The sequence below is a fragment of the Halomonas sp. SL1 genome (assembly GCF_003030865.2).
GTDB lineage: Bacteria > Pseudomonadota > Gammaproteobacteria > Pseudomonadales > Halomonadaceae > Halomonas > Halomonas halophila.
This window is the reverse complement of record NZ_PYUQ02000030.1, coordinates 1-40,654: the sequence shown is the minus strand read 5'-3', so window position 1 is coordinate 40,654 and position 40,654 is coordinate 1. Positions and strand designations below refer to the sequence as shown.

At 69.4% G+C, this 40,654-nt stretch carries 36 protein-coding genes; 9 read left to right on the top strand and 27 right to left on the bottom strand.

The genetic code is table 11. The annotated features are described in order from the left end of the window. Window positions 1-263 precede the first annotated feature (263 nt). The 22 genes from C9J49_RS16330 to C9J49_RS16225 form a co-directional block, all read right to left on the bottom strand. Window positions 264-1,475 carry a DcaP family trimeric outer membrane transporter gene (locus tag C9J49_RS16330; RefSeq protein WP_107182184.1) on the bottom strand — a complete coding sequence of 404 codons (1,212 nt, stop codon included), beginning with the start codon at window positions 1,473-1,475 and terminating at the stop codon, window positions 264-266. Window positions 1,476-1,618: 143 nt separating this feature from the next. Further along, a complete protein-coding gene (locus C9J49_RS16325; protein WP_375700495.1) occupies window positions 1,619-3,253 on the bottom strand; it encodes a thiamine pyrophosphate-binding protein in 1,635 nt (544 codons plus the stop codon). Window positions 3,254-3,281: 28 nt separating this feature from the next. Continuing rightward, on the bottom strand, window positions 3,282-4,748 hold the full coding sequence (locus C9J49_RS16320) for an aldehyde dehydrogenase (RefSeq protein ID WP_107182185.1): 1,467 nt from the start codon (window positions 4,746-4,748) through the stop codon (window positions 3,282-3,284). 14 nt (window positions 4,749-4,762) lie between these two features. Continuing rightward, a complete protein-coding gene (locus tag C9J49_RS16315) occupies window positions 4,763-5,557 on the bottom strand; it encodes an aspartate dehydrogenase (RefSeq protein WP_111382335.1) in 795 nt (264 codons plus the stop codon). 16 nt (window positions 5,558-5,573) lie between these two features. After that, window positions 5,574-6,368 carry an SDR family oxidoreductase gene (locus tag C9J49_RS16310; protein WP_111382334.1) on the bottom strand — a complete coding sequence of 265 codons (795 nt, stop codon included), beginning with the start codon at window positions 6,366-6,368 and terminating at the stop codon, window positions 5,574-5,576. A gap of 15 nt (window positions 6,369-6,383) precedes the next feature. Then, on the bottom strand, window positions 6,384-7,199 hold the full coding sequence (locus tag C9J49_RS16305) for an alpha/beta fold hydrolase (RefSeq protein ID WP_111382333.1): 816 nt from the start codon (window positions 7,197-7,199) through the stop codon (window positions 6,384-6,386). A gap of 11 nt (window positions 7,200-7,210) precedes the next feature. Next, complete coding sequence (locus tag C9J49_RS16300) at window positions 7,211-7,735, bottom strand: cupin domain-containing protein (RefSeq protein WP_111382332.1); 525 nt, start codon at window positions 7,733-7,735, stop codon at window positions 7,211-7,213. A 175-nt stretch (window positions 7,736-7,910) separates the two neighbouring features. Then, on the bottom strand, window positions 7,911-8,840 hold the full coding sequence (locus tag C9J49_RS16295; RefSeq protein WP_111382331.1) for a VOC family protein: 930 nt from the start codon (window positions 8,838-8,840) through the stop codon (window positions 7,911-7,913). 167 nt (window positions 8,841-9,007) lie between these two features. Beyond that, window positions 9,008-9,820, bottom strand: coding sequence for an IclR family transcriptional regulator (locus C9J49_RS16290; protein WP_111382330.1), 813 nt, complete (start codon window positions 9,818-9,820; stop codon window positions 9,008-9,010). 332 nt (window positions 9,821-10,152) lie between these two features. Beyond that, window positions 10,153-11,730, bottom strand: a complete 1,578-nt coding sequence (locus tag C9J49_RS16285; RefSeq protein ID WP_111382329.1) for a sulfatase — start codon at window positions 11,728-11,730, stop codon at window positions 10,153-10,155. 28 nt (window positions 11,731-11,758) lie between these two features. Then, window positions 11,759-13,075, bottom strand: a complete 1,317-nt coding sequence (locus C9J49_RS16280) for a TRAP transporter large permease (protein WP_111382328.1) — start codon at window positions 13,073-13,075, stop codon at window positions 11,759-11,761. A 43-nt stretch (window positions 13,076-13,118) separates the two neighbouring features. Further along, a complete protein-coding gene (locus C9J49_RS16275; RefSeq protein WP_111382327.1) occupies window positions 13,119-13,631 on the bottom strand; it encodes a TRAP transporter small permease in 513 nt (170 codons plus the stop codon). A gap of 64 nt (window positions 13,632-13,695) precedes the next feature. Beyond that, complete coding sequence (dctP, locus tag C9J49_RS16270; RefSeq protein ID WP_111382326.1) at window positions 13,696-14,673, bottom strand: TRAP transporter substrate-binding protein DctP; 978 nt, start codon at window positions 14,671-14,673, stop codon at window positions 13,696-13,698. 54 nt (window positions 14,674-14,727) lie between these two features. Continuing rightward, entirely contained in the window at window positions 14,728-15,855 is a 1,128-nt protein-coding gene (locus C9J49_RS16265) for an FAD-dependent monooxygenase (RefSeq protein WP_111382325.1), read from the bottom strand. 217 nt (window positions 15,856-16,072) lie between these two features. Then, complete coding sequence (locus C9J49_RS16260; RefSeq protein ID WP_111382324.1) at window positions 16,073-17,347, bottom strand: MFS transporter; 1,275 nt, start codon at window positions 17,345-17,347, stop codon at window positions 16,073-16,075. A 39-nt stretch (window positions 17,348-17,386) separates the two neighbouring features. Continuing rightward, the gene (locus C9J49_RS16255) at window positions 17,387-18,592 is read right to left on the bottom strand and encodes an NAD(P)/FAD-dependent oxidoreductase (RefSeq protein WP_111382323.1); all 1,206 of its coding nucleotides are present in this window, start codon (window positions 18,590-18,592) and stop codon (window positions 17,387-17,389) included. Window positions 18,593-18,602: 10 nt separating this feature from the next. Continuing rightward, window positions 18,603-19,358 (bottom strand): SDR family oxidoreductase, encoded by a 756-nt coding sequence (locus tag C9J49_RS16250; protein ID WP_111382322.1) that lies wholly within the window; start codon window positions 19,356-19,358, stop codon window positions 18,603-18,605. A 1-nt stretch (window position 19,359) separates the two neighbouring features. Continuing rightward, window positions 19,360-20,391, bottom strand: a complete 1,032-nt coding sequence (locus tag C9J49_RS16245) for an aromatic ring-hydroxylating dioxygenase subunit alpha (protein ID WP_111382321.1) — start codon at window positions 20,389-20,391, stop codon at window positions 19,360-19,362. A gap of 51 nt (window positions 20,392-20,442) precedes the next feature. Then, window positions 20,443-20,748 carry a recombinase-like helix-turn-helix domain-containing protein gene (locus tag C9J49_RS16240; protein WP_111382320.1) on the bottom strand — a complete coding sequence of 102 codons (306 nt, stop codon included), beginning with the start codon at window positions 20,746-20,748 and terminating at the stop codon, window positions 20,443-20,445. Between the two features lie 3 nt (window positions 20,749-20,751). Then, on the bottom strand, window positions 20,752-21,069 hold the full coding sequence (nirD, locus tag C9J49_RS16235; RefSeq protein ID WP_111382319.1) for a nitrite reductase small subunit NirD: 318 nt from the start codon (window positions 21,067-21,069) through the stop codon (window positions 20,752-20,754). Between the two features lie 260 nt (window positions 21,070-21,329). Continuing rightward, window positions 21,330-22,037, bottom strand: coding sequence for a GntR family transcriptional regulator (locus C9J49_RS16230; RefSeq protein ID WP_111382318.1), 708 nt, complete (start codon window positions 22,035-22,037; stop codon window positions 21,330-21,332). A 270-nt stretch (window positions 22,038-22,307) separates the two neighbouring features. Further along, entirely contained in the window at window positions 22,308-23,084 is a 777-nt protein-coding gene (locus tag C9J49_RS16225; protein WP_016855905.1) for a ferredoxin--NADP reductase, read from the bottom strand. Between the two features lie 160 nt (window positions 23,085-23,244). On the opposite strand from C9J49_RS16225, the gene C9J49_RS16220 reads away from it, so the two are divergent. Then, entirely contained in the window at window positions 23,245-24,171 is a 927-nt protein-coding gene (locus C9J49_RS16220) for a LysR family transcriptional regulator (protein ID WP_107181772.1), read from the top strand. Between the two features lie 22 nt (window positions 24,172-24,193). Here C9J49_RS16220 and C9J49_RS16215 read toward each other — a convergent pair whose 3' ends face one another. Further along, window positions 24,194-26,047: a methyl-accepting chemotaxis protein gene (locus tag C9J49_RS16215; RefSeq protein WP_107181771.1), complete on the bottom strand. Its 1,854-nt coding sequence runs from the start codon at window positions 26,045-26,047 to the stop codon at window positions 24,194-24,196. 225 nt (window positions 26,048-26,272) lie between these two features. Here C9J49_RS16215 and ftsZ point away from each other — a divergent pair, with 225 nt between their 5' ends. Then, window positions 26,273-27,394: a cell division protein FtsZ gene (gene ftsZ, locus C9J49_RS16210; RefSeq protein WP_046078814.1), complete on the top strand. Its 1,122-nt coding sequence runs from the start codon at window positions 26,273-26,275 to the stop codon at window positions 27,392-27,394. 37 nt (window positions 27,395-27,431) lie between these two features. Here the strand turns inward: ftsZ and C9J49_RS16205 are convergent, their stop codons facing one another. Genes C9J49_RS16205 through C9J49_RS16195 form a run of 3 tightly spaced genes read right to left on the bottom strand, consistent with a single transcriptional unit; the run spans window position 27,432 to window position 33,414 of the window. Next, entirely contained in the window at window positions 27,432-29,954 is a 2,523-nt protein-coding gene (locus tag C9J49_RS16205; RefSeq protein WP_107181770.1) for an EAL domain-containing protein, read from the bottom strand. Window positions 29,955-29,986: 32 nt separating this feature from the next. Further along, entirely contained in the window at window positions 29,987-31,801 is a 1,815-nt protein-coding gene (locus C9J49_RS16200) for a bifunctional diguanylate cyclase/phosphodiesterase (RefSeq protein WP_107181769.1), read from the bottom strand. Between the two features lie 11 nt (window positions 31,802-31,812). Next, window positions 31,813-33,414: a methyl-accepting chemotaxis protein gene (locus C9J49_RS16195; RefSeq protein WP_181454310.1), complete on the bottom strand. Its 1,602-nt coding sequence runs from the start codon at window positions 33,412-33,414 to the stop codon at window positions 31,813-31,815. A 255-nt stretch (window positions 33,415-33,669) separates the two neighbouring features. Between C9J49_RS16195 and C9J49_RS16190 the strand changes: the two genes are divergently transcribed. After that, window positions 33,670-34,023, top strand: a complete 354-nt coding sequence (locus tag C9J49_RS16190; RefSeq protein WP_046078818.1) for a flagellar protein FlaG — start codon at window positions 33,670-33,672, stop codon at window positions 34,021-34,023. Between the two features lie 10 nt (window positions 34,024-34,033). Here C9J49_RS16190 and fliE read toward each other — a convergent pair whose 3' ends face one another. Next, window positions 34,034-34,363, bottom strand: a complete 330-nt coding sequence (fliE, locus tag C9J49_RS16185; protein ID WP_035599638.1) for a flagellar hook-basal body complex protein FliE — start codon at window positions 34,361-34,363, stop codon at window positions 34,034-34,036. 247 nt (window positions 34,364-34,610) lie between these two features. Here fliE and fliF point away from each other — a divergent pair, with 247 nt between their 5' ends. From fliF to C9J49_RS16155, 6 genes are all read left to right on the top strand, one after another. Beyond that, on the top strand, window positions 34,611-36,353 hold the full coding sequence (gene fliF, locus C9J49_RS16180; RefSeq protein ID WP_046078819.1) for a flagellar basal-body MS-ring/collar protein FliF: 1,743 nt from the start codon (window positions 34,611-34,613) through the stop codon (window positions 36,351-36,353). After that, complete coding sequence (gene fliG, locus C9J49_RS16175) at window positions 36,343-37,344, top strand: flagellar motor switch protein FliG (protein ID WP_035599633.1); 1,002 nt, start codon at window positions 36,343-36,345, stop codon at window positions 37,342-37,344. Before fliF ends, fliG begins: the two co-directional genes overlap by 11 nt. Continuing rightward, entirely contained in the window at window positions 37,337-38,074 is a 738-nt protein-coding gene (gene fliH / locus C9J49_RS16170) for a flagellar assembly protein FliH (RefSeq protein ID WP_046078820.1), read from the top strand. The genes fliG and fliH overlap by 8 nt, the downstream gene beginning before the upstream one ends. 10 nt (window positions 38,075-38,084) lie before the next feature. Next, window positions 38,085-39,479 (top strand): flagellar protein export ATPase FliI, encoded by a 1,395-nt coding sequence (gene fliI / locus C9J49_RS16165; RefSeq protein ID WP_046078821.1) that lies wholly within the window; start codon window positions 38,085-38,087, stop codon window positions 39,477-39,479. Then, window positions 39,476-39,931: a flagellar export protein FliJ gene (gene fliJ, locus C9J49_RS16160; protein ID WP_046078822.1), complete on the top strand. Its 456-nt coding sequence runs from the start codon at window positions 39,476-39,478 to the stop codon at window positions 39,929-39,931. Before fliI ends, fliJ begins: the two co-directional genes overlap by 4 nt. A 21-nt stretch (window positions 39,932-39,952) precedes the next feature. Continuing rightward, window positions 39,953-40,654, top strand: a 702-nt coding sequence (locus C9J49_RS16155) for a hypothetical protein (protein ID WP_146613024.1), incomplete at its 3' end; no start/stop codon positions are given.

Below are 40,654 nucleotides of genomic sequence, written 5' to 3'. Positions count from 1 at the left end.
GCGCAAGGCGCAAGGCGCAAGGCGCAAGGCGCAAGGCGCAAGGCAGCATATGCTCGCGCCCTGATACGTCCACACCCCTACAGCTAGGCTGCAGGGGTGTTTTTCTTCCCTCTTCACGCTTCCAGGCGCGCAGCGCCGCTCTCCGAGCTTATGGCGTGCCGCGTCCGACGCGGCCGGGTGGCGGGCACAAAAAAGCCGGCCACGGGGCCGGCAAATCCTTCGCCTTTCAACAGGCAAGGCCAAGTCAAAAAGGGGGCGCGCGATCAGAAGTGGAACTGGGCGCTGGCCTGCAGCCGGCTGGCGTCCACTTCGTCGCCGCTGATCTTCTCCAGGTCGACGTACTGGTATTCCAGACCCACCGTCATCCGCGAGTTGACGTCCCAGATCAGGTTGACGTGGGAGAACTGCACGGTGTCGGTCATGCCCTGGAAGGCCGGGGCATCGTCCGGCAGGTCCTGGCTGACCACCGAGGTGCCGATGGAGCTCATCCAGGCGTCGTTCCATTGGTGGTCCAGGGACACGCCGAAGCTCTGCAGGTCGACGGTCTCGAGGTTGCCGTCGGCGTCCAGGTAGGCGTCCGGGGCCCGGAACTTGGCGCCCGAGGCCGGCACGTAGTCCAGGTAGCCGCCCAGGCCGCTGCCCACCATCATGTTGCCCTTGAGGGTGGTGCTGCCCATCGGCAGCGCCGCCTGGGCGATCACGCCGTAGCCGGTGGCGCTCTCGTCCTGGCCGCTCACCGCCGAGTCGGTGGAGAACTGGCGCACCACCCCGGAGATCCCGAAGTTGCGCTTGTAGCGATAGCGCATGGTCAGGTCCGGCAGCTCGGTATTCTCGTCGGCGGCGCCGCCGGGACCGAGATCGGAGATCGAGGACTCGGGGTTCTCGAGGGCCACCGCGAAGGTGTTGGCGCCCGACTGGTAGGTATAGCGCACCTGCTCGGGGCGCCCGGTGGCGTAGCCGATCGGCCCGCCCAGCTTGAGGATCCGCGGCGTGCCCAGGAAGAACATGGCGTTGGTCCAGGTCTGGCCGGCCAGGAAGCCGTTGTACTCACCGTAGGCGTGGCGCAGGTTGAACTTGTTGTCGGGCGCGAAGTGCCCCTCGACGTAGGTCTTGAGCACCTCGTCGCCGAAGCGGGTCTGGGTGCGGAAGTTCAGCCGCGTCTCCTGGGCAGTGAAGGTGGTCTTGCCGTCGGTGGCGTTGGCTTCGCTTGCGGCGGCCAGCGGATCGGTGATTTCGCCCAGGTCGTAGTCGAAGTCGTAGAGGGCGTCGAACTTGACGTAGCCGCCGAAGGCCACGTCGGTGTTGGTGCCCGGAATGTTGAAAGTGCTGCGGTGGTTCCAGGGCGCGCCCACGCGGCTCGGCTCGCCGGTGACGACGGGCTGACCGGCCTCGACCACGTCGAAGGCCGAGGAACTTTGGGCCGCAAGGAATCCTGCCGGCAGCAGGGCCAGCATCAGGGTCTTCTTGGCTTGCATAGGAGTCTCTCTTGATTCGTTGTTATGAAACGGAAGCTAAAAAATTGTTTTTTTCGTTCATGTTCTCTCGATGTTCCCTCGCCTCTCCTCCATCGCAGTAGTGGTGGTATGAGGCGTCACCGGCTCACCGGTGACGCCATGCATCAGTAGAGGGTCTTCTGGGGCGGGCCGGCGAACTTCAGCTCGCCGACGCTGGCCATGTCCACCTCGACCACCGCCGGGCCGGCACGGCCCACGGCCTCGGCCAGCACGGCCTGGAAGTCGTCGCCGCGGACGACCTTCCAGCGCGGCAGGCCCAGGGCGTCGGCCATGGCCTGGAAGTCCGGGGTGTGCAGGTCGTTGTAGTACTGGCGACCCTCGAAGTACTTGTCCTGGATGCCGCGCATCACGCCGTAGCCGCCGTCGTTCATCACCACCAGGGTCATGTCGAGGCCTTCCTGGGCCAGGGTGGCCAGCTCGCCGACCATCAGCATCAGGCCGCCGTCGCCGACCACGGTGACCACCTTGCGGTCCTCGGCGCCCACGGCGCAGCCGATGCCGGTGGCCAGGCCCTGGCCGATGGCGCCGGCCAGCGAGTGGATGTTGGTGAGCGGACGCTCGCTGGGCAGCAGCCGACTGCCCCAGGTGCTGCCGGAGACGGTGATGTCGCGCACGAAGATGCCGTCCGCCGGCAGCGACTCGCGCACGGCGTCGCAGAGCTTGGCGTACTCGCCGACCTGGTCGCGCAGGGCCTTCTCGGCGGCGGCCACGGCCTTGGCGACCTCGCGGTCGACCTCGGCGTCGGGGGCGCGCTTACCCTCCAGGTGATCGGCCAGGCGCGACAGCACATCGCCGCACTCGCCGCACAGGAAGGCGTCGGCCGGATAGTTGCGATGGGCCGCCGCCGGATCGACGTCGATCTGCACCAGCGGTCGCGGCAGGGCCACCGAGTAGGTGCGGGTCTCGTTGCTGCGCAGCCGCGAGCCGGCCACCAGCATCAGGTCGCTGGCGGCGAACAGCTCTTCCACCGCCGGGGCGCTGTGGAAGGCGCGCAGGCTGCGCGGATGGCTGTCGGGCAGCACGCCGCGGGCGTGCGTGCTGGAGACCACCGGGATGCCGGCGTCGGCCAGGCGACGCACGGCCTCACCGGCCTCCAGGCAGCCGCCGCCGATCCACAGCACCGGCCGCTTGGCGGCCAGCAGCCGCTCGGCCAGGGCGTCGACCTCGGCGTCGGCGACCCGGGCCGGCGCGGCAGGAGACGCCGGCGCGGTCTCGATCCACTCGACCTGGCTGGCCTGGATGTCGATGGGGATCTCCAGGCTCACCGGACCGCGCGGCAGGGTCATCGCCTCCTGGATGGCGCGATGCAGCAGCGGCACCACCTGCTCGGGGGTGCAGGCGCGGTAGGCGCGCTTGGAGCAGGCCGCGAGGAAGCCCATCTGGTCGCGGGTCTCGTGGATGAAGCCGGCGTCGCGATCCAGGTAGGCTTTCTCGACCTGGCCGGTGATGTGCAGCAGCGGGGTGCCGGCGTTGAGCGCCTCGAGCATGGCGCCCACGGCATTGCCGGCACCGGCGCCGGTGCTGGTCAGGGCCACGCCGAGCCCGCCGACGCGGGTGTGGCCGTCGGCCATGGTCACCGCCCCGGCCTCGCCGCGGGAGGGCACGAAGCGCACCCGCTCGCGCTGGCCGATGGCGTCGGCGATCGGCAGGTTGTGAATGGAGATCACGCCGTACACGGCCGAGACCGCGTGGGCTTCCAGGGTGCGGGCGACGGCTTCGCCCACGGTGATGGTCGTCATGATGCTAATCCTCTGTGACCGTGGGCGCTCAGTCGCACCAATTGTTGGGGTTCGCGTCGAGGCCCAGGTACAGGCTCTTCTGCTGCATGTAGGCCTGGATGCCCTGGCGGCCCTTCTCGCGGCCCAGGCCGCTCTCCTTGTAGCCGCCGAAGGGCGTCGAGATGGAGAACTTCTTGTAGGTGTTGATCCACACCGTGCCGGCCTCGAGCCGGTCGGCGAGACGCAGGGCCGCGCGGTAGTCGGCGCTCCAGATGCCGGCCGCCAGGCCATAGACGTTGTCGTTGGCCAGGCCCACCAGTTCGTCCTCGTCGTCATAGGGCAGAGCCACCAGCACCGGGCCGAAGATCTCCTCCTGGCAGACCGCGCTGTCGTGGGGCAGGCCCTCGATCAGGGTCGGCGGATAGAAGCTGCCCGCGGCCAGCTCGCCCTCGCCGGGGATCACGCCGCCGGCGCGAATACGGCCGCCCTCCTCGCGGGCCCGCTCGACGTAGGCCGCCACGCCGTCGCGGTGCGCCTCGCTGATCAGTGGCCCCAGGTGCACGCCCGGGGTCTCGGGGTGACCGACGCGCAGCTCGCGGGCGATGGTCTCGAGACGCGCCATGACCTCGTCGTAGCGGCTGCGGTGGATGAACAGCCGCGAGCCGGCGATGCAGGCCTGGCCGGCGGAGCTGAAGATGCCGTAGGCCACGCCCTTCACCGCCTGCTCCAGGTCGGCGTCCTCGCGGATGATGGTCGGCGACTTGCCGCCCAGCTCCAGGGAGGTGCCGATCAGCTTGTCGGCGGCCACGTGGGCCAGGTGGCGACCGGTGCTGGTGCCGCCGGTGAAGGAGATCTTGCGCACCCTGGGATGGCGGGCGATGGCCTCGCCGATCACCCGGCCGCGGCCCGGCAGCACGCTGAGCAGCCCCTTGGGCAACCCGGCTTCCTCGAACAGCTCGGCGAGCTTGAGCGCCATCAGCGGGGTGGCTTCGGCGGGCTTGAGCACCACGGCGTTGCCGCCGGCCAGCGCCGGGGCGACCTTCTGCATCTCGCTGGCGATAGGCGAGTTCCAGGGCGTGATGGCGGCGATCACCCCGAGCGGCTCGTACTGGCTCAGGGTCAGGAACTCGGCGTTGCGGCGGGTGGGCAGCTCGCCCTCCAGGGTCTCGCAGGCCGCCGCGAAGTAGCGCGCGGTACCGGCGGCGCTGGCCACCAGGCCGCGGGCCTCGGCCAGCGGCTTGCCGTTGTCGCGGGTCTGCAGCGCGGCGAGCTCGTCGAGGCGCTCGCGGATCAGGTCGCTGACGCGATACAGCACCTCGGCCCGCTCATGGGGCAGGCGCTCGCGCCAGGCGGGGGCGCGCCAGGCCGCGTCGGCGGCGGCGATCGCCTCCTCGACGTCGTCGAGGCTCGCGGCGTTGAGCTCGGCGTTGACCGAGCCGTCGGCGGGAAAGCGCGACACCATGGGGTCGCCGCGGCCCTCGCGCCATTCGCCGGCAACGAAAATCTTCAGGGTCATCTCGGACACCTCCCTTAGAACGAGACCGGCTCGAGCGCCTGGCGACAGGCGCGCACCACCGACAGGGCGGCGAGGGTCGAGGTCTTGGGATTGCTTTCCAGGGGGTAGCCGTTGAGCTCGATGGTGAACTCGCCGAAGCGCCCCCTGGCATGAATACGGTGGGTGTTGCGCGTGGTCGCCGGATCGACGGTCAGCTTCACCCGGGTGTCGCGCATGCCCACGCCGGCCAGGGCGATGGTGGCGGCGACGTTGGAGTTGGCCGGGAACAGCCGCGCGGCCTCGCCGGCATCGCCCTCGAAGAACACCGTCTTCTCGGCGACGGCATCGAGGTCGACGAGCTGTTCGGCGTGGCTGCCCTTCCAGCTGCGCGGCGCCTTGCAAGCCTCGTAGGTGACCTCATCCAGGCCGCCCTCGCGGGCCGCCGACAGACCATCCATGCCGGCCACCGCGCCGGACAGCAGCTGCATGCGCCCGCCGCCCTCGCGGGCCGCGGTGGCGAGCCGCTCGTAAAGCGCCTCGTCGGACAGCGCACCGGTGGCCACCACCGCCAGGGTCAGGCCGCGGCGCAGCACCGCCTCGCCGTGTTCGGCGAGGCCCGGCTGGCCGGCGCACTCCACCACCAGGTCGGGGCGCGCAGCGCACTGGTCGATGGCGGTCAGCACCTCGGCCTGGCCGGCCAGGCGGTCGCGCACCCCGGCGGCGAAGGCCTCCGGCACCACCACCCAGGCCAGTTCCAGGCCCTCGGGCAGCAGGCGGTGCACCTCGCTGCCCATGGCGCCGTAGCCGATCATCATCAGTCGTTTGGTCATGGGGTTCTCCATGTCGTCACAGGTGGCGGTTGAAGCCACCGGAGACGTCCAGGGCGGCGCCGGTGGTGAAGGAAGCCATCGGGGAAGCCAGGAAGACCAGCGCGCGGGCCGGCTCCTGCGGGCGGCCCAGGCGACCCATGGGGATGCCACGCTTGGCGGCGATGGCGCCGGTCCATTCCTCCCAGCTCTGGGAGGTGTCGTCGCGCTGCTCGAAGCGGCGGCGCCACTGTCCGGACTCGACCATGCCCAGCAGGATGGAGTTGACCCGGATGCCGTCGCCGATCAGCTCGTGGGACAGCGAGTGGGTCATGTTGAGCAGCGCCGCCCGCGCCGCCGAGGTGGCGATCATGTGCGGTTCGGGCTGCAGGGCCAGCAGCGAGTTGACGCAGGTCAGCGAGCCGATATCGGACGCCGCCAGCTGCTCGCGGAAGGCGCTCAGCGGATTGATAACCCCGAACAGCTTGAGGTTGGCCTCGGACAGCCAGGCCTCTCGCGGGGTGTCGTCGAAATGGGCCACGTAACCCTGGCCGGCGTTGGCGATCAGCATGTCGGCGCCGCCGAATCGACCGCTCACCGCCTCGGCGAAGGCCTGGCAGGAGGCCTCGTCGAGCACGTCACAGGTCTCGGCCAGCAGCTCGGCGGCGGGGAATTCCTCGACCAGGGCAGCGCGGGCCGCCTCGAGCTGTTCGGGGTTGCGGCCGCACAGCGCCACCCGGGCGCCATGAGTCAGCAGCAGGCGTACGGTCTCGAGGCCGATCCCGGAGGATCCGCCGGTGACCACCGCCACCCGGTCTTCGATCATAAAGCTCATGGTGTCGTCCTCGTCTCAGTTCCGGGTGGATGGCGCCAGCAGCGGCCCGGCGAAGGCCGCAACGGCCGCGCCGAAGGCCTCGGGCGCATCGATGTAGCTGGCATGCCCGGCACGCGGCAGGCCGCGATAGGGCAGCCCCAGGCGCTCGGCCAGGGCCCGTGAGGCCGCAGGCGTGGTGATGGCGTCCTCGTCGCCGCACAGCACCGTGGCCGGCACCGGCAGCCCCTCGGACAGGTAGCCCTCCAGGGCATCGTTGGCCAGCATCCAACAGGCCTGGGCGAAGCCCTCGACGTGCAGGCGCTGCATGCCCTCGCGGACCCGGGCGACATCGGCGTCATCGGCGCCATCACGCAGCAGGCGCGGGGCACGGGCAGCGGCATAGGCCTCATGGCCCTGCTCGACCAGCATCGTCCAGCGACTGCGATAGACGCTGTCGCGCTTGGCGTCGTCGGCATCCCGATAGCCAAGGGCCGGATCGGCCAGGATCACCCCGGCCAGCCGCTCGGGCCGCCGAGCGGCGAAGGCACTGGCCATCATCGCCCCCAGCGAGTGGCCGACCAGCACGCAGCGCTCGACGCCCAGGGCGTCGAGCCAGGCCTCGAGGCGCGCGGCGTAGTCGGCCGCCGTGGGCTCGTCCGCGGCCAGCGGCTGGCTGTTGCCGTAGCCCGGGGCGTCCCAGGCCAGCAGCCGATAGCCAGCCAGGTGCGCGGCCAGCGGCGCCCAGGAGGCCGCCCCGGAGCTGATGCCGTGGAGCAGCACGATGGCGGGGCCCTCGCCGGTCTCGCGGTAGGCCTGGCGGCCGGCGTCGAGCGTCAGGGTCTGGGGTGTCATGGCCGGCCGACTCATCCGTTGCGCTTGACCTTGGACAGCGGATGATCGTCCGGATAGGTCGGGATCTGCGGCTTGGGCGTACCCAGCATCACGCACATCAGCGCCTCTTCCTCGCTCTCGTTGAGCAGGCCGCGGTAGATGCCCGGCGGCACGGAGACCACGTCACGCTCCCCGAGCACGGTCTCGGTGTAGTGGTCGCCATCCTTGAGGAACAGGCGAATGGAGCCCTTGAGGACGAAGAAGACTTCTTCGACGTCGTCATGCACGTGCAGCGGCCCCTCGCACTTGGACGGCAGCACCATGGTCGAGAAGGTGAAGTGCTCGGCCGGGATGGTGTTGGTGTCGTTGGCCACGCCGGTGGCGCCGGTGCCGATGTAGCGCATCTGGGCACGGCGATACTTGGGATCGAAGTCGGCCTGGAACTTCAGGGCGTTCCAGTCGTACTTGCGACCCTTGAAGCGGGCGATGCGGGACTCGATCCAGTCCTCGAAGGACAGATCGTCGGGTTTACTCCAGGTAGCGAACTGTTCGGACATGGTGTCTCTCCTCGGGATCGCGCTTGGGTGTCGGGGAGGCCTCGTTGCGCGTGTCGCCCGGCCGACGGCCGGATTCAGGACGAGGGGTCCCCGTGCCGGCCGCCTGCAGGCGACCGGCCTCGATGGTGAAACTTGAGTGCTGCTCGATCGGCCGGACCCGGGGCCCGGCCGTGGCTCAGGCGTCGGCCTTCTTCTGGCGCCGGGTCTCGGCGTCGATGCCGCCCTCGATGGCCCACTCGGTGAACGATTCCAGGGAGTGCTGCATCTCGCGCGGCATCCAGGCCTCGGTCAGGTAGTCCTCGTTGGTGTAGTACTCGAAGGCGCCGCCCAGCGGGCTGTTGACGTACCAGAAGTAGGCCGATGAAATCGGGTGGCGGCCGGGACCGATGAAGGTGCTCCACTGGCGACGGTTCATCGCCAGGCCGCCGCCGATCACCTCGTGGATGTCACGCACGGTGAAGGCCACGTGGTTGAGGCCCGCGCCGCGGTGCGGCAGCTTGAGCAGGAAGATGTTGTGATGGCCGCCTCGCGCCTGCATGCGCAGGAAGACGGCGCGGTCGATGTAGCGATCGGAGACCGAGAAGCCCAGCAGTTCGCGGTAGAAGCGCTCGCTGGCCTCCAGGTCGTCGACGAAGAACACCGCATGACCGATGCCCGCCGGGGTGGCCCGTTCGTAGACCGGGCTCGGCTGGTCGACGCGCTGCATGTCGCCCCACTGGTTGATCGGCGTGACCTCCAGCTCGACGTCCTTGAGACCGGTGGGCCGGATGCACACGGTCAGGCCGTTGGGATCGCGGCACTCCAGGCTGTCGCCGTGGTCGACGTAGCCAGGCTGGTCGCGCAGGCGCTCGCGCAGCGGCTCCAGGGCCTCGAGATTCGCCACGCCCCAGGTCATGCGGCGCAGGGTCGAGCCCTCCTCGAAGGCCGCGGGCAGCGCCGGGTCGTCGATGGCGCGGACCGCCAGGCGGGCGCCGTTGAGCGTCTCGAAGGTCGCGACCCCCGCCTCGCCGTCGACCGGCGCCAGGCCGAAGTCCTCGACGAATTGCTTGCCGGCCTCGACGTCCTCGGCGCCGAACTCCAATGCTTCGATACCCACGATACTCATGTCGATCTCCTGCTTCTGTGTGACGTCGACCGTCACGCTGGGCGACGTCACGGGCACAAGGGGTCCCCGCTCGCGAGGCGAGGGCCTCGCGACAGTCGTCTGGTTGCCTGTTGGCTCGGGCCGAGCGCGGGCTGGTCGAGCGCTCGGCGGGTTGGATCAGGGCGTCTTCATCTCATCTGGCGCTGCCCTCCGACGCTGCCCTGGTGGCCCAGCAGGTTGGAGATGTTGTCGGCCGCCTCGGCAACCTCGAGGCGCAGGCGGTCACGATCCGGCTCGGGGATCTCGTGCGCCGGCACCATGATGCTGACCACGCCCTCGACCTCGCCGTCATGGTTGTAGAGCGGGTAGACGATCGAGGAGATGCCGAACTGGAAGAAGGACTCGGCGATCACGTAGCCGCGCTCGCGGTCCTCCTGGACCAGCTGCCACAGCGCCTCGCGGTCGGCGGGAGCGCCGGGCTCCGCGTCCGGCAGCGCGGCCTCGGGATACAGCGCCTCGAACTCCCGGCGACTCAGGCCGGTCAGCAGCATCCGCCCCAGGGAGGTGCGGTGCGCCGGCAGCCGGGTGCCGACGCTGACCCGGCGCACCGTGGCGTTGGCGGCGCTGACCCGGGCCACGTAGATGACGTCACGGCCGTCGCGGATGGCGATATGGCTCGAGCAGCCGGTCTTGTCGCGCAGCGACTCGATCACCGGCTGGCCGACCTGGACCACGTCCAGGGAGGCGACGTACTCGAAGCCGAGCCGCAGCACGTTGACCCCCAGCGAATACAGCCCGGTGGACGGATGACGCCGGATGAAGCCCATGTACTCCAGGGTCTGGATGGCGCGATAGGCCGTGGCCTTGGGGATGTCGACGCACTTGACGATCTCGGCGAAGCTCATCTCCCGATGGCTGCGGCTGAGCTCCATCAGGATGATCAGGCCACGCTCCAGGCCCGGGATCAGGTACTTCCTTGCGTCCTTCTCGGTGTCGCTCATCGCGTCATCGCCTCTTGGTGTCGGGTCAGTTTCCGCGCCGGCTGGCGGGCTCCTCGCTGAGCCCTGGCGCCCTTGCGCCTACGATACCGGATCGGGACCCGGGAGCCGATTGCGCTTCGGCTTCCCTTGACGGCTTACCGCTGCCGACATTTCAAATATTAAACTGTATTTCTTATTTGATACGCCCTGAAGATAGACGTCGGGCTACCGTTTGTCAAGGCCCGTTGTAGGCGCCAGAAAGATCCTTCAACTATCTGATTTTCATAAAGAAAAAACCCGCTCGTCCGGGCCGTTTTCGCGCCCGGACGCCCGAGGAGCGGGCAAGGGGCGGATCAGGCCCTGGCGGTGGCCGACAGCCGCTTGTCGCGCAGCTCGATCATGCGCCGCGCCAGGGCCTCCAGCAGCGCCATCCGGGTGTCCTGGTGGGCCGGATCGGCCCACAGGTTGCGGGTCTCGCCGGGGTCCTCGGCCAGGTGATAGAGCTCGCCGCCCGCCTCGCCCTCGAACAGGCTGAGTCGCCAGTCCTCGGTGACCAGGGTGGTGATGCCGCTGGCGGCGTCGCCGTCGCGGAACACCTGGATACCGGCATCCTCGATCAGCACCGGCGGCGCCGCCCGCTGCGCGTCGAACAGGTCGCGGCCCTGCATGCCGACCGGCGTCTTCAGGCCGGCCCGCTGCAGCAGCGTCGGCGCCAGGTCGATGGCGCTGCCGAGCCGCCCCGAGACGCGCCCGCCCGGCTCGGGCGAGCGCGGGTCGTGCCAGATCAGCGGCACACGCACCACGCTCTGGAAATGCAGGCCGAGCTTGAGCACGGTGCCGTGATCGCCCATGTAGTCGCCGTGGTCCGAGGTGAAGGCCACCACGGTGTCATCGGCGAGCCCCCGCTCGGCGAGCCGGGCCAGCACCTCGCCCACGGCATCGTCGACCATCGAGATGCTGCCGTAGTTGAGGGCGATGATCTCGCGCAGCTGGCGCTCGGACAGGCTCAGCGGCCAGTGGCTGTCGGGCTCGTCGCGCCCCCAGCGGTAGGCCGCCAGGGCCGACTCCGGGAGGTCGGCGATGGCCTCGACCGAGCGCCCGACGGTGGCCGGCAGCACCACCTCGTCGGGGTCATACATCGACCAGTAGCGCCCGGGCGGGGTGAAGGGGTGATGCGGGTCGGGGAAGGACACCACCAGCACGAAGGGCGTCTCGTCGTCCTGGTCATCGAGGAAGGCGCAGGCCTGGTCGGCGACGTAGGCGGTCGAATAGTCGCCTTCGGGCAGCGCCGTGCGCCAGCACTGCGGCGCCGTGACGCCCTCGTCGGGCAGGGCGTTGGCCGGCCCGCGCAGGGCGTCGGGATCGGCATGCCGCTCGCGCAGCCAGCCGCTGTAATGGCCCTCCACCTGGTCACCGTGGCCGATGCACAGCCGCACGTGCTCGAAGCCGTAGTAGGGGGTAGGCAGCTCCAGGCCCGGCGTCTCGGCCCAGCGCCGGCGCACCTCCCAGCGGTAGGCCTCGCCGTCGCGCTGGCGGCGCAGGCTGTGCCCGAGCGCGTCGGACAGCGTCTCGCCCTCGCCGCCCTGGCGCCGCGCGGGCGCCGGGATGTCGGTGACGTTCTGGAAGTGCGCCTTGCCGATGTAGCCGGTGCGATAGCCGGCCCCGCGCAGCGCGTCGGCGAAGGTCACGCTGTCCAGATCCAGCGGAATGCCGTTCTGGCGCACGCCGTTGACCGACGGCTGCTGGCCGGTGACCAGGCAGGCCCGATTGGGCTGGCAGATCGGCGTGGCCACGTGGAAGCGCGTGAATCTCACTCCCTTCGCGGCCAGGCCATCCAGGTGCGGCGTGCGCACGGTGGGGTCGCCATAGCAGCCAAGGTGCTCGGCGCGCTGCTGGTCGGTGATGAAGACGATGAAGTTGGGGCGTCGCATCTCTGCCTCCTCGCTCGGGGTCGCCGGCTCAGTCGAACATCAGGCCGACCGGCCAGGTGACGATCTCGGGGAAGGCGAAGACGATGGCGATGGCCAGGAAGTCGCAGACCAGGAAGGGCACCGCGGCCCTGTAGATGCTGCCCATCCGCGTGCCCTCGGGCGCCACCGCCTTCATCACGAACAGCGCGGCGCCCAGCGGCGGCGAGGTGGAGCCGGTCTCGATGGCGATCAGGAACAGCACCGCGAACCACAGCGGGTCGAAGCCGAACTGCTCCACCACCGGCACGAAGATCGGCAGGGTGATCATCATGATCGGCAACGGCCCCATGAACATGCCCAGCACCACGATGGTCAGCACCATGGCCAGCACGATGGTCTTGTCGCCGAACGGCAGGCCGAGCACCGCGTCCATCAGGCCGAAGGTCGCCCCGGTGAAGGACAGCAGCTGGGTGAAGGCGATGGCCCCGGCGACGATCAGCAGCACCATCACCGAGATGGCGGCGCTTTCGAACATCGAGCTCTTGAAGATGTCGAGATTCAGCCGGCGCTTGAGCAGCGCCAGCAGCACCGTGGCCACCGCACCGGACGCCGCCGCCTCGGTGGGCGTGGCCAGCCCCAGGAAGATCACCCCGACCACGGCGAACACGATGATGCCGATCGGCAGGATATTGCGGGCCCCGGCTTCGAGCTTGACCCGCACCGGCGTGGGCGCGACGTCGAAGGACGGCGCCACCTCCGGCTGCAGGGTGCAGCGACCGAGGATGTAGATGGTGTAGAGCACCGCCATCAGCAGGCCCGGCAGGATGATGGCGATCAGCAGCCGACCGATCGGCAGCTCGGCCACCACCCCCAGCACCACGGCCAGCGAGCTCGGCGGAATCATGATCGCCAGGCCGGCGGACCCCAGCACCGGCCCCAGCGACATGGGCTTCTGGTAGCCGCGCTTCTCCATCTCCGGCACCAGGCTCGAGCCCAGCAGGGCGATGGACCCCATGCTGTTGCCGGTCAGGGTGGAGAACAGCACTCCGCCGCCCACGGCCATGAAGGCCAGCCGGCCGCGCAGCTTGCCGAACCACTTGTCCAGGGTGTCGAGCAGGTCGTTGGCGATGCCCGAGCGGAACATCACCTCGCCCATGATCATGAACATGGCAATGGGCACCAGGGTAAAGCTGGTCAGCGCGCCGGTGGTGTTGATCACCAGCTGTTCGACGCCCGACATGCCGCCCAGCAGCACATAGGCGCCGACCAGGTTGACGACCAGGAAGGCGAACGCCACCGGCATGCCGAGCATCATCAGCAGCAGGAGCGGTCCCATGAGCAGGAGCAGCGTCAGCCACCAATCCATATCAGCCTCCAGGGGAGTGTTGTCTGTGCGCCGGCCGCGGGGCTCAGCGCTTGAAACTGTCGAGGGTCTGCGCCACGAACTGGATCGCGAGCAGCAGCATGCCGAGGGGAAAGACCAGGGTGATCAGGTAGCTCGGCGGTCGCATCAGGGTGGTCTCGCGCATGCCGTACTCGAACTGGTCGAGGGTCACCAGGCCGCCGACCCAGGCGCAGCAGCCACAGGCCACCGCGGCCAGGGCGCACAGCACGCCGACCAGCAGGCGCCGCGGCCACTCGGGCAGCGCATCGGTGACCAGGTCGATGGCCACGTGGCGATGCTTCTCGAGCAGGTACGGCGCGCCGAGGAAGGTCATGTAGAGCAGCGAATATTCGCTGAGCTCGATGACCCAGACCAGGGAGTGGTCGAACAGCACACGGGAGAGGATCTCCAGGAACACCAGGGCGGTAGCGGCGACCAGCACCAGGCCGCTGAGCCAGGCCAGCCACAGGTTCAGCCGGCTGATGCCGCGCATGAACGCCGAAGCCGGCGGGCGCGAGACGGAAAGGGAGTCATCCATAGCGAGGGCCCCGAAAGGTGGTCGGACCCCGGCGCCTCAGGGGGCGCCGGGGGCGCGGGGTCGATCAGTCGACCAGCATGGCCTTGAGGTCGGCGTGCAGTGCCGGGTCGACGTCCTCGGCCAGCTTGTCCCAGGCCGCCTCGATGGCGGTGGCGATGTACTGGTCGGCGGCGTCGCCGGTCAGCTCGACCTCCTGGAAGCCGGCCTCGTCCATCTGCCGATAGCCGTCGGCGATGATCTCGTCCCAGCTGGCGTCGATCTCGGGGGCCAGCTCATCGCGCAGGTAGGCCTGCACGCGGCCCTGCAGGTCTTCGGGCAGCTCGCTCCAGGCCTCCGGGTTGACCAGCACATTGAAGCCGGCCCGGTAGTAGGAAGGCGTGATGTAGTAGTTGACCACGTCCTCGAACTGGTCGACCCAGCCGAGGTTGCTCTGGGCGAAGCCGTCGATCACGCCGCGCTCCATGGCGGTATAGATCTCGCCCATGGGCAGCACCAGAGGCTCGGCGCCGAGCGATGCGACGAACGGCAGGATGGTCGGGAAGACGCGGATGCGCTTGCCGGCGATGTCGTCGAGGCCGGTGACTTCGTCCTTGAAGAACAGGAAGAACTTCACCGGGCTCGCCGGGATCTCGCCGAGGAAGTGCAGGCCGCGCTCGGCGTGGACCTCGGTCATCCGGCTCAGGTAATCGGTCTCGGCGATCTCGGCGTAGGTCTTGAACGACAGGTTGGAGGCGGTGGCCGAAGGCACCAGGCCGGAATAGTAGCTGGGGCTGGTCAGTGCCATGTCGATGGAGCCGTTGCGCACCGCGTCGGCCAGGCGGAAGGGCGGCATCACCTCGGGGCCGCCGCGCCAGTTGATCTGCAGTTCGCCCTCGAACTCCTCGTTGATGGCCGCGACGAAGGCCTCGAAGCCGTGGGAGACCACCGCGGACTTGGGCGTGAAGGACACGGCGTTGAGGGTGACTTCCTCCGCCTGGGCGGCCCCGGCGGCGACGGCCAGGGTCGCGCCCAGCAGGGACGTGGTCAGCAGCTGCTTGGTCATGTGGGGTTTTCCTCGAGTGTTGTTATTGGAGCGATCGGAGAGCGGCGGCCGGTGTCAGGCCAGCGCCACGCCCCAGGCGTCATAGCCGTAGACCCAGTCGGCATTTCCCTCGCCCTTGAGCCAGTCGTTGGCCCGGGAGCCGCGCTGTACCTTGGCGGTGCGTTCCTTGCGGGCCGACTCGTAGCGTTCCAGCGCCGCGGAGAGCCCGGCGCGGTCGACGTCTTCCAGGCAGCGCGACAGCACCACGGCGTCCTCGATGGCCATGCAGGCGCCCTGGGCCATGAACGGCACCATGGGGTGGGCGGCATCGCCGAGCAGGGTGGCATGGCCACGCGACCACTGGGGCATGGGTTCGCGGACATAGAGCGCCGACTTGGTGACGCTCTCGCAGGCCGCCAGCAGCGCGCGCACGTCGGGATGGAAGTCCCGGTAGACCTCGCGGAGCTCCTCGACGTCGCCGGGCAGGGTCCAGGACTCCTCGCGCCAGTCGTCCTGGGCCGTGGTGGCGAAGACGAAGACCTCCTCGCCGCGGGTCAGCGGGAAGACCACCACCTGCACGTCGGGAGACGGCCCCCACCACTTGGTGAAGGCGTCCAGATTCTCGAGCTCCGGCACCGCGCTGCGCGGCACCACCGCCCGGTAGGACACCAGACCGGTGAACTCGGGCTGATCCTCGCCGAACAGCGAGCGCCGCACCGCGGAGTGAATGCCATCGCCGGCGATGATCAGGTCGACGTCCTCGACACTGCCGTCGGCGAAGTGAATGCGTGGCTGCGGCTCCTGCTCGACGCGTTCGGCCTGCTTGCCCAGCCGGATAGCCTCCTCGGGCAGAGCCTTCTCCAGGGCCTGGAGCAGATCGCCGCGATGGATCGTCAGCTGCGGCGCGCCGTAGCGCTGCTCGGCGGCCTCGCTCATGGGCAGCCGCGAGGTTTCCTCGCCGGTGTCCCAGGTGCGGCTGATGCGGTGGGTCGGACGCGCCGCGGTCTCGCGCAGCACCTCGCCCACGCCCAGGCGATCCAGGGCGCGCACGGCGTTGGGGGTCAGGTTGACGTCGGCACCGATGCGCAGGAACTGCTTGGCGCGTTCGAAGACGATGGCCTCGTGGCCCTGTTGACGCAGCGCCAGCGCCGCGCAGAGACCGCCGACACCCCCGCCGCAGATACCGATCTTCAGGCTTGTCATGCTGTTGTTACCTTTGTTGCCATCCCAGACGGCGCGCCGCTCGGCGTGCCATATTTGAAACTTTGTTTATTATTTGATGATAGCAATGTAGGCCCGCCATCGGGCTTTGTCAAACGTCGCCCGAGCGGTCGCCGAGGGTCGACGCACGACCCTCAGGGAATCAACAAGATAGAGCTGGAAGAGAGGCGCCGACCCGAACCGGGCCGGCGCCGGCCACTCAGTAGCGGCGGACCAGGGGGAGCAGCACCACGGCGCCGAGGAAGGCCATGGTCATCATGAACATCAGCCCGGCGGTCATGTCGCCGGTGGCGACGATCAGCGCGCCGATCAGCACCGGCACCAGGGCGCCGGAGAAGTTGCCCAGGCCGTTGAAGATGCCGCCGGCGGTGGCGCTGACGTCGGAAGGCGTGGCCTTGGCCAGCAGCGCGAAGACATTGGGCGCGCCGACGCCCCACATGGCGGCACTGAACGACATGGCGGCGATCATCGCCCAGTTGGAGTCTTCGATGGAGACCACCATCAACAGCCCCAGGCCCGCGCCGAGCATGGCGATCGAGCACATCAGCGCGCGGCGGTCGAAACGGTCGGAGACGATGGCGCCGACCACCTCGCCCAGCAGCATGGCGAGAAACGGCAACGAGGAGAAGATCCCCGCCTGGTCGAGGTCGATGCCCTTGTCCTGCACCAGATAGGTGGGCAACCAGCTGTTGAGGCCCCACAGGTAGGCCAGGAAGGCGACGTTGAACAGGCACATCGACCAGAACGACCAGCGCTTGAGCAGCCGACCGGTGGCCAGCTTGTGGGACGACAGCGGCACGTGGGACTGCTCGCTGTGCTGCAGCGCCGGGGAGCGGGTCGTGACGTCGAGGCGCCGGAACACCAGGTAGACCAGCAGCATCACCGGCACCGTCAGCAGCGCGATGGCGAAGAAGCTGGCCCGCCAGCCGAATTGCTCGACCACCCAGATGGTGAAGGGAAAGCCCAGGGTGGCGCCGATCGGCGTGCCCAGCAGCCACAGCATGGTCGCCCGGGCCTGCTCGCGGGGTGGGAAGAGCCGTTTGACGATGGTGTAGGCCACCGCAAACATCGGCCCTTCGGCGATGCCCAGCAGCACCCGCAGGCCGAGCATCAGGCCGTAGTCGTCGACGAATCCCATCACCGCCATGATGCTGGCGGTGAGGATCAGCATGCCGTAGAGACAGCTGCGGGGGCTGAAGATGTCGCCCAGGAAACCCAGGAACATCGACGAGGCGCCGTAGGAGAGCAGGAAGCCGGTCATCAGCAGGCCCAGCTTGGTCGACTCGCCGACGAGCCCCAGGTCGGCCTGGAAGGAGGGGCTCGAGATCAGCACGGCGACGCTGATCTTGTCGAAGAACGACAGGATCACGCAGGCCAGCAGGGCCAGGGGCACCAGCCAGCGGCGCGCGCCGCGCGATGACTCGGCCACGGGCGAAGCCCCGGCCGTCAGGGCCGGGGCGGCGGTATCAGACATCGATTCACCTTTATCATTGTGTCGTCAGGGACGGTCGGTTCAGCGCTGCTGCATCAGGTTGTAGTCGGGATCGCCCAGCGCCTCGGGGTCGAGCACCCGCTCGGCGGCCAGCCAGCGCTTGCCGAGCTTGATGGCGCGCGGCTGGTCGAAGGCCACCATCTGTACCAGGCGATTCCCGTCGTCCAGGTAGAAGAACACCGGCCCCTGGGGGTCGCGGCGCACCACGCAGTGCAGCTCGCCGCTTGGCACGCCGAGGATCTGGATGTTGACGCCGTGCTGGTCGGACCACAGCCAGGCCGGCTCGTCGTAGTGGGCGTCCTTGCCGAGCATGGCGTCGGCCACCACCCGGGCCTGGTTCTGGGCGTAGGCCCAGGACTGCAGGCAGAGCCCCAGGTGGGGATGCTGGGCCACGTCGCCGGCGGCGAAGATCCGCGGGTCGGAGGTGTGCCCGGCGGCGTCGATGACGATGCCCTGCTCGGTGGCGAGCCCCGCCTCGCGGGCCAGCTCCAGGTTGATCTCGACGCCGGTCCCCACCACCACCAGGTCGTAGGGCTCCCGGGTCTCGCCATCGGCCACGACGCTCACCCGGCCGTCGTCCTCCTCGCCCAGGGCGATGTCCTGGCGACCGAGCTCCAGGCCGACGCCTTCGCGCTCGTGGAGCTCGCGGATCGCCTCGGCCACCTCGGGCCCCACGCTGCGACCGCACAGCGCCGGAGCGCGCTCGAAGACATCCACCTCGACGCCCAGCTTGCGGGCGCTGGAGGCCACTTCGAGGCCGATCCAGCCGCCGCCGATGATGCCGACCCGGCGGCTGCCCTCGAGCTTGGCCTTGAGTCGGGTGGCGTCGTCCCAGGTGCGCAGGGTCATGACGTTGGCGAGGCTCGCCCATTCGGCCACCGGCAGCCGCGGTCGGCTGCCGGTGGCGATCAGCAGGCGATCGTAGGGCAGCCGCTCGCCGTCGTCGAGCACCACTTCGCCGGCCGCGCGGTCGATCTCGACGGCCCGGCGCGGGCGCCGCCAGTCGATGTCGAGCGCCGCCAGGCTGTCCTTCGGGAACAGCCGCGGCAGCGGCTCGCTCTCCGTGACCACGCCCTTGGACAGCGGCGGCCGCTCGTAGAAGTCGTGGGGCTCGTCGGCGACCACGGTCAGCCGGCCCGCGAAGCCTTCGCCGCGCAGCGCCTTGCAGGCATAGCCGCCGGCCTGGCCGCCGCCGATCACCACGATGTGCTGGATATCGCTTGCCATGTGCACCACCTCAGTTGAAGACGAAGCCGCCGTTGATCGGGATCACCTGGCCGGTGACGAAGGTCGACCAGTCCGAGAGCAGGTAGAGGATGGTTCCGTCCACGTCGTCGGGCTGCTGCTCGCGCTTCAGGGCACGCCCCTGGGCGTAGTAGTCGTAGCGCTCCTGGGGCACGTACTCGGTGGCCTCGCAGTGGGTCAGCCCCGGGGCCACGGCGTTGACGCCGATGCGGCGCTCGCCGAGCTCGCGGGCCATGGAGCGGGTCATGGAGATCACCGCGCCCTTGCTGGCGACGTAGGCCATCAGCCTGGGCGCGCCCCACAGGGCGGTGTCCGAGGCCAGGTTGACCACCCGGCCGCCGCCGCCGGCCTCGAGCAGCGGCACCGCGGCGCGGGTCATCAGCCAAGTGCCGCGCACGTTGACCGCCATGACCCGGTCCCACAGGGCCAGGTCGTAGTCCATCATGGTCTCGCCGCCGACGCCGGTGGCGATGGCCGCGTTGTTGACCAGCCCGTCTAGGGCACCGCCCTCGGCGACCCGTGCCATGCCCGCCTCGATGGAAGCGGGATCGGCCTGGTCGATGACCAGCGCCTCGACCTCGGCGCCGCGCTCGCGCAGCGCCGCGGCGGTCTGCGCAAGCTCGGTCTCGAGGATATCGCTGATCACCAGCCGCGCGCCCTCGGCGGCGGCGGCCTCGGCGACGCTGCGGCCCAGGCCGCGGGCGGCCCCGGTCACCAGGATGCGCTTGCCCTTCAGCATCTCGGCCATGTCAGGCCGCCTGCTGGCGCTCGGCCAGCTGCTTCTTGGCCATCTTCAGCATCACCCGGCGCAGCCGCGAGAGGCCCACGTCGTGCTGGTAGAGATTCTCGTGCGTTCGGGCCTCGGGAGCCAGGTTCTCGAGGATAATGCGATCCTGCTCCAGCACGTCCCAGTGCAGCTGCTCGAGCTTGGTGCGGTAGAAGAAGCGCCACACCTGGCGCTGCCAGCCGTCCACCTTGCGCACCCGCCAGAAGAACACCCGGGTGTGCTCCTTGTCCTCGGGCACCGCCATGCCGACGATCCAGAACGGACCGCCCGGGCCGAAGCGCTGCTGGTAGGGGATCGACAGGCGCAGCCACAGGGCATTGGTGTTGCCGAACTCCACCCAGTCGAAGTTGACCCCGGTCTGGCCGGTCTTCTTGAAGATGAAGCCGCTCTCGGTGGGCTCGAGCACCATCTCGGCCTGGCGGTCGCCCTCGGCCATGGAGTGCGAGTCCGAGTGCAGGTAGGTGCCGTGCATCGGGTCCATGACGTTGTCGATGGCGTACTGGTAGTTGCACTTCCAGGTGGCGGTGCACAGGAAGTGGCCGTAGGTCTCGCCGTCGGTCAGCTGCTCGGGCAGCGCGAGCTCGCCGGGCTCCTCGTCCGGGCTGGTGCCGAAATAGACGAAGATGGCGCCATGCGCCTCCTGGATCGGATAGCGACGCACGCAGGCCTGGCCGACCAGCGGGCTGTTGCTGATCGCCGGTACGTCGCAGACCTCGCCCTCGCCGTTGACCTCGACGCCGTGATACCAGCAGGCCAGGCGATCGCCCAGGTTCCAGCCCTTGGACAGGCGCGCGCCGCGGTGGGGGCAGCGGTCCTCGACGGCATGCAGGGTGCCGTCGAAGCCGCGCCACAGCACCAGGTTCTCGCCCAGGCGGGTGATGCCCACGGGGTTGCTGCCGACCTCCCAGCTGGCGGCGACGGGATACCAGAGGGAACGCAGGCCGCTGTCCAGATAGTCCTGGACGGCGGTGTCGACGGAGGATGCACTAGTCATGTCTCGACCTCGTTATGTCTTGTATTGGCAAGGGGACGCGCCCCGGGCGGCTCACTGCCCGAGCACCGCCACCTCCTGAAGGAAGCTTTCCTGGGTCCAGGCCTGGCCGTTGCGATCGTGGCGATGGCGAGCATTGAGGCCCTCGACCACGGCGTCCAGCTCGGTCGCGCCGTCGGCGAAGACCTCCTCGAGGGCCGCCACCAGGGCATGCTCGAAGGCGCCCGGGGCGCTGGCGCGGGTCTGCCACACGGGATTGGCGAAGCCGCCCGGCGTCTCGATATGACCCTGGCCCGGCTCGCTGGAGGGAATGATGCGCTGCCACTGCTTCAGTTGGGGGTTGTAGTCTTGCTGGGCCATGGTTCAGCTCTCCTCGCTGGTCTCGAGTTGTACCTCGTCGTCGATGATCCGCACCGGGTAGACGTGGAGGTCACGGTCGGCGGGCTCGCGCAGGCACTTGCCGCTCTTGATGTCGAAGGTCGCCTCGTGGAGCGGGCACTCCACCTGGCCGTCCTCGACGAAACCCTGGGACAGCAGGGCATAGGCGTGGGGGCAGACGTCCTCGAGGGCGTAGTACTCGCCGTCGAGCACGTAGACACCGATCTCCTTGCCGTCGACCTTGGCGGAGTAGGGGAAGTCTTCCTGCACCTGATCGGTCTTGCAGACGGTAGTCCAACTCATGGCTCGGTCCTCTTCGGTCGGGGGATGACTCATCCCTGACGAATCTCTTATTTAAGACGAAGTTTTTTATATGATCCTTGGCGCCAGTATAGGCACGCCGGGTCGGCTGTCAAATACTATATAGTATTGGGTCGGCACGACGACAGCGTCACCTGCCTACAGCATGGGCAGGCGGCATGGGAGCGAGTTCAAGGGACCGGTGGGCGTTGCCTAGGTTTCGTGCGAAAAGTCGGCGAGTGCTGGCAGTTTTCGTGAAAGGCCTAACGCAGCTCGGTGCGCAGGGAGAGACGATAGTCGTTGGCGGGAATGTGCATGATCTGCCAGGCCACGGTGGTGTCGTCGGCCAGGCGATAGAAGGTCTCGAGGCGCAGCCCCAGCGGCGGGTCATCGGCCTGGCCGGGCAGCATGACCCGGGCCGCGGGCTTTGGCAGCCGCACCAGCCGTACCCGATTCTCGGCATGGCTGACCGTCACCCGGGCCCGGGCCTCGAGCAGCGGCAGCACGCTCTCGTGCTCCAGCGCCTCGGCCTCCACCTCGAGCAGCGGCGACGCCATGTCGGCGCGCAGGTAGATCTCGGTATGGCAGTCGAAGGCGCCGTCGATGCGATCCTGGCGCACCAGCCGCACATGGCCTTCCTCGCACGGCCCGAGGATCTCGCGCCAGTTCCCCTGGAGGCTCAGTCGCTCGCGCTTGAGCAGGCGGATGAACACCATGCGCACCCGGGCGCCGTCGGGGCGCAGGAAGCCGAACGCCGGGGTGGTGATCTCGCGGCGATGGTCACCGCCGGCGACGAAGGTGCCCAGGCGCCGCTGGCGATAGAGCTCGCCGCTCTCCACCAGGTCACGCAGCGCCTTCTGCACCGTGCCGAGGCTCAGCGGCAGCGCCTCGGCCAACGCCTGCTCGGTGGGCAGGCGCGCGCCCTCCTCCAGCCAACCCTCGACGATCAACTCGATGATCGCATCGCGCATGCACAGGTACTTAGGCGATCTGGGGGAGCGTTCGAGGTGCCTGGCGACACGATCGGCCAGCAGAGTCAGCACGTAGGAGCCTTGTAACGGGAATGAAGGCGGGAATTCTATCAGGCTCGGCCACAGGCCCGAAGCTCGAAGCTCGAAGCTCGAAGCTCGAAGCTCGAAGCTCGAAGCTCGAAGGCAACATCAATAAAAAACGCCCCCAAGCATAGGCCTGGGGGCGTTTTTTCTTCCAGCTTCCAGCCGCGTAGCGGCGCTCTATCGAGCTTACTTCTCGACGAAGGCGCGCTCGATGACGTAGTCGCCCGGCTCGCCGAGGCGCGGCGAGATGTTGAAGCCCAGCTCGTCCAGCAGCGCGCTGGTCTCGTCGAGCATCGCCGGGCTGCCGCAGATCATGGCGCGGTCCTGCTTCGGGTCCAGCGGCGGCAGGCCGGTGTCCTCGGCCAGCTTGCCGCTGCGGATGTGGTCCGTCAGGCGGCCCATGGTGTGGAACTCCTCGCGGGTCACGGTCGGGTAGTAGACCAGCTTCTCGCTGATTTCCTCGCCCAGGTACTCGTGGGCCGGCAGCTCCTTGGTGATGAAGTCGGCATAGGCCAGCTCGCTGACGGTACGCACGCCGTGGATCAGCACGATCTTCTCGAAGCGCTCGTAGGCTTCCGGATCCTGGATCAGGCTCATGAACGGTGCCAGGCCGGTGCCGGTGGACAGCAGGTAGAGGTTGCGACCCGGCAGCAGGTCATCGGTGACCAGGGTGCCGGTGGGCTTGCGGCTGACCATGATCTGGTCGCCGACCTTGAGATGCTGCAGGCGCGAGGTCAGCGGGCCGTCCGGCACCTTGATGGAGAAGAACTCCAGGTGATCCTCGTAGTTGGGGCTGGCCACGGAGTAGGCGCGCATCAGCGGCTTGCCGTCGACTTCCAGGCCGATCATCACGAACTGACCGTTCTTGAAGCGCAGGCTGCGCTCGCGGGTGGTCTTGAAGCTGAACAGGGTGTCGTTCCAGTGATGAACGCTGAGGACTTCTTCCAGGGCGAACTTGCTCATGCCGGCTCCTATGTATCGCGAGGGCGCATATACCGAAAGCTCATAATTGCGCCGATTGATCTTTGCAGAGAATTCTAAGAGACGGCAGGATATCTGTTAAATGGGTTGTATGGATAAAGCTTATCTATACTCCAGATATACTAGCTCGGAGCCCCCTCCCATGCGCTATACCCTGCGCCAGCTCGAGGTGTTCGTGGCCGTGGCCCAGCACGAGAGCGTCTCCCACGCCGCCCGCGCCCTGGCGCTGTCCCAGTCGGCGGCCAGCACCGCCTTGGCCGAGCTGGAACGCCAGTTCGACTGCCGCCTGCTCGACCGCATCGGCAAGCGTCTCAAGCTCAATGCCCTGGGCTTCCAGCTGCTGCCCAAGGCCGTGGCGCTGCTCGACCGCGCCGAGGAGGTCGAGGAACTGCTGCGCGGCCAGCAGGGCATCGGCACTCTCGACGTGGGCGCCACCCTGACCATCGGCAACTACCTGGCCACGCTGCTGATCAGCGACTTCATGCAGCAGCATCCGGGCAGCCGCATCCGCCTGCAGGTGCGCAACACCCGCACCATCATCGACGGCGTGCGCCACCACGAGCTGGACCTGGGACTGATCGAGGGCCAGTGCGAGGACGAGGAGGTGATCACCCAGCCCTGGGTGGAGGACGAGCTGGCGGTGTTCTGCGCCCCGGGCCATCCGCTGGCCGGCCAGGGGCCGGTGGAGCTCGACCGGCTGCTGCGTGAGGACTGGATCATGCGCGAGGAGGGCTCCGGCACCCGGCTGACCCTGGAACAGGCCGCCCGGCACCGGCGCGGGCGCTTCAACACCCTGCTCGAGCTGGAGCACACCGAGGGCATCAAGCGCGCCGTGGAGTCGGGGCTGGGGATCGGCTGCGTCTCGCGCCTGGCGCTGCGCGACGCCTTTCGCCGCGGCAGCCTGGTGCCGATCCCCACCCCCGACCTGGACCTGAGCCGTCAGTTCGCCTTCATCTGGCATCGCCACAAGTACCTGGCGCCGGGCATGCGCGAGTTCCTCAAGCTATGCCGGCAGATGACTGAAGGCATCCGCTGCAGCGACCAGATCGACCTGCCCCACTCCTCCTGAGGGTGAGGCAGCGGGCGAGCCCCTAGGCCGGCTCGCCGCGGCGGGCGCGGGCGTCCGGCAGCGCCGCGGTGGCGCCGTGCTGGCTCAGGGTGAAACCGCCCACGGCCTCGGCGAGGCGGTCGGCCTGCGCCTTGAGATGCTCGGCGGCGGTGGTCGATTCCTCCACCAGGGCGGCGTTCTGCTGGGTCATGTTGTCCAGCTCCGAGACCGCCACGTTGACCTGGCCGATGCCGTCGCTCTGCTCACCGGTGGCGCTGGTGATCTCACCCAGCACGTCGGCCACGCGGGTCACGCTCTCGACCAGCTCCTCCATGGTCTCGCCGGCGGCCTGCACCTGGCGCTCGCCCTCCTGGGTGCGGGTCGCCGAGGTGTCGATCAGCTCGCGGATCTGCTTGGCGGACTCGGCGCTGCGGCTGGCCAGCTGGCGCACCTCGCCGGCCACCACCGCGAAGCCGCGGCCCTGCTCGCCGGCCCGGGCCGCCTCCACCGAGGCGTTGAGCGCCAGCAGGTTGGTCTGGAAGGCGATGCTGTCCATCATCTTCACGATCTCGGCGATCTGGCGCGACGACTCGGTGATGCCCTGCATGGTCTCGTGCACCTGGCCCATGGCCTCGCCGCCGCGGCGCGCCACCTCGCTGGCCGAGCTCGCCAGGCCGCTGGCCTGCTTGGAGGCATCCGCGGTGTGCTCCACGGTGCCGGTGATCTCCTCCATCGAGGCCGAGGTCTGCTGCAGGCTGGAGGCCGCGTTCTCGGTGCGCCGCGACAGGTCCTGGCCGCCCTGGGCAATCTCGGTGGCCGCCACCTTGACCGACTCGCTGCTGTCGCGAATGGTCAGCATCACCGACTCCATGCGCGCCACGAAGCGGTTGAAGGCGTTGGCGAGCTGGGTGACCTCATCGTTGCCCTCCTCGGGCAAACGGCGGGTCAGGTCGGCGTGGCCGCTGGCCACGTGCTCCATGGCGTCGCGGGTGGCCAGCAGGCGGCGGAAGGCGACCTTGAGCAGCGCCCCGAGGATCGCGGCGGCGCCCAGCGCCACCAGCACCAGAGTGATGGTCGAGGCGCTCATGACGCCACGCAGCCCGGCGGTGGCCTCGTGGTCGTCGAGGGCCACCACCAGCTGCCAGTCGGTGCCGCCGATGGGGCTGGCGAGCAGCCGCTTGTCGGCGCCGTCGAGATCGACGTGCTCGGGGATGTCGCGCTCGGCCAGCGCGGCGAGGCGGGCGGCGTCGAGCTCGGGAGAGAGACGCTCGACCGGCGCGAGGCTCAACGCCGGGTCGGGATGCGCCACCAGGGTGCCGTCGGCGCTGGCCAGGAAGGCCAGGCTCGAAGGCGTGGGCGCGATCCGGCCGACGATGTCGGCGATGGCATCGATCGCCACGTCGCCGCCGGCCACCGCCACCAGCTCGCCGCCGCGATGGAAGGGCGCGGCGAAGGTCACCACCAGCTTGTCGGAGGTGGCGTCTTCGTAGGGCGCGGTGACCACGACGTGACCGGCCTCCACGGCCTGCTTGTACCAGGGGCGCTGGCGCGGGTCATAGCCCTCCGGCGTCTCGCTGGCCGAGAACACCACGCCGCCCTCGGTGTCGCCGAGGTAGGTGTTCATGAAATCGCCGGACACGCGCAGCTGCTCCAGGGCCGGCAGCGGGTCGTCGGCCACGGCGGCGGCCTCCAGCGCCTCGAGCATGCCGCTGCGGGCATCGACCCACTCCTCGATGGCCTGGGCATTGCCCTCGGCCACCGCCTGCAGGTTCTGGGCGATCTGGTCATTGTTGTGGGAGCGGACGGTGAAGTAGCTGATCGCTCCGTTGAGGATCAGGGCCGCGACGATCACCGCCAGGGCGGCGAGCAGGATACGCGCGCGCAATGAAGTCAGCATGGTCACTCTCATGGGTAAGGGGGAGTTGGTCTTGTGCCGGTCCACGGGTGCCAGGAACCGGGAGCTACCCTGCTATCGGCCACGGCTCGCGTCGACTTTAGCCGTCGGCGCGAGCCGCCGATTTTCCCGCACCCTGCGGGGGGCGCCCCAGACCTTTCAAGAAGGCGGCACTTTGGCCGATGATGGGGAGACGCCCATTTCCTCACCGATCCCGCGACAGGACGCATGAGCGACCCACAGCTTCCCCAGGAATATCCCGCTTCCCTCAAGGTGGTCGGCATCGGCGGCGGCGGCGGCAATGCCGTTCGCCACCTGATCGACACCACCGCCCTCGAGGGCATCGACGCCATCGCCGTGAACACCGACCGCCAGGCCCTCGAGCGGCTGCCACAGGGCGTGGCGATGCCCATCGGCAGCGCCACCACCCGCGGCCTCGGTGCCGGAGCCGATCCCGAGGCCGGCCGGCGAGCCGCCGAGGAGAGCCACGAGGGCCTGCGCGCGCGGCTGGCCGGCGCCGATCTGGTGTTCCTGATGGCCGGCATGGGCGGTGGCACCGGCAGCGGCGCGACCCCGGCCATCGCCGACCTGGCCCGCGAGATGGGCCTGCTGACCGTGGCCGTGGTGACGCGCCCGTTCGGCTTCGAGGGTCAGCGGCGCCGGCAGGCCGCCGACGAGGCCATCGCGGCACTGGACGGCCGGGTCGACTGCCTGGCGGTGGTGCCCAACGACCGCCTGCTGCCGACCCTCGGCCACGGCGCCTCGATGATGCGCGCCTTCGCCGCCGTCAACGACGTGCTGCGCGAGGCAGTGACCGGCATCGCCGAGGTCATCACCCGGCCGGGACTGATCAACATCGACTTCGCCGACGTGGCGGCGGTGATGCGCCGGCCCGGGCGGGCGCGCATCGGCACCGGCGAGGGCACGGGCGAGGGCCGCGCCGGCGCGGCGGTGCGCGCGGCCCTGGAGCATCCGCTGCTGGAGGCCACCGACCTGGCCGAGGCCGCCGGGGTGCTCGTCAGCATCACCGCCGGCGCGGACCTGAGCCTGGCCGACTTCGACGAGGTGGGGCAGCAGGTGGCCGAGCTGGCCGGCGAGGACGCCCTGCGGGTGGTTGGCACCGCCTTCGACCCCGACATGGAAGGACGCCTGCGGGTCTCGCTGATCGCCACCGGGCTGGAGGTCGCCCAGACGCAGGCGAAGCAGCCCCCGTCGCCGCGCCGATCAAGCCCGGCCGGCGAGCCGCGCCCGGCGCCGTCGTCGACCGACGCCCCAGAGCGAGAGGGAAGCGCAGAGCCGGAGGAACTGCTGGATCTCGACGACTTCCTGAACCGCCTCAAGCGCCGCTGACGCTCAGGGACGCGCTGAAGCGGCCGAGCGACGACGCCTAGGCGGTCGTCCGATCCAGGTAGCGCTCGCGGAAGGTCGCTCCCGGCACCGGCCGGCCGGTGAGGAAACCCTGGATCAGGGTGACGTGATAGGCGGCGAGCGCCTCGAGCTGGGCCTCGGTCTCCACGCCCTCGGCCACCACCCGCAGGCCGAGCTCCCGGGCCAGCCCGGTCACCGCGGCGAGGATGGCGCCGCTGCCCCGGGACTCCCCCAGGCCGCGAATGAAGCTGCGATCGATCTTCAGCGTCGTCACCGGCAGCTCCTGCAGATAGCTCAGCGAGGAGTAGCCGGTGCCGAAGTCGTCGATGGCGATGTGGCAGCCCAGGTCACGCAGGGCCGCCAGGGTGGCCACGGCCTGCTGGTGCTGGTCGATCAGGGTGCTCTCGGTCAGCTCGAAGCCGATCTGGCCCGGCGGCAGGCCATGCGCCTCGTAGAGCCGGCGCACCTCATCGACCAGGTCGGCCTGCCAGAACTGGCGCGCCGACAGGTTGATCGCCACCCGCGGCGGCGTCAGGCCGGCCTCGCGCCAGGCCTGCAGCTGGCCGGCCACCAGCTGCATCAGCCGTCGCCCCAGCGGCAGGATCAGCCCGGAGCGCTCGGCCAGCGGTATGAAGTCCCCCGGCGACACCTCCCCCAGCCCCGGCGCATGCCAGCGCAGCAGCGCCTCGCCGCCCTTGACCTCGCCGCTGTCGCGGTCGATCAGCGGCTGATAATGGACATCGAGCCCCTCGCCGGTCTCGGCGGTGTTGCGCAGCGCCGTCTCCAGCGCCAGGTGCTGGTGATCCTCGACATGCATCTCGGCGCGATAGAGCCGGTAGGTGTTGCGCCCTTCCTCCTTGGCGCGGTACATGGCCGCATCGGCTCGCTTCACCAGCCGCTCGGGCGTGTCGCCGTCGTCGGGGTAGAGGCTGATGCCCAGGCTGCAGCCGACCCGGAAGCGCTGCGTGCCCAGCTCGAAGGGCGCGCTGGTCGCCTCGATCAGCCGCCGCGCCACCCGGGTCACCTCGTCGACTTCCTTGACGTCGGGCAGCAGCACGATGAACTCGTCGCCGCCCAGACGCGCCAGGGTATCGTCCTCGCGCAGGTGGTGCTGCAGGCGCTCGGTGAGCCGCACCAGCAGCTCGTCGCCCACGGCATGCCCCAGCGAATCGTTGACCTGCTTGAAGTGGTCCAGATCGAGGAACAGCACCGCCAGGCGCCGCCCCTGTCGATGGGCGTGGCGGATCGCCAGCGCCAGACGATCGTCGAGCAGGCGCCGATTGGGCAGGCCGGTGAGCGGATCGTAGTAGGCCAGGTGGCGCACCCGCTCCTCGTTCTCGCGGATATGGGTGATGTCGGTGAACAGCGCCGCGTAGTGGGTGACCTCGCCCCGCTCATCGCGGATCGCCGAGATCGTCAGCAGCTCCAGGTAGAGCTCGCCGCTCTTGCGCCGATTCCATATCTCGCCGCGCCAGAAGCCGCCCTGCTGCAGCGTGTCCCACATGTCCCGGTAGAAGACCGCGTCGTGGCGCCCGGAGGACAGCACCGCCGGCGTGCGGCCGACCACTTCCTCCAGGGAGTAGCCGGTCATGTGGGTGAAGGCCGGATTGACGAAGCGGATGCGCGTCTGCGGGTCGGTGATGATGATGCCCTCCAGCGAGGCATCGATGACCCGCTCGGCCAGCTGCAGGCTCTCACGCGACTCGGCCAGCGCCCGGTCACGCGCCTCGAGCGCCTCGCGCAGATCCTGCAGGTAGCCGTGCTCGACCCCGGAGAGCAGGTCCTGGAAGCCCAGCAAGCCGCTCACGCCGCCCGCCTCGTCGACAACCGCCAGGTGACGCACCCCCTCGCCGACCAGCGCATCGCGGGCGCGGATCAGCGGCTCATCGGCGCCGATGGTCAGCAGCGGACGGCTGGCCAGCTCGCCGACGCTCATCGAGCCCGGATGACGGGCGACGAAGCGCACCAGGTCGCGCTCGGTGAGGATGCCCAGCGAGCGCGAGTCGTCCTCCACCACGGCGGCCTCGGCGCCGGCGTCGCGCATCCAGCGCGCCGCCTCGGCCAGGCCGAGAGCGCTCGGCAGCACCACCGGCGAGCGGCGCATCGCGCCCTTGACCTCGCGCAACCGCAGATAGGGCTCGAGCCCCTGGTTCAGCGCCACGTCGCTCTGGGACACCATGCCCAACGGGCGTTCGTCGTCATCCACCACCAGCAGGTGGCGATAGCCCAGCTGAGCGAAACGCGCGGCGACCTCGCCCACCGACACGCCACGGTCGATGGTGACCACCGGCCGGCTCATCACCTCGCCGACCGGGCGGCGCAGCGACTCGGGGTCGGCGAAGTCGAGGGCCAGGCTGTCGCGCTCGGTCCAGATGCCGAGGGTCCGGCCCTCCTCGACCACCAGGATCGCGCTGCAGCGACGCTGACTCATGCGCGAGGCGGCCTCGCACAGCGGCGTGTCCGGCCCGCAGCTGAGCAGGCCGGTATGCATGATCCGTTCGACGGAGAGGGCGTGGGTGTTGAGCAGCTGATCCGAGTCCATTCGCTTACCGCATCGTGAGAGAACCTCTCAACCTAGCGCAGCGTTTCGTCTGGACGACAGTCAAGCCCGGCGCGTCCTTGACGACGATCAACAAACAGGCTGTTGCCCGGCTGACGCTTGGCCTCGGCCTTCAGTTCGGCCAGCACGTTGCCGATGTCCATGGCGGTTCTCTCTGCCCCGGGCGCGACGGCGTGATAGGCCAGCGACAGTGACATCAGCGGCACGAACCGTGCCCGCCCCTCACGGTCGTGGCCGTCGAAACCGCCGGCCTCGCGGTGCTCGAGCGAATAGAACTGCGGCGCGAAGTGGGCGAAACGCGCCAGGATCGCCTCACAGCGCGACTTCGCCGTCGCCTCCCCCAGCACCAGCATGAAGTCGTCGCCGCCCACATGGCCAACGAAACCATCGTCGCCAGATTCTTCCTGCAGCATGCGAGCCAGGGCCAGGATGACCTGATCGCCGCGGGCATAGCCGTAGACGTCGTTGTAGGCCTTGAAGGCGTCGAGATCCGCATAGACGGCGACGAAGGCCTCTCCGCGGGCCAGGCGCGCAGCCAGCGTATCGTGGATCGCCTCGTTGCCGGGCAGCCCGGTGAGAGGGTTGGCCTGGCGCGCCGCACGCACCTGGAGGGCGGTGATCTCGCGCAGCAGGTCGACGATCTGCCCCAGGCCGCGATAGCGGCCGTCATCGTCGACCACCACGAAGTCGTCGCGGCTGCCCTTGGCGGATTCGGTGACGCGCCGGCTCAGCGCCTCCAGCGGCATCGAGGCCTCGGCCACCAGCATGCGGCGATCCATCAGCTCGTCGATGGCCCGCCGGGCATGCAGCGAGTGGCTGAAGGGGTTGGCGAACACGCCCAGGAACTCGTGCTGGCGCACCACGCCCACCGGCCGGTCACCATCGTCGAGCACCGCCAGGCAGCGCAGCTCCGGGTCATGACGGAAGCGTTCCACCACCTCGGGCACCCGGGTGCCCTGACGAACCGGCGCCAGATGCCGGCACAGCATGGCGGCGGTGGTGCCGAAGGAACCGGAGACCTCACGTCGCGCCGGCAGTGAAGGCTCGAGCCGGGTCGGCGGCTTCGCCGACGGGCGGGCGAAGTGATAGCCCTGCATCAGCGTGCAGTTCATCTCCCACAGGCAGCGCTGCTCACCCTCGGTCTCGATGCCCTCGGCGATGACCTTGCAACCGAGGCTCCGCGACACCTCGAGCAACGAGGTCAGGAACTGGCGCTTGCCCGGATCGTGATCGATACCCTGGGCGAAGTGGCGATCGATCTTGACGAAGTCGGGGCGCAGCTCCGCCCAGTGGCGCAGGCTCGAATAGCCGGCGCCCAGGTCGTCCAGCGCCACCTGGAAGCCCATGCGCCGGTAATGGTCGACGGCCTGACGCATCAGCGCATAGTCGTGGATCGGCAGGTGCTCGGTCAGCTCGATCACCACCCGCTCCGGCGACAGCCCCACACCGTCCAGGTAGGCACGGGTCAGGCCCTCGCGGAAGTCTCGCTCGAGCAGCGAAGCCGGCATGACGTTGAGAAACAGCCGTCCGGGCAGCCCGCATCGCGCGAAGGCCTCGATGGCCCGACGGCGGCAAAGCAGATCCAGCTCCAGCAGGCGTCCTGTCTCCCGAGCGCAGTCGAACAGCGCCACCGGCGAGTGCAGCGGCGACCCCGCGGGGCCGCGTGCCAGCGCCTCGTAGCCGAAGATCCCCTGGCAGCCGGCATCGACGATGAGCTGGAACAGCGGCGTGATCGCGCCCTCGTCGAGTATCCGCGCCAGCTCGTCGACCTGTTCGGCCGTCACCCGGTGTTCTGACACCGCCGCTGAAACGTCGTGGTCATCCTGCATGCAATGCCCCCTCAGGCCGGCATGGCCTCCAGTGCGCGAGGGTCGGACGAGGCCGGCTCCGTCGCGTCGTCCTCGGGCGTCGGCGCCTCCGCCGTCGCCAGGGTGAAGCCTGCCGTGAAGCCCCGCATGCGTTCGGCCTCTTCCTCCAGGGTCGCGGCGGTCCGCTCGGCGCGCTCGACCATGTCGCGGTTGCGCTGGGTCACGCTGCCCATCTGGTGCATGGCCTGATTGACCTGCTCGAGGCCCTGGCGCTGTTCGTCGGAGGCGTGGGCAATCTGGTCGACCCGTTCACTGACGCCCTGGATGGCGGCGACGATGCCGGTCATGTCCTCGCCGGCCCGGCGCGACAGGCCGTTGCCGTGCTCCACGCTGCTGCGCGAGGCCTCGATCAGATCGCGAATCTCGCGGGCGGCGCCCGCCGAGCGCGAGGCCAGCGAGCGCACCTCGCCGGCCACCACGGCGAAGCCGCGGCCATGTTCGCCGGCTCGCGCCGCCTCCACCGAAGCGTTGAGCGCCAGCAGATTGGTCTGGAAGGCGATGTCGTCGATCATGCCGACGATCTCGCCGATCCGCTGCGAGCGGGCATGGATATCATCCATGGTGGCGACGAAATCGGCCACCACCTCGCCGCCCTGGCGGGCCTTGCCGGTGGCCTGCTCGGCCAGCCGGTTGGCCTCGCCCACATGGGTGGCGTTGTCGGCCACCGAGGCGGTCATCTCGTCCAGGCTGGCGGTGGTCTGCTGCCGGGTCCGCGAGGCCAGCTCCTGGTTGCCTTCGCTCATGTCGCCGGCACCGTCCAGCACCCGGTCGCTGCCGTGGCGCACCCGTGCCACGGTGGTGGCGAGCGCCCGGCGCATGCCGTCGAGCTCGCGATACAGCTGGCCGATCTCGTTGTTGCTGCGCGCCTCCACCAGGGTGGCCAGGTCGCCGTCGGCGATGCGCCGGAAATGCGCGATCATCCGCGACAGCGGCCGGAGCACGTTGGCCCGCACGCCCCAGATCACCACCAGCACGATGGCCAGGGCGCCGCCCAACGCCGCCAGCAGCGCCAGGTTCAGCCAGCCGGCCACCGCCGAGAAGCGCTCGGCCAGACCGTCCCCACGCTCGACGGCACCGGCGAAGAAGGCATCGGCGCCGTCCATGAAGGCCTGGCTCATGTCGCTGACCCGGGACTGGCCGGAATCGTAGCCGCCCGCGTCCCCCTCCTGCAGCAGCATGAGCTGCAGCGAGAGCCCGGTACTGAACAGCGACTGGAAGCGTGAGGCCAGCGCCTCGCGGGCCTCCTGTTGCGACTCGGCCACTGGCAGCGCCTGGAAGCGCTCGAAGGCCGCCTTGGCCTGATCCATGTGCCGCTCGGCCTGTTCGAGGATGGGCCCCGGGCGGTCGAAGGAAGGCACCCGCACCAGGTGAGCGGCGCGATCCATCGCCACCTGGGCGCGCAGGGTGGCGATGTAGGCGCGGTTCAGTGCCCGGGACTGGGCGACCTGGACGTCGCGCAGCGTGTCGAAGGCACTGCGGCCGTGGTGGTTGGCGTAGAGGCCGAGGGCTCCGGTACCGAGGATGATCGCGGTGAAGGCGATCAGCACCAGGAACCAGCTGAATCGGATGGTCATTCGATCGAGGAGGCGCATCGGAAAACCTGTCGCTGATGAAGGGGCGGGCACCGGGCCCGCAGGAAGGCATGCCCGGCGTTATATCAGCGATTTATGACATTAAGATTTCGTCGACTTCTTCCATGAATGGCAGCGAAACAAAAGGCATCTCACGCTATCGCTGCCATTCAAGATATCTCGTCCGCAGCCGATAACTCGCTCCGTGTCCAACCCTCATGCTCAACGAGAGACCCTTATCGAGAAGGAGCGTCTTCCATGTCAGATGCCGTTAACGAGATCAGCGCGAGTCGCACGACCCAAACCCCCGACGGCAGCACGCCGCGCCGCCGGGTGGAGCAGGTCCTGGCCGGCTGGCTGCCGCCCGAGGAAACCGCCGCCACAGGATCGGTGAACCAGGGCGAGCTGGTCGCACCGGTGCAGCGGATCAATGAGGTGATGCGCCCCTACGGGGTGGAATTCGAGCTCAGCGAGACCACCTCGCGAGTGGTCACCCGCCTGGTGGACCGGGACACCCGCGAACTGATTCGCCAGATCCCTGCCGAGGAGGTGATGCGCGTCGCCGAGCATCTGGAGGAACTTCAGGGCAGGCTGATCGATCTGGAGGCCTGATCGAGCGCGATCAGACCTGCATGTTCATGATGTCCTTATAGGCCGTCACCAGGCGGTTGCGGACCTGGAGCCCCATTTCCGAGGCGACGCTGGCCTTCTGCATGTCGACCATGACGTCGTTGAGCTCGACGCCCGGCTCGCCGGCCTGGAAGGCCTTGGCCGAGTCGGCGGCCTGGAGCTTGAGCTCGTTGATGCGCTGGATCGAGGACTGAAGCTCGCCGGCAAAGCCGCCGTTGCCCACGGCGGTGTCGAGCTGCTGCCCCTTGGCGGCCTCACCGCCGGCCTGGGTGGCCAGCGACTGCATCTGGGCGAGCGCCGAGGCGAGAGCGGGTGAACTCATCGGGGACCCCTGTGATGGACATGGTGATCGATGGAAGCCAAGGCTAGCAGCGCGCCCTTGGCCACCATGCCGGCAATTGACGCGCAAAACTCGGGTTTTTCATACCTTTGGCGTGACACCCCCTGCGGATAATGGCCGTCATCACAGTTCCGCCCCGGACGGGCGGCGAATCGCGACGGACGGGAACGCAGTCGATGCCTTCATCTAGAGCCCAGGGTCCAGGCGTCATCTCCGACGGGAGGCCCGCATGAGCAGTGGCGCCTCCGCCACCGGCGGCCAACAGGCCCAGACCTCTCCCTTCGCCCAGCTGTCCCGGCAGCTGCGCGGCAGCCCCCTGATCGCCCTGCTGATCGTCGGCGCGGCCGTGGTCGCCATCGCGGTGGCGCTGCTGCTGTGGGCGCGCAGCCCCGACTATCGGGTGCTGTTCAGCAACCTCAGCGAAGCCGACGGCGGCAGCATCATCAGCGAGCTCGACAGCCGCGGCATCCCCTACGAGTTCAGCGCCGGCGGCCAGGCGCTGATGGTGCCCGGCGACCGTGTCCACAGCTTGCGCCTGCAGCTGGCCGAACAGGGCCTGCCACGCGGCGGCAACGTCGGCCTCGAGCTGATGGAGAACCAGGCCTTCGGCATCAGCCAGTTCGCCGAGCAGGTCAACTACCAGCGCGGTCTCGAGGGCGAGCTCGCCCGCTCCATGGAATCGCTCGGCCCGGTGGCCGGCGCGCGGGTACACCTGGCGCTGGCCAAGGACTCGGTCTTCGTGCGCCAGCGCGAGCCGGCCAAGGCCTCGGTGGTGCTCAACCTGCAGCCCGGCCGCACCCTCGGCGAGGGCCAGGTGGCCTCCATCGTGCATCTGGTCGCCAGCAGCGTCCCCGACCTGGCCGCCGATGCGGTCACGGTGGTCGACCAGAGCGGCCGACTGCTCTCCACGCCCGATGGCGGCGGCTCGGGGCTCGACGGCACCCAGCTCGACTACGTCGCCGAAGTGGAACGCGCCTACCAGCGCCGCATCGAGACCATCCTGGCGCCGATCCTCGGCCGCGGTAACGTCAAGGCCCAGGTCACCGCCCAGGTCGACTTCTCCCGACGCGAGGAGACCTCCGAACGCTACGGCCCCAACCAGCCGCCCAACGAGGCCGCGGTGCGCAGCCGCCAGACCAGCCTCAACGTCAACGGCAACGGCGATCTGGCCCAGGGCATTCCCGGTGCGCTCAGCAACACGCCCCCCGGCGCGGCCCCCTCCCCGATCGATGCCCAGGGCGAGGACGCCGAGCAGGACCAGGCAAACGACGAAGAGGGCGGCACGACGACCGAGCAGCGCCTGAGTCGTGATGACGTCATCAACTATGAGGTCGATCGCCAGGTCTCCCACGTCCAGCATCGCCGCGGCGGGGTCGAACGCCTCTCCGCCGCCGTGGTGGTCAACTATCGCGAACGCCTCGACGAGGACACCGGCGAGCTCGTTCCCGCGCCGCTCGACGAACAGGAGATGGCGCAGATCGAGCGTCTGGTACGCCAGGCCATGGGCTACTCCGACGCCCGCGGCGACCAGGTCGCGGTGGTCAACAGCGCCTTCGCCGCCGGGGACGACGCGGCCAGCGAGCCGGCCTGGTGGCAGCGCAGCGACGTCCAGCAGCTGGCCTTCGCCCTGGGCCGCTACCTGCTGGTGGGCATCGCCCTGCTGCTGCTCTATCTGCTGATCCTGCGGCCCTTCATCCGCCGTTACACCGAACAGCCCGCCCCGGCCAGCCTGCCGGCATCGCCCGGCTTCCAGGCCCGCGTGGGCGGCGACGAGGACGACGAGCACGACCGCGCGGCCGACGAGGATCACGACGATGAAGCGGCGAACGAAGAGAGCCCGGCCTCGCGGCGTCGCAAGCGTCGCGCCACGACCTACGAAGCCAACCTCAATGATCTGCGCGAGATGGCCCAGGAGGACCCGAGCATGGTGGCCATGATCGTTCGCGGCTGGATGAACAAACATGACGAGTAATGCGATGACCGGCCTGCGCCGCAGCGCCATCCTGCTGCTGGCCCTCGACGAGGACAGCGCCGCCGAGGTCTTCAAGCACATGTCCAACAAGGAGGTGCAGGCGCTGAGCATGGAGATGGCCACCATGAGCCAGGTCTCCCACGAGGAAATGCGCCAGGTGCTGCAGGACTTCAGCAACGAGACCGAGGAATTCATCGCGCTGAACCTCAACTCCAGCGACCATATCCGCTCGGTGCTGACCAAGGCGCTGGGCAGCGAGCGCGCCTCGAGCCTGATCGAGGACGTCATGGAGAGCGCCGGCAACAACTCCGGCATCGACGCGCTCAACCTGATGGAAGCCTCGATGGTGGCCGAGCTGATCCGCGACGAGCACCCGCAGATCATCGCCACGATCCTGATCCACCTGGAGCGGCACCAGGCCTCGGACGTGCTGGAAGCGTTCGACGACAAGCTGCGCAACGACGTGGTGCTGCGCATCGCCACCTTCAGCGGCGTGCAGCCGGCGGCGCTGCAGGAGCTCACCGAGGTACTCACCGGCATGCTCGACGGCCAGAACCTCAAGCGCAGCAAGATGGGCGGTGCCCGCACCGCGGCCGAGATCCTCAACCTGATGAACAGCAACCAGGAAGAGGCCGCCATCGAGACCGTTCGCTCGCACAGCGAGGACCTGGCGCAGAAGATCATCGACGAGATGTTCCTGTTCGAGAACATGGTCGACCTCGACGACCGCAGCATCCAGATGGTGCTCAAGGAGATCGATACCAACTCGCTGGTGGTCGCGCTCAAGGGCTCGCCCGAGACGCTCATGGACAAGTTCCTGCGCAACATGTCCCAGCGCGCCGCCGACCTGCTGCGCGAGGACATGGAGGGCCGCGGGCCGATCCGCGTTTCCCAGGTGGAGGCCGAGCAGAAGGCCATCCTCCAGGTGGTGCGCCGCCTGGCCGACTCCGGCGAGATCGTGCTGAGCGGCGGAGACGACACCTATGTCTGAGGCCGGCTGGAACGACGAGACGCCCTGGCGCCGCTGGCGCATGGGCGAGCTGCGTCAGCCCGAGCCGAAGGCGGCCTCGACACCAGACCCCAGGGCCGCCGCCCGACAGGCCCGCGAGGCGGAGGCCCGTCGCCAGCAGCAGGCCCTCGAGCAGCTGCGCGAGCAGGCCCGGCAGGAAGCCCGCGAGGAGGGCCTGCGCGAGGGACGCGAGGCCGGCCACGCCGAAGGACTGGCCCAGGGCCTCGAGGAAGGCCGCCGGCAGGCTCGCGAGGAGCTGGAGCAGCGCCTCGAGGAGTCGCTCGCGCCGCTGCTGCCGCTGGCCCGCCACTTCGAGGAAGCCCTGGCCGATCTGGACGAGGCCCTGTCCGAAGACCTGGTCGACCTGGCCCTGACCACCGGCCGCCAGCTCGCCGGCGACGCCCTCGAGGCGCGCCCCGAGCAGGTGCTGACGCTGATCCGCGAGCTGCTCCACAGCGAGCCGCCGCTGATCGGCCAGCAGCGCCTGTGGCTGCATCCCCGCGACCTCGAGCTGGTCACGCAACACCTGGGCGAGGAGCTGGAGGCCGCCGGCTGGCGACTCCAGCCCGACGACCAGCTCAGCCGCGGCGGCTGCCGGGTGACCAGCGAGCGCGGCGAGCTGGACGCCACCTGGGAGACCCGCTGGCAGGCGATCCAGGACCAGCTGCGCCGGCGCCAGCCGCCGACCGACACCGACGAAGACGAGGCGTGAGTCGACCGCGATGAACGACACCGCTCCCACCAACCGCCACCAGGCCAGCTGGCAGCGCGCCCTCCGCGGCGTGCGCCGGCGCATCGAGCCGCTGCCGACCAGCCGCGCCAGCGGCCGGGTGGTGCGGGCGACCGGCCTGGTGATCGAGGTGGTGGGCCTGCAGGTGGCGCTGGGCAACGCCTGTCGCATCGAGCTGCCCGACGCCCGCGGCCGGCTGGGCCGCCACTATGCCGAGGCCGAGGTGGTGGGCTTCGACGGCGAGCGCCTGTACCTGATGCCGCTGGCCGAGATCAGCGGCCTGCGCCCCGGCGCCCGGGTGCTGCCGCTGGGCGACGGCAGCGACGGCGCCGCCCGCCGTTTCCCCCTTGGCGAGTCGCTGCTGGGCCGGGTGGTCGACGGCAATGGCGCGCCGCTGGACGACCAGGGCTCGCTGGACGAGGCACCCCGGGCGCCGCTGGCCACGCCGCCGCTCAACCCGCTGTCGCGGGCGCCCATCGATACCCAGATAGACGTCGGCATCCGCGCCATCAACGCCCTGCTCAGCGTCGGCCGCGGCCAGCGCATGGGCCTGTTCGCCGGCTCCGGCGTCGGCAAGTCGGTGCTGCTCGGCATGATGGCCCGCTACACTCGGGCCGACGTGATCGTGGTGGGGCTGATCGGCGAGCGCGGCCGCGAGGTCCAGGATTTCATCGACAACATCCTCGGCCCGGAAGGCCGCCGGCGCGCCGTGGTGGTGGCGGCCCCGGCCGACACCTCGCCGCTGCAGCGCCTGCAGGGCGCCGCCTACGCCACCCGCCTGGCCGAGGGCTTCCGCGATCAGGGCAAGAACGTGCTGCTGATCATGGACTCGCTGACCCGCTACGCCATGGCCCAGCGCGAGATCGCCCTGGCCATCGGCGAGCCGCCCGCCACCAAGGGCTATCCGCCCTCGGTGTTCGCCAAGCTGCCGAGCCTGGTGGAACGCGCCGGCAACGCCGAGCGCGGCGGCGGCTCGATCACCGCCTTCTACACGGTGCTGACCGAGGGCGACGACCAGCAGGATCCGATCGCCGACTCGGCCCGCGCCATCCTCGACGGCCACGTGGTGCTGTCGCGCACCCTGGCCGAGGCCGGCCACTATCCGGCCATCGATATCGAGGCCTCGATCAGCCGCGCGATGACCGCCATCGTCGACGCTCCGCAGCTCGAGCAGGCACGCCGCTTCAAGAGCCTGTTCGCGCGCTATCAGCGCAATCGCGACCTGATCAGCGTCGGCGCCTACCATCCCGGCCACGACCCGCAGCTGGACGAGGCGGTGAATCGCTATCCTGCCCTGGAGGGCTTCCTGCAACAGGGCATCGGGGAGTGCGCCGACCTCGATGCCTCGCGTCAGGCACTGCTCGGCGCCCTGGGAGGCAGGCCATGAGCCGCACCGCACTCGACAACCTCACCGAACTGGCCCGGGAGGCCCGCGACCAGGCCGGTCAGAAGCTCGCCGGCGACCGTCGCAGCGCCGACCAGATCATCGCCCAGCTGGAGTCTCTGCAGCGCTACCGAGCGGAGTACGCCGCTCGCCTCCAGACGGCCCTGCGTGACGGCATCGATCCGGCCAGCATGCACAACTATCAGCGCTTCCTGGCCTCGCTGGACGACGCCCTCGCCCGCGCCCGCCAGGCCCTGGTCGAACAGCAGCGCCGCGTCGAGCGCAGCCAGCGCCACTGGCAGCAGGAACAGCGCCGCCTGAGCGCCTACGACACCCTCGCCGAGCGGCGAGCCGATGCCATGCGCAAGGCCGAACAGCGGCGCGAACAGCGCGCCACCGACGAACTGGTGACCCAGCGCTGGCTGCGCCGGGACAGCGTACCGAGCGGCTACTAGGCGGCCGTCAAGGAGAACCACATGGACATTCAGCAGTTGCTCACCGCCCCCTCGGGCCAGACCGCGAAGGGCAGCGCCTCGGGCCATGCCGCCGGCCTGACCGGCGGCGACTTCGCCAAGGCGCTGGCCTCGCTGTCACCCCAGGCCGGCACCCAACCCGCTCCGGCCAGCGGGGCGGAGTCGTCACCGCTGGCCGCTCGACTGCCGCAGGAGACGGCCACTGCCGACGGCGTGACCCTGCCCGAGCGCCTCCAGCATCTGCTGGCTTCCGCCGCCGAGGGTGACGACGTCAAAAAGGAACTGGAAACGCTGCTGGTCTCGGCAGGAGATGGCGCAGAGGCCTCGGCGTCGCTGCGTCAGGCCCTGGCCTCGCTCGCCAATGACGACGGTCTTCCCGAGAAACTGCAGACCCTGCTGGCCTCCGTGGCCGACGGCCAGGACCCCGCCATCGCGCTCCAGGAATGGAAGGCCGCCGCGGACGCATCCGAGGAGACTGTGCCCCCCGAGCTCGCCGCCGCCCTGCAGACGCTGATGACCCAGCTCACCCCGGGACAGAGCGCGGGCCAGGCCCGGGCGACGCCCGCCACGACTCCCCAGGCCCCGGCCAACGGTGCCCCGTCGCCTCTGCCCGGCCTCGCGGCCCCATCGACCAACCCCCTGCTCGAGGCCACCCAGCCCCGTGCCGACGCCGCCCCCAGCGCGGCCTGTCTCTTATACACATCT

Coding starts and splice junctions, on each gene's coding strand:
- C9J49_RS16200 (WP_107181769.1), bottom strand. CDS start 31,801: ATGCAGGATGACCACGACGTTTCAGCGGCGGTGTCAGAACACCGGGTG.
- C9J49_RS16320 (WP_107182185.1), bottom strand. CDS start 4,748: ATGACCCTGAAGATTTTCGTTGCCGGCGAATGGCGCGAGGGCCGCGGC.
- C9J49_RS16330 (WP_107182184.1), bottom strand. CDS start 1,475: ATGCAAGCCAAGAAGACCCTGATGCTGGCCCTGCTGCCGGCAGGATTC.
- C9J49_RS16190 (WP_046078818.1), top strand. CDS start 33,670: ATGTCAGATGCCGTTAACGAGATCAGCGCGAGTCGCACGACCCAAACC.
- C9J49_RS16310 (WP_111382334.1), bottom strand. CDS start 6,368: ATGAGCTTTATGATCGAAGACCGGGTGGCGGTGGTCACCGGCGGATCC.
- nirD (WP_111382319.1), bottom strand. CDS start 21,069: ATGAGTTGGACTACCGTCTGCAAGACCGATCAGGTGCAGGAAGACTTC.
- C9J49_RS16195 (WP_181454310.1), bottom strand. CDS start 33,414: ATGACCATCCGATTCAGCTGGTTCCTGGTGCTGATCGCCTTCACCGCG.
- C9J49_RS16220 (WP_107181772.1), top strand. CDS start 23,245: ATGCGCTATACCCTGCGCCAGCTCGAGGTGTTCGTGGCCGTGGCCCAG.
- fliJ (WP_046078822.1), top strand. CDS start 39,476: ATGAGCCGCACCGCACTCGACAACCTCACCGAACTGGCCCGGGAGGCC.
- dctP (WP_111382326.1), bottom strand. CDS start 14,673: ATGACCAAGCAGCTGCTGACCACGTCCCTGCTGGGCGCGACCCTGGCC.
- C9J49_RS16265 (WP_111382325.1), bottom strand. CDS start 15,855: ATGACAAGCCTGAAGATCGGTATCTGCGGCGGGGGTGTCGGCGGTCTC.
- C9J49_RS16255 (WP_111382323.1), bottom strand. CDS start 18,592: ATGGCAAGCGATATCCAGCACATCGTGGTGATCGGCGGCGGCCAGGCC.
- C9J49_RS16275 (WP_111382327.1), bottom strand. CDS start 13,631: ATGGATGACTCCCTTTCCGTCTCGCGCCCGCCGGCTTCGGCGTTCATG.
- C9J49_RS16245 (WP_111382321.1), bottom strand. CDS start 20,391: ATGACTAGTGCATCCTCCGTCGACACCGCCGTCCAGGACTATCTGGAC.
- C9J49_RS16290 (WP_111382330.1), bottom strand. CDS start 9,820: ATGAGCGACACCGAGAAGGACGCAAGGAAGTACCTGATCCCGGGCCTG.
- C9J49_RS16315 (WP_111382335.1), bottom strand. CDS start 5,557: ATGACCAAACGACTGATGATGATCGGCTACGGCGCCATGGGCAGCGAG.
- C9J49_RS16225 (WP_016855905.1), bottom strand. CDS start 23,084: ATGAGCAAGTTCGCCCTGGAAGAAGTCCTCAGCGTTCATCACTGGAAC.
- C9J49_RS16295 (WP_111382331.1), bottom strand. CDS start 8,840: ATGAGTATCGTGGGTATCGAAGCATTGGAGTTCGGCGCCGAGGACGTC.
- fliF (WP_046078819.1), top strand. CDS start 34,611: ATGAGCAGTGGCGCCTCCGCCACCGGCGGCCAACAGGCCCAGACCTCT.
- fliE (WP_035599638.1), bottom strand. CDS start 34,363: ATGAGTTCACCCGCTCTCGCCTCGGCGCTCGCCCAGATGCAGTCGCTG.
- C9J49_RS16230 (WP_111382318.1), bottom strand. CDS start 22,037: ATGCGCGATGCGATCATCGAGTTGATCGTCGAGGGTTGGCTGGAGGAG.
- fliI (WP_046078821.1), top strand. CDS start 38,085: ATGAACGACACCGCTCCCACCAACCGCCACCAGGCCAGCTGGCAGCGC.
- C9J49_RS16250 (WP_111382322.1), bottom strand. CDS start 19,358: ATGGCCGAGATGCTGAAGGGCAAGCGCATCCTGGTGACCGGGGCCGCC.
- C9J49_RS16325 (WP_375700495.1), bottom strand. CDS start 3,253: ATGACGACCATCACCGTGGGCGAAGCCGTCGCCCGCACCCTGGAAGCC.
- fliH (WP_046078820.1), top strand. CDS start 37,337: ATGTCTGAGGCCGGCTGGAACGACGAGACGCCCTGGCGCCGCTGGCGC.
- C9J49_RS16240 (WP_111382320.1), bottom strand. CDS start 20,748: ATGGCCCAGCAAGACTACAACCCCCAACTGAAGCAGTGGCAGCGCATC.
- ftsZ (WP_046078814.1), top strand. CDS start 26,273: ATGAGCGACCCACAGCTTCCCCAGGAATATCCCGCTTCCCTCAAGGTG.
- C9J49_RS16280 (WP_111382328.1), bottom strand. CDS start 13,075: ATGGATTGGTGGCTGACGCTGCTCCTGCTCATGGGACCGCTCCTGCTG.
- C9J49_RS16215 (WP_107181771.1), bottom strand. CDS start 26,047: ATGCTGACTTCATTGCGCGCGCGTATCCTGCTCGCCGCCCTGGCGGTG.
- C9J49_RS16305 (WP_111382333.1), bottom strand. CDS start 7,199: ATGACACCCCAGACCCTGACGCTCGACGCCGGCCGCCAGGCCTACCGC.
- C9J49_RS16285 (WP_111382329.1), bottom strand. CDS start 11,730: ATGCGACGCCCCAACTTCATCGTCTTCATCACCGACCAGCAGCGCGCC.
- fliG (WP_035599633.1), top strand. CDS start 36,343: ATGACGAGTAATGCGATGACCGGCCTGCGCCGCAGCGCCATCCTGCTG.
- C9J49_RS16205 (WP_107181770.1), bottom strand. CDS start 29,954: ATGGACTCGGATCAGCTGCTCAACACCCACGCCCTCTCCGTCGAACGG.
- C9J49_RS16260 (WP_111382324.1), bottom strand. CDS start 17,347: ATGTCTGATACCGCCGCCCCGGCCCTGACGGCCGGGGCTTCGCCCGTG.
- C9J49_RS16300 (WP_111382332.1), bottom strand. CDS start 7,735: ATGTCCGAACAGTTCGCTACCTGGAGTAAACCCGACGATCTGTCCTTC.